Source organism: Saccharopolyspora tripterygii (assembly GCF_054778355.1).
The window spans coordinates 1-56,341 of sequence record NZ_BAAGZP010000023.1 but is presented as its reverse complement, the minus strand read 5'-3'; the positions used below and the strand labels follow the sequence as shown (position 1 = coordinate 56,341).

Sequence of the window (56,341 nt, the reverse complement as noted above, 5' to 3'; positions counted from 1 at the left end):
CCGGTCGCCGACAGCGGGCGTCGGACCGACTCCCGTGCGCGACATCCGTGCGCCGTTCGCCCAGCTCCGCGGCAACACCTCCAGGCTAGAGCCGTCGATCATGGGCGTTCCAGTTGCTCCTCGCACAGTCAGCCCCGCGATCGAGGATCGGGTTGCTGCGCCTGGCGCGGCCTCCCCCCGTAGGATTCGTGGCCGTTCACAACGAGGACTTGGGGGGATTGTGCCGTTGTCGCCCGGCCACGACCACGACGGCTTGGAGCGGCTGCGCGCCCTGCAGCGCGACGCCGCCGAGCCGGACGGCGCGCGGCGACTGCTCGCGCGCTTCGCCGACGAGGCCGGAGGAAGGGCGGTCCTGTTCGATCCCGGGGGCACCGCGATCGCGAGCTCGTCCGACGCACCCGTTCCCGACGAGATCGCCCTGATCGCGCGCCGCGTGCGGCTCGGCCCCTCCCGTTCGGCGGTCGAACGCGACGGTGACGAGCAGCTCGCGGCGTTCGCCATCAACGGCGACCCGGACGCGCCGACGCTGGCGCTGACCGGGCCGGCGCTCGACCACTTCACCGCTGAGCCGTGGCGCACCGACGCCCTGCGCGTGCTGTCGCTGTCCTGGCAGGTCCAGCACGCGCGGGACCGGGCTCAGCGCGTCGGCAACGCGGACGACCAGATCCGCGAAGCAGTCCTGCACCTGCTGATGGAAGGTCGTCTCCCCACCGCGCACCGCGCCGCGGAGGCGCTGCACGACCCGCTGCCGGACCCGATGCGGGTGTGGGTCGTGGAGGTCGGTTCCCTCGGCGAGGGCGAGCGCAACTCGGTGGCCGATGAGCTGGCCCGCATCACCGGCGACCGAGCCTGGATGATCAAGTGCCCGGTCTACAGCGGGCACTTGATCCCGGCGGTCGCCCCGGCGGGGCACGAGCACGAGCAGGCGTGCCTGCGGGAACTGGTGACGAGCGCGAACGCGGTGACCGGACGGATCAGCGTGGGCATCAGCACCGTGCTGCCGCTGCGCGACTTCGGCACCGGGTACCAGCAGGCGTTCCACGCGCTGGCGCACGCCCGGGGCAACGCCGAGGGCTTCGCGACCTTCCGCCGCAGCCACGACCTCGCGGCCGAGCTCGACGGCGTCGGCCGCACCTGGGCGCGCGGGGTGCTGTTACCGCTGGAGGAGTTCGAGCCCACGCGCCCCCAGGACCCCACCGGCGACGACCTGCGGGACACGCTGGTCTCGTGGCTGGCGTTCCACCAGCAGGCCACCCGCCACCTGAAGATCCACCGCAACACCCTCAGCGCCCGGTTGCAGAAGATCGGTTCGCTGCTGGGCCGCGACCTGCACCGGTTGCCCGACCAGGCCCAGCTGGACCTCGCCTTGCGGCTGCGCGCCGGTCGGGGGGATCCGCAGCCGCCGCGCGACCTCGACGATCTGCTGCGCGGCGACGAGGTCCGCCGCTGGGCGGAGGTGCTGCTCGCACCCCTGCGGGAGTCACCGCGGCTGGTCGAGACCGTGCGGGCCTGGCTGCGCGCCGATGCCAGGCCCAGCCTCGCGGCGGAGGCCCTGGGCATCTCCGCCGCGGCGGCCCGCAAGCGACTGGCCAACGCCGAGCAGCTGCTGGAGCGGTCGCTGCTGCACTCCCCCTCGCTGAGCTACGACCTGCACCTCGCGTTCCGGGCGCTCGATCTGCGACCGGAGATCGAGGCTGAAAAGTCGTGACCTGAAAAGTGAACCGTAGTAGGCTCGAATACGTTCTCCCGACTGCTTCCGCCCTGCGGGTGGAAATCGAAAAAGGGGAAATGAAAGCGAATCCGTGAATGCGGCACCACGATTGCCGCCCTACCCACGGAAGACACCTCAGCTGGGAAAACGGGAACCCTCTGGCGCGCTGGCGGTTTCACGACGACCAGCTTCCGGAAATGCTCTTGATCGGTCTAGGGTCCCGATCTGAGAGCGCTCTCATGCAGTGCGTTCGACGCATTGGCCATTTCCGGAGGTGCTTGAAACATGACTCCCGTCTCATCACGGCGTGGGCGACGCCGGTTCCCGTTCTTCGCGGGATTAGCCGCTGTCGCCGCCGTTTCCGCCGTCGCGCCCAGCGCAGCGGCGATGCCCGGCGCCCAGGCGCAGCCCGCGAAGCCCGCGGCTCCGGCACCCGGCCCCCAGGCTTGCGCGGGGACCGACACCCCGGACTTCGGTCCGAACATGCGGATCTTCGACCCCTCGATGTCGCCGGAGAGCATCCAGAAGCAGCTCGACGACGACTTCAACAACCTCAAGGACACCCTGGGCGACCAGATGTCCGAGGACCGGGTCGCGCACCTGTTCAAGCCGGGCGAGTACGCCGTCAACGACAACGTCGGCTACTACACCTCGGTGGCGGGCCTGGGCAAGAACCCGGGTGACGTCACCATCAACGGCAACATCACGGTCGACGCCTTCAACGAGTCCGACGAGGGCAACGCGACCCAGAACTTCTGGCGCTCGGCGGAGAACATGACCGTCAAGCCCAACGGCGCCAACCGCTGGGGTGTGTCGCAGGCCGCGCCGATGCGTCGCATGGACATCCAGGGCGACCTGGACCTCTACCCGGAGAGCTACGGCTGGGCCAGCGGTGGCTACCTCGCCGACACCAAGGTCTCCGGCACCACGGAGTCCTCCTCGCAGCAGCAGTGGTACACCCGCGACTCGCAGCTGGGTGCCTGGGACGGCGGCGTCTGGAACATGACGTTCTCCGGTGTCGCCGGTGCTCCCCCCACCGCGTTCCCGGAGCCTCCGCACACCACGCTGGAGTCGACCCCGGTGTCGGCCGACGTGCCGTACCTGTACGTCGACGACGCGGGCAAGTTCCAGGTGTTCCGCCCGGACGTGCGCACCAACGCCTCCGGTCCGAGCTGGGCCAACGGTGAGACGCCCGGCAAGTCGGTGCCGATGAGCCAGTTCTACGTCGCCAAGCCGACCGACACCGCCGCGGACATCAACGCCGCCGTGGAGTCGGGCTGCAACCTGTTCTTCACACCCGGCGTGTACCACCTGGACGACACGATCCGGATCACCAACCCGGACACGATCGTGCTGGGCGTCGGCTACCCGACCCTGATGCCCGACACCGGCAAGACCGCGATGGAGGTCGCCGACGTCGACGGCGTGCGCATCAAGGGCGTGCTGTTCGACGCGGGCACCCAGAACTCGCCGAGCCTGCTGACCGTGGGCGAGGAGGGCGCTTCGGCGGACCACTCGCAGAACCCCACGATCATGCAGGACGTGTTCTTCCGGCTCGGCGGCACGGTCGCGGGCAAGGCCACCAACAGCCTGATCGTCAACAGCAAGAACGCGGTCATGGACCACATCTGGGCGTGGCGAGCCGACCACGGCAACGAGGGTTCGTTCGGCTGGGACGTCAACCCCGGTGACACGGGCGTGGTGGTCAACGGTGACGACGTGACGGCCACCGGCCTGTTCGTCGAGCACTACAACAAGTACCAGGTCATCTGGAACGGCAACAACGGCAAGACCGTGTTCTTCCAGAACGAGATGCCCTACGACGTTCCGGACCAGGCGTCCTACATGAACGACAACGGCTTGGAGGGCTGGGCAGCCTACAAGGTGGGCGACCAGGTCACCAACCACGAGGCGTGGGGGTTGGGAAGCTACTGCTTCTTCAACACCAACCCCGAGGTGAAGAACCACCACGCCTTCGAGGTTCCGGCCGTGGAGGGCGTGAAGTTCCACAGCATGGCGACGGTTTCGCTCAACGAGAAGGGCTCGATCACCCACGTCATCAACGACACGGGCGACGTGACCCCGCCGGAGACGACCCCGTCGAACCTGGCGAACTTCCCGTGATCTGAACAACGGCGATCGAAGTCCGGGTGAGGCCACCACGGCTCGCCCGGACTTCTTCGTGCGCGGGGGTCAACCCCCGTGGGGTCCAAAACCGCTGGACGCCACGGGCGGGTGGATGGTCGACTGCCGGTGGCCGAGGACGTTGTCGTTGGGGGGATGATGCGACGTTCTGCGCAGGCTCCGGTGCTGCTGGGCATCGGCGCCTTCGTCGTCGGGACTTGCGAGCTCGTCCTAGCGGGCTTGCTGCCCGAGCTCGGGCGGTCGCTGGGAATCGGGGTCGCCACAGCAGGGCAAGTCGTGACGGTCTTCGGAGCAACGGCCGCGATCGCGGGACCGGTGCTAGCGGCTGCGACCGTCCGGCGGGGACCGCGAGGGGTGCTGCTCCTCGCCTTGAGCCTCTACCTCATCGGAACCGCCCTGAGCAGCGTGGCAGCCTCCTTCGGCTTTCTCCTGGCAGCACAGGTGCTGGCGGCCTGCGGAGCGGGTCTTTTCCTGCCCACGGCGACCGTTGTCGCGGCCGAGCTCGCGGAGCGGCAACGCCGGGGGCGAGCGGTGGCAACCGTGACGACGGGCATGACAGCGGCGATCGCGATCGGCGCTCCGCTCGGCACCGCGCTCGCGGCGGTGACCGACTGGCGAGTCACGATGGCGGCGTTGTCAGGACTCGCTCTCCTGGTCGGCGCCGCAGTTCTCGCACGGGTTCCGCAGGTGCGGACGAGTGACCACGAGGCGACGGGGCTTCGGCAGAGGTTGGCACCACTCGTCGATCGCCGCGTGCTCGCACTGCTGGTGACCACTCTGGTCTCGTTCACCGCCATCTACGTCCCCTACACCTACCTCTCCGTCATCCTCGCGGACTCCACGAGAGCCAATGGCTTGTGGCTGGCGGCTGTCATGAGCGTGCTCGGCGTCTCGGGGATCGCCGGAAACCTCCTCGCCGGGAGACTCGCGGACCGGTTCGGAGGTCGCCCGGTCGTCGCCGGGGCACTGCTCGGGCTCATCGCCGTGTTCGGCCTGATCCCTCTCTGGAGCACGACGATCGCGACTTCCCTTCTCGCCGCAGCCGCGTACGGGCTGATCGGGTTCGGGGTGAGCGCCCCGCAGACCTACCGCATCCTGGCGCTCGGGGGACGGCCTTCGCTCACGGTGGCGCTCAACGGCGCCGCTCTCTACGCCGCGATCGCGCTCCCCGGGGTGCTCGGCGGTGTGACCGTCACCGTCCTCGGGCCGAACGCACTCGGATCACTGGCGGCAGCGGGTCTCGTCCTCGCGCTGGGGATCTCCGAGCTCTCGCACCGGCTCACGAGCAGACCTCAGGCGGCTGCCCGCACCTGACCGGCGGGCCGGTTGCTCCGGAACTTGCGGTGTTTCAGACCCGCTCGCCGCAGGCCGTCACCGGGAGCAGCCCAGTTTTAGTCCGAACTGAGCGGACATTTCGGGCACGAAGGGTCCTCGGTTTGGACTAAAACTGGGATTTGGTGAGTTTTTGGGCCATGCGGGGTTCAGCTGCGCTTGCCTCGTGGTGACGCAGGTGCGGTCAGGTGGAGTCGCGGATGACCAGTTCTGTGGTCAGGGTGATGGTCGGCTCGACTGGTTCTGCGGCGATGAGGCGCAGCAGCTGGGCGGCGAGGTGGCGGCCTATGCCGTCTATGGGTTGGCGGACCGTGGTGAGCGGCGGGTCGGTGTGGGCGGCGCGGGTGATGTCGTCGAAGCCGACCAGCGCCACGTCCTCCGGAACGCGGAAACCGCTCTGCCGCAACACGTGCAGCGCTCCTTCGGCCATCAGGTCCGAGGCCGCGAACACCCCGTCGACACCGGGGTCCTCGGCCAGCAACCGCTTCATCGCCGCCTCGCCGGAAGCTCGAATGAAGTCGCCCGCGGCCACCACCGGTTCCTGCGCCCCCTCGATCGCCGCCAGGTACCCGTCGAGTCGGTCCATGCCGGCGACCATGTCCGAGGGCCCGGTGATCGTCGCGATCCGCCGACGCCCGGTCGCGATCAGGTGCTCCACCGCCGATCTCGCGCCACCCCGGTTGTCGACGCCGACGCTCGGCACCTCGACCGGTCCGAGGACGCGCTCGTTGCTGACCACCGGGACCCCGGACTTCGCCAGCGCCCCGGACAGGGGGTCGGTGCCGTGCAGGGAGGCGAGCATGACGCCGTCGACGCGCCCGGCCACGGCGGAGCGCTCGATCCGCTCGCGGCTGGTGGCCGATCCGGCCAGCATCAGCACCAGCTGCTCGTCGGCCGTCTCCAACTCCTGGCTGACGCCCTGGATGAGCCGGGGGAAGAACTGGTCGTCGGAGAACACTCGGGTGGAGGATTCGGGCAGCACCAGCGCGATCAAGCCGGTCCGCTGGGTGACGAGACTGCGCGCGGCCTGGTTGGGCACGTAGCCGACCTCCGCGATCGCCCGCTCCACCGCTCGCCTGCTGGACGGGGCGACGGGCTGGTGGTTGATCACCCGGGACGCGGTCGCCCGGGAAACCCCGGCGAGGGCCGCGACCGTCTCCAAGGTCGGCCGACGATCTCCTCTGGCCATGACCGTTGCCCCCTCGTGGGTCCGCGCGCTGACGGTGAACGGTACCCAGTCCCGCCGACGTCGGTCAGCGAACTCGGGCAATTCACCGCACATCCCGTGCGGACCAAGGCGAAGAGCGGCAGGGCGGGCAGACGGCCGAAGAGGCGTGCTCCGCCCCCATTCGCGTCTCCGTAAGGGCGAAAATCCGCAGAACAGGCGATCTCCGCGAACTTCCGCTGCGGTCTTGGCGAGAAGGGGACAGGGGCCATCCGGATCGTTGACTTCCGCTCGGGATCGAGAAAGCCTGATTCCCGAGAGCGCTCTCGGATCTTCATTCCTCCTAGTTCGGAGAGTGAAACATGACCAGAACCGCAGTGACGCGGCCGTGGCGCCGCGGCGCTCTGGGCCTGCTGACAGCGGGCGCGCTGGCTTCGGCCACCGTCGCAGCCTCGCTCCCGGCGCAGGCCGCGCAGCCCGTCGAGCCGCACCCGGCCGGCGTCGTCCAGGCCGGAACGCCTCCGCCCGAGGAGTTCTGGGGCGATGTGGCGAGCATTCCCCCGGCGCAGAACGAACTCATGGTCAAGGTCATCAACCAGACCAACGGTCAGTACCCGGACGACCAGGTCTACTGGACGTTCAACGGCGAAACGCACTCCATCGCAGAGCAGCCCTTGCTGGACATGCCGGCGAACTCGGCCGGTCGCATGGAGTTCCACGTCGGTGCGCCGGACAGCCCGCTGACCGACTTCATCGAGTTCACCGTGGGCGACAACGTCTTCAACGGCAACACCACGCGGGTCGACGCCTTCGGCTTGAAGCTGGCGATGCGGCTGCACGCCGATGACGGTTTCGACGCGGCGTTCGGCGAGGACTACGAGACGTTCCAGGAGAGCCGCGAAGCGACGTTCCAGAAGTTCCGCGATGAGGTCCCGGAGGAGTTCAAGCACCTCGCCGACGATCCCAACCGGATCATCGCACCGGGCAGCTCGCCGGAGTTCCAGGACGGCGGCGCGCAGGCGAACTACTTCACCGACTACGCGAACTCGGTCGGCGTGAACGAGACGACGCAGAACATCTTCGGCTGCGCCGGAACCCTGGGCGGCGACGCCAACAAGTGCGCCGCGCTCAACCGGCACGTCGCCGACCTGCCGGAGGACCAGCAGCACGACCCGTCGAAGTTCTACCCGACCGGTCCGGCGAACTACTACGCGAAGTTCTGGCACGACCACAACATCGACGGCAAGGCCTACGGCTTCCCCTACGACGACGTGGCCGAGCAGGCCTCCTACGTCTCCCACGAAGGGCCGCAATGGCTCGTGATGGCCGTGGGTTCCTAGCTGGAAATCCCAGCAGGGCAACGAGACTCGGGGCGCGTCCGCACCCTCCCGCGCGGACGCGCCCCGACCCCGTTGGAGCGGCTGTTCGCGGTCGCTCTGCTCGGCGGTGCCACTCCAGATGGGTGTCCTGTGGTGGGGAAGTTTTCATGAAAACTTCCCTCCACCCCCACCACCACACCAGATGGGTGTTTGTTGGGGTGGTGGGGAGGTTTTCATGAAAACTTCCCCACCACCCGACATGAGTTCCCCGGGACCTGCTCTAGTCGTTGGCGCGGGCTCGGTCCAGCGCCGCCGAGAACTCCGAGCAGAGCTCGGCGAGCGCCTGCGGCGCGCTGCGGCAGAGGTTGGGGAACGACATGTACCCGTGCGGCATGCCGACGTAGGTGGTGGTGCGCACCGGGACCCCGGCAGCCCGCAGGGCGTCGCCGTAGCGCAGCCCGTCGTCGCGGATCGGGTCGTGCTCGGCGACCTGGATCAGTGCGGGCGGCAACCCCTCGTGCGTCGCCTTCAGGGGTGAGGCGAGCGGGTTCGCCGGGTCCTGGCCACCGAGGTAGGTGTGCATCATCTTCTTGGCCTCGGCAGTCGTGATCACCGGCGCTTCGGCGTTCTCCTTCAGCGACGGGCTGCCCAGCGTGAAGTCGGTGGCCGGGTAGATCAGTCCCTGGAAGGCGATCTCCGGACCGGATCGGTCCCGAGCCACCAGGCACATCACGGCGGCGAGGTTGCCGCCCGCGCTGTCGCCCATGACCGCGATGCGCTGCGGGTCCGCGCCGAGGTCCGCAGCGCGCTCGGCCACGTCGACCAGCGCCGCGTAGCAGTCCTCCACCGCCGCCGGGAACCGGTGGGTGGGGGCGAGCCGGTAATCCACCGACACCACGACCGCCCCGACCTCCTTGGCGATCCGGCCGCAGGACCAGTCCCCCATGTCGAGGTTGCCGCTGATGAAGCCACCGCCGTGGATGTTGAAGATCAGCGGCAGCGGCTCGGGCGCGTGCATCGGCCGGTACACCCGGATCCCGATCCTGCCCTCGGCGCCGGTCGCGGTGAGGTCGGTGGTGATGATCCCCGGCGGGCGCGCGCCCAGCAGGTAGTCGACGATCTTGTTGCGCGGCAAGGTCTTGCGCTGCCGCGCGAGCAACTGCTCGTCGGTCATGTCCGTCACGCTGGGTGCCAGACCCGTCAGCTTCCCGAGCAGTCTGACCCGCAGGTCCATCTCAGCCATGCGAGCTCCTCGCGATCAGTGGGTCTTGGCGGTGGCGCGCTGCTGCGCTTCGAGGGCTTCGGCCTCGTCGCCGCCGATGGCTTCGCCGCGCGCGACCAGTCCGGCCACCTCCGACAGCGGGATCTGCTTGAGCAGCAACGACAGCAGGAACGCGATGGCCATGAACGGGATCAGGTACCAGAACACCGGTGCCAGCGCGTCGGCGTAGGCGGCGACGATCGCGTCCCGGACGGGTTCGGGCAGCTGCTGCAGCACGTTCGGCGACAGCGACACCGCCGACTGCTGCGCCTGCTGCGCGGAAGCACCGGCACCGGCGAAGATCCCGGTGAGGTTCTCGGTCAGCCGGGTGGAGAAGATCGTGCCGAACACGGCGACGCCGAGGGCGCTGCCGACCTCGCGGAAGTAGTTGTTGGTGCTGGTCGCCGTGCCGAGCATCGCCGGGTCGACGGAGTTCTGCACCACCAGCACCACGACCTGCATGATCAGGCCCAGCCCGGCGCCGAAGACGAACAGGAACACGCACAGCAGCCACACCGGGGTGTCGGCCGACAGCGTGGTCATCGCGAGCATGCCACCGCCGGTGATCAGCGTGCCCAGGATCGGGAACACCTTGTAGCGACCGGTTTTGGTGATCAGCGCACCCGAGGTGATCGAGGTCAGCATGAGCCCGGCCATCATCGGCAGCATCGCCATGCCCGACACGGCCGCGGAGGTCCCCGTGGACATCTGCAGGAACGTGGGCAGGAAGCCCAGCGCCGCGAACATGCCCAGGCCGAGCACGAGCCCGATGCTGGTGGCGTTGACGAAGATGGGGTTGCGGAACAGCGACAGCGGGATGACCGGGTCGCTCGCCCTGGACTCGACCAGCACGAACAGCGCCGTAGCGATGACCATGCCCGCGGCCCACAGCCAGGTCTCCGGAGCGCTCCAGCCGTGCGCGGCGTCGCCGCCGAAGTCGGTGAAGAAGATCAGGCTCGTGGTGGCCAGCGCCAGCAGCACGACGCCGGGGATGTCCAGCGGCTTGGTGGCCTTCTTGCTGGGCAGCGTCAGCGCGAAGTAGGTGATGGCGAACGCGGCGATGCCGATCGGGATGTTGATGTAGAAGGCCCAGTGCCAGGACAGGTGGTCGACGAAGAACCCGCCGAGCAGCGGTCCCCCGACCGCGGCCAGGCCGAAGATGCCGCCGAGCGGTCCGAGGTACTTGCCGCGCTCGCTGGCGGGCACGATGTCGGCGATGATCGCCTGCGAGAGGATCATCAGCCCGCCGCCGCCGAGGCCCTGCGCGGCGCGGAAGATCACGAAGGTCCAGAAGTCGGTGGCCACGGCGCAACCGACCGAGGCGAGCGTGAACAGCGCGATGGCGATGAGGAAGAGCTTGCGCCTGCCGAGCACGTCGCCGAACTTGCCGTAGATCGGCATGACGATGGTGGTGGCCAGCAGGTACGCGGTGGTGATCCACGCCTGGTGCGCGACCCCGCCGAGGTCTCCGACGATCGTGGGCATCGCGGTGGACACGATGGTCTGGTCGAGGCTGGCCAGCAGCATGCCCGCGATCAGCGCGCTGAAGATGATCCAGATCCTGCGCTTGGTGAGCAGTAACTTCGGTTCGGTCTCGGTCATCGGGTCCCTCCGGTGAGGGTGGCGGCGAAGACCTCGCGAGCCGCCACCAAGCGGCGTTGCATGATCGTGTTCAGCGGATCGGGGTTGGCCGGTTCGAGGAACTGCCCCATGCAGGCGCCCGCGAGCGCGCTCACCAGCTGGACGACGACGGCCGCCCGGAGATCACCTTCCGGGAGACCTTCTCTCGTCCGAACCAGGTCGATGTCGGCACGTTCGCGGGTGCGGACGTGCTCGAACAGCCGGGAGAGCAACCGGGGCTCCCGGTCCGTCGCGGTGACCAGGTCGGCGACGTGCTCGGGGGTGAGCCCGACCTCGGTCCAGCGGTCGACCAGGAGCGCGGCGTAGTCGTCGAGCAGGCTCTCCGACACCCCCGGCTCTTCGGGGTCGCCGCCCGAGGTGAACCGTTCCTCGATCTCGTGCTGGTCCCACAACGTTGTGAACCCCAGTACCGCGTCCTCCTTGGACGCGAAGTAGTTGAAGAAGGTGCGTCTTGAGATCCCGGCCTCGTCGCAGATCTCGTCCACGGTGAAGCCGGACAGCCCGTCGTCGGCCGTGCGGCGGCGCGCGGCGGAGGTCAGCGAGTGGGCCGTGTGGACCCGACGCTTCACAGCAGGACTTGCACCATCAACCACGGAGTGCATTATTGCACTATCGGTTCCATCGTGCAGATGCGGTGGTTGATTCCGGTGCGGGGCTCAGCCCGCACCGCGGAGCAACGCGATTCAGGAACGGCTTCTGGGGTAGAACTGTGCGCATGGTGGACGCCATCGGCAGCGGTCTGGGCAGCCTCGGGTACCGGTTCAACATGATCGCCAGGCAGGCGCGCGCGAACTTCGAGCAGCGGCTCGGCGAGGCCGGGGCGAGCTTCACGACCTGGACGATCCTGGAGGCCCTCACCGTGCACGGACCGCTGATCCAACGCGACCTCGCCGGATCGCTGCACGTCAGCGGGCAGACGCTGGCCCGGCAGGTGGACCGGCTGGTCGACAGCGGCTGGCTGGAGCGCGGGGAGGCCGCGGGAGACCGCCGCGCCGTGCGCCTGCACCTCACCGACGAGGGGCGCGCCGCCCACCGCCGCCTGCAGCGGGCCTCCCGCAAGGCGAACGAGCAGCTGGTCGCCGGCCTGTCCGCCGAGGAGATCGACGTCCTCGACGACCTGCTGGCCCGCCTCGCCCGCAACTTCGGCTGAGGCGTTGACCTGAAGCGGGCTCGAAGTGTGAAGCTGGTGCCATGACCAGTTCCTGGGGTGTGGAAGCACTCGACCTCGACGCGTACCTCGCTCGCGTGGACCAGCCCGCGGCACCGCCGACCGCCGAGGCGCTGGCGGCCCTGCACGAGGCGCACGTGCGCACGATCCCGTTCGAGAACGCCGACCCCGCTCGCGGCCTCAGGCCGAGCCTCGACCTGGAGTCGATCGCGGCGAAGCTGGTCGGCAGCCGGCGCGGCGGCTACTGCTTCGAGCACGGCCTGCTGTTCGCCGCCGCGCTGGAACGCCTCGGCTACGACGTCTCCCGGCGGGCCGCGCGCGTCCAGCCGCACCGCAACGGTTCCCGGACGCACATGAACCTCGTCGTCACGGTCGGCGGCACCGAGCACCTCGCCGACGTCGGCTTCGGCGCCGGTGTCATGCGGCCGATGCCGCTGGAGGACGGCGCGGTCGTCGACCAGGCGGGCTGGGAGCACCGCCTGGTCCGCGACGAGCGCACCTGGACGCTGGAGAAGGCGACCGCCGACGGCTGGGAACCGCTGCACGCCTTCGACGATCAGCCGCAGCGCCTCATCGACTACGAGGTCTTCAACCACTACACCGCCACGCATCCCGATTCGCCGTTCACCGGCCGGCTCGTGGTGATGCGCCTCGATCACGGCATCAGCCGCAAGCTCATCGGCACCACGCTCGTCGTCGAACGACCGGACGGCTCGCAGGAGGCGACGCCGGTGGCCGACGTCGCGGAAGCGCTCCGCTCCCTCGACGTCGAGCTCACCGAGGAGGAACTCGCGGACCTGTGAGCCCCCGGCCGGGAGCTCGGCTCAGACGAGCCGTTCCAGGTCTCCGACGATCTCCGACAGGGGCGGCAGGGCCAGGGTGCGGCGCTGGACGCCGCGAGCGGCACTGCGGAACGACGGTTCGTCCAGCACCCTCGCCACCGCGTCGTGGAGAGCCGCTGCGGTGGCGTCCTCGATGTTGAGCGCCAGGCCCGCGCCGAGCTCGACGATGCGCGCGGCGTTGTCGGGCTGCTCGGCGAACATCGGCAGACCCACGATCGGAACCCCGGCGTAGAGCGATTCGCGGGTGCTGTTGAACCCGCAGTGGCTGATGAAGGCGTCGCAGGCGGGCAGCAGCGCCTGCTGCTGGACGAACGAGGTCAGGTGCACGTTCTCCGCTCGCGCTCCGGCCCACTCCCGCGGATCGCGGTGGGCGCCGAGCGCGACCACGCCGGTGACCGGGAGCTTCCCGAGAACCTCGATGATCGTCTCCAGCAGCGCGGGCCGTTCGCCCAGCATCGCCGGGGCGTTGGACCCGAGGCTCGCCAGCACCAGCGGCCGGTCCGGCAGGTCGGCGATCTCCGGGTCCAGCCGCTGCTCGTCCCCGCTCGGAACCCGGTAGTTCCGCGCGGAGTCCAGGCGCGCGCCCTCCGGGTAGTAGACGTCCGGGATCACGCCCGCGCGGAGGGTGCGCATCGACTGCCACGGGTCGTCGATCGGCGCGAGCCCGAAGTGCTCACGACCGGCGTTGACCTCGTCCAGGATCTCGCCGTAGGGCGCCATCGGGCCGATGTCGAGGACGGCGCTGGGCACGCCCCACTTCTCGGCCGCGAAGTAGCCGCCGAACTCGGTCCCTTCGCGCAGCACCAGGTCCGGCCGGTCGGCGGATTCCAGAAGCCGTTCCCCGAAGCGGGTTCCGAGCAGGTTGACGAAGTTGCGGGCGAAGACCTCCGGCGTCACGCCGATCGTCTCCACGCCGCGCTTGGCGGCCTGCTCGGCGGTGAATCCCGTTGCGCCGTACCGATCCGGGTCCACGGCCAGGTCCTGCATGGTGAGCAGATCGGGCAACGGGAGCGGTGTGAGACCGGCGTCGCCGACGGTGTCGGCCATCGCTTCGCTGGTGGCGACGACGACCTCGTGCCCGGCGTCGCGCAGCTGGCGGCCGACCGGCAGGAGCAGCGGCACGAGGTGCGAGTACGCGGGCATGGCTGTCAGGAGGATGCGCAAGATCAATCCCATTCGGGCCGGGTTCGCAGGCAAACTAGACAGCATGCTGTCTAGTTGTGACGGTACACCCGTCCGCTCATCGCTCGTGACGCGGAACCACGGCGTAGACCGCTAGATCCTTCGGTGTCCCCTTCGCCCGGAACCGGCGGCTGCGCGTGACGTAGCGGCCCTGATCGACGGCCTCCAGAACCTGCGCGGTGACCAGCACTTCGCCGCCGCCGGCGGCATCGGCGACCCGGGCGGCGATGTTGACGTCCACGCCGATGTAGTCCTGGTCGACCTTGCGCGGCCGACCGCGGTGCAGCCCCACTCGCAGCGACGGGCGGTACCCCTCGCAGGTGAGCGCGCTGACCGCCGACCCCAGCGCCGCCGCGGCCTCGATCGCCGCATCGGCATCGGAGAACGCGACCATGACACCGTCGCCGAGCGACTTGACCACGGTCCCGCCGTACCCGGTCACCACGTCATCGCTGACGTCGAAGAACTCCCCGAGCAGCCGGAGGACCTGCTCGTCACCGGCCCGCAGCGCCCAGGTCGAGAAGCCGACCAGGTCGGTGAACATGATCGTCACCGGGCCGTCCGCGTCCTTCTTGGTCAGCGCCTGCCACGCCTGGAGCGTCGCGAGTCCCAGCTCGCGCACGGCGCTGGGCCGATCACCGGCGGCCTGCAGCATCAGCCGCGCGACCCGATCCGTCGGCCTCCCCGAGGCCGGGTACGCGGGTTCGCCGGACCCCGGCAGCATCCGCCGGACCCCGCGCAGCGTCCCCACCACGCGCCGGCTCTCGTTGACCTGCCGCGCCCGATCCCCGGCACGACCCCAGAAGCCCGCAGGCCGTGACTCATCGACCATCACGCGAACCCCTCACACCCGATCACTCACCGCCCCACCTTACCCACGACCTACTGTCAGTAGGTTCCCGCGGCCGCACCTCCCCTCCGGGCAGAGCTTCCGGTACCGCTGGAACTCCGCTCCCGGACTTCCGCGGAAGTCCGGGTCCCCGACCGGGATGTGAATTGACAGGCAAGCAGCTGCTTGCCTATCGTGGCCGTCGTGGATGACGCCGTGTTCAAGGCTCTGGCCGATCCGACGCGGCGCACGATCCTCGACGAGCTGACCGAGCAGAACGGGCAGACGCTGTTCGAGATCTGCGCGCGCCTGGCCAACAAGCACGGGCTCGCCTCCTCGCGGCAGGCGATCTCGCAGCACCTCGACGCACTGGAGGCGGCGGGCCTGGTCAGGACACGCCGGGACGGCCGCTACAAGTTCCACCACATCGACACCGCACCGCTCGAACCGATCGTCGAGCGGTGGCTCAGGGAAAGGCCGGGCACATGAGGATCAACCTGCACAGCATGATGGTCGACGACCAGGAGAAGGCGCTGCGCTTCTACGCCGACGTCCTCGGCTTCCAGGTCAAGCACGACATCCCGATGGGCGAGTTCCGCTGGATCACGCTCGTCTCGCCCGAGGAGCCGAACGGCACCGAGCTCGTGCTCGAAGCCGACCAGCACCCGGCGGCCAAGCCCTTCAAGGAAGCGCTGGTCGCCGACGGGATCCCCTTCACCTCGTTCGCGGTGGAGGACGTCCAGGCCGAGTACGACCGCCTCACCGCCCTGGGCGTGCGCTTCACCCAGCCACCCACCGACATGGGTCCGGTCACCACCGCGGTCCTCGACGACACCTGCGGCAACCTCCTGCAGATCGCCCACGAGAAGTGAGGGCCTGACCGGCTCAGGTGGTTCGGTCGAGGGCTCGGTCGAGGTCGTGCCAGAGGTCTTCCGGGGATTCGAGACCGACCGACAGGCGCAGCAGCGCGTCCGGGATGCCGCCTGCCGCGCGGTCCTGCGGGGCGACGATGTGGTGCGACAGCGATGCCGGGTGCTGCAGCAGCGTGTCGGTGCTGCCGAGGCTGACCGCCGGGGTGATCAGGCGGACCGCCGAAACCACCTCGTGCGGCGGGGTTTCCGCTTCGAACGACAGCATCGCACCGCCGGCGGAGAGCTGGCCGAGCTTGCTCGGGTCCGGGTAGTGCACGGCGCTGACCTTCGGGTGAGCGAGCAGGCGTTCCGCGAGAACCGCTGCGGTGGACGACGATCGCTCCATGCGGACCGGCAGCGTGGCCAGGCCGCGCTGCAGGAGGTACGCGGCCGAGGGGTGCAGCACTCCGCCCGTGGCGATGCGGACCTGACGCAGGCGCCGGGCGAAGTCCTCCGCGCAGGTCACCACACCACCCATGGCGTCCCCGTGCCCGCCGAGGAACTTCGTCGCGCTGTGCAGGACCACGGCGGCGCCGAAGTCGGTGGGGCGCTGCAGAGCCGGTGTGGCGAAGGTGTTGTCGACGAGCACCGGAACGCCGCCCGCGGCGTCCACGACGGCGCGGATGTCGATCTCCGCGAGCGTCGGGTTGGCCGGGCTCTCGACGACGACCAGCCCGGTCTCCGGCCGGACGGCGGCACCGACGTCCGCCGGGTCCGCCCAGGTGATCTGGTTGCCCAGCAGCCCGGACGCGATGAGGTGGTCGCTGGTGCCGTAGAGCGGCCTCGCCGCCACGACGTGCGGACGACCGGCGGCGACGGTGGCCAGCAGGCACGCCGACAGCGCCGCCATGCCCGAGGCGAAGGCGACACCGGTCTCGCAGCCTTCGAGCTCGGCGATGGCTCCTTCGAACCGGGCCACCGTCGGGTTGCCGAGCCTGGCGTAGATCGGCGTGCCCGTCACCTGGGCTCCGGTGGTCATCACGTCGAGGCGCTCGGCCTCGTCCCTGCTGTCCCGGCTGGGATAGGTCGTCGAGAGGTCCAGCGGAACGGCGTGCAGGCCCTGATCGGTGAGGTCGTCGCGGCCTGCGTGCACGGCACGGGTCCAAAACGTCTGTTCGGTCACCACCCGAGGATCAGCGATCCTCCGGCACCGCGGTCCGATCTCCGGACGAACGTCGGCAGACGGCGAAGTTGATCCGGGTTGGTCCGGCCGCACCGGTCTGAGAGCGCGTTCCTCCGGCGATCGTCCGGTCAGCCCTCGGCGCCCGGCGGCAGCAGCGGGCCCCCGCTCCACTGGTGGAAGATCAAGTGCGTGTGCACCATGACGACCTCGTCGCGCGCCGTGAGCTCGTCCAGCACCAGCCTCTGCAGGTCGCCGGCGTCGACGACGGTCACGTGGATGAGGAAGTCGTCCGGGCCGGTCAGGTGGTACAGGTGCCGCGTCTCGGGCTGGGCTAGGACGTGCTGCACGAACGGGTCCACGAGCGGACGCCGGTGCGGGTGGACGCGCACCGCCAGCATCGCCTCCAGCGGGCGACCGACCGCGCTCGGTTCGATCTGCACCGCCGACCCGCGCATCACGCCCGCGTCCCGGAGACGCGCCAACCGGTCCGAGCAGGTCGAGGTCGCGATGCCCGCTCTCGCCGCCAGCTCGCGGTTGGTCATCCGGGCGTCCTCCTGCAACGCCCGCAGCAAACGCATGTCCACGACGTCCAGTTCCACCTGTGCAGCCACGGGCCGCAGCGTACGGCGGCGTCAGGATTTTGACGGTTTCTTGACGGCTGATCGCCTGTCGCGGGCCTAGCATCTGGGCATCGGCCCTTCGGCCGTGGTGTGCCGGGAAGTCTGGTCGGCGTTGTAATGGTGTTCGCCGTTCGGACTGGAGTGGTGATGGTGACCGGCAACGAGTTTCAGGTTCTCGAACTCGCGCAGGTCGACGCGAGCATGCTCGGACTGGTGGGCGGCAAGGCCGCCGGGCTCGGTGCGCTGATCGGAGCCGGGTTCCGCGTCCCGGACGGGTTCTGCCTGACGACCCGGGCGCACGGGAAGGGCGAGATCCCGGAGCGAGAAGTCCTCGACGCCTACCGGCGGCTGGGCGGCGGCGCGGTGGCGGTGCGCTCCAGCGCGACCGCGGAGGACCTGGCCGACGCCAGCTTCGCCGGGCAGCAGGACACGTTCCTCAACGTCAGTGGCGAGCAGGAGCTGCTGTCGGCGATCCGCCGCTGCTGGGACTCGCTGCACTCCGACCGGGCCGTCGCTTACCGCGAGGCCAACGAGATCGGCACCGACGTGCTGATGGCCGTCGTCGTGCAGCGGATGGTCGACGCGAAGACCGCGGGAGTGCTGTTCACCGCCAACCCGCTGACCGGCACGCGGTCCGAGATGGTCGTCGACGCCGCGCCCGGCTTGGGTGACGTGGTCGTCGACGGGTCGGTCATCGCCGACCACTACGTCCTGAGCGGAACACCGCAGCGCACCGACGGGTGTTTGGACTCCGCGCAGCTCGACGCGCTGCGGGACGCGGGATCGCGCGTGCAGGAGAGCTTCGGCGCGCCGCAGGACATCGAGTGGGCCATCGACCAGAACGATCAGCTGTGGCTGCTGCAGTCGCGCGCCATCACGACGCTCTTCCCGCTCCCGCCGCAGACCGGCGAGCTGCGGGCCTACTTCGAGATGGGCCACATGCAAGGGATGGTGCGGCCCTTCACCCCGGCCGGGATGTCCGCCCTGACGCACGGCGCGAAGCTGTGGATGGACTCGGCCGGGCTCTCCGGTGGCGCGTTCGGCGACGCGATGGGCATCGTGCCGGTCGGCGACCGGCTGTTCATGGACTTCTCGGACATGCTGCGCAACAAGCGGTTCCGCTCCCGCATGCCGCAGATGATGGAGGTCTACGGCCCGCGCAACGTCGAGATCGTGCAGCGGCTGCTCACCGATCCGCGCTTCGCACCGACCACCAGCGGACTACCGTTCCCGGTCGCGCCGCTGCTGCGCAAGAGCCTCGCGGTCGTGCCCAAGGCCAAGTTCGAACTCCTCCGCACGCTGATCGACCCGGACGGCACCCGAAAGCGCGCCTTCCGCGCGACCGAGCAGCTCAAGCACCAGGCCCAGGCCCCGGCGCTCGCGAACTCGCAGCAGCGGTTGCGCTTCGCCGAGGAGGTGCAGCGCGGGTTCATGACCGCCTCCGAGGTGATCTGGCCGCTGTTCTTCGGCATCATCGTCGGCCAGATCCCGAAGTCGCTGCTCAAGGACGTCGCCACGACCGCCGAGCTGGACACCGTCCTTGGCGGGCTGCCGCACAACGTCACCACCGAGATGGACCTGGCGCTGTGGCGGCTGACGGCCAACCTGGACGCCGACGCCCGGGAGCTGCTGCGCAGCACGCCACCGGAGGAGCTCACCGAGCGCTACCGCGCGGGCGAGCTGCCCGACATCGGCATGGACGACTTCCTCGCGCGCTACGGCCACCGCGCCCCGGCCGAGGTGGACGTCGGCGTACCGCGCTGGTCGGAGGACCCGACGCAGATCTTCGCGACCATCGCCGGATACCTGCGCATCACCGACCCCGAGCAGGCGCCCGACCGCCGGTTCGAGCAGTCCGCGGCACGCGCCGAGGCCATGATCGACGAGCTCTTCGAGCGCGCCCGCCGCGAGCGCCCGGTCCGCGCCCACCTGGCCCGCTTCTTCATGCGCCGCTCGCGCAAGCTCACCGGGCTGCGCGAGCTCGGCAAGTTCGCGTGGCTGTACTCGCTGCAAGCCGTGCGCGAACAGCTGCTGGCCATCGGCGACGATCTCGCCCGGCGGGGTCTGCTGGCGCAGGCCGACGACGTGATGTTCCTGGAGCTCGACGAGATCCGCGCCGCCGTGCGCGGTTCCGACCAGCGGGAGCTCGCTCGCGAGCGGAAGTCCCGCTACGACAGGGAGGTCCGGCGCCGGGTGGTTCCGATCGCGGTGCTCTCCGACGGCACCGACCTGGAGGCCACCGCGCCGGCCACACCCGCTGCCGACGGTGCGATGACCGGGATCGGGGCGTCCCCTGGCAAGGTCACCGGACCGGCCCGGGTCGTGCACGACCCCGCCGACGCGCGGATCGAACCCGGCGAGATCCTGGTCGCCACCACCACCGACCCCGGCTGGACGCCGCTGTTCATGACGGCTGCCGGCCTGGTCACCGAGACCGGTTCGCCGATGGCGCACGGCCCGACCGTGGCACGCGAGTACGGCATCCCGGCGGTGATCTGCGTCCGCAACGCCACCACCGACATCACCACGGGCCAGGTCATCACCGTCGACGCGGCCTCGGGCACGGTCACACCGCGATGAGCTTGCCCGCGCGTGCGGGGCGGCTCACGCTGGTGGCATGTCGCCACTGGTGATCCGGGAGCTCCGGGAGCACGACTGGGATTCGGTGCGCCGGATCTACGCCGAGGGGATCGCGACCGGCAACGCAACGTTCGAGAACGAGGTACCGGCACGGGAAGCGCTGGACGCCAAGTGGATTCGCGGGCACCGCTGGGTCGCCGAGATCGACGGCGAGGTCGCCGGCTGGGGCGCTGCGACGCCGGTGTCGGCGCGCGAGTGCTACTCCGGGGTCGCGGAGACCTCGATCTACACCGGCGCCGGGTTCCGCGGTCGAGGAGTCGGGAAGGCACTGCTGCACCGGCAGGTCACCGCGGCCGACGCCGGGGGGCTCTGGACGTTGCTGACCTCGATCTTCCCGGAGAACGAGGTCAGCATCGCCCTGCACCGCGCCGCCGGGTTTCGCGTGGTCGGAACCCGGGAGCGCATCGCCGAGCACCACGGGGTCTGGCGCGACACCGTCCTGCTGGAACGCCGCCGCCCGGACTGATCAGGCCGCGCCCTCGGCCTCCAGCGGGAGTTCCACCTCGCGCGGGGTGAGCTGCACGTAGACGGTGCCGCCCTCGACCAGGACCCGGTGGGTGCGCAGCGCCCGCTTGGCGGGCGGGCACGTCGGCTTGCCGTCGCGGAGGTCGAAGAACGCCGCGTGCAAGGGACATTCGACGAAGCACCCTTCGACGAACCCCGCCGACAGCGACGCGTCCTGGTGAGTGCAGGTGTCGTCGACCGCGTAGAACACGCCGTCGGCGTTGAAGACGGCGATCGGAACATCGGCGACGAACCGGGTCGACTCGCCCGGGGCGAGCTCGTCGGCACGGCAGACAGCGAACATCGAACCTCCTGTGTTGCGCATTAGAGAACCTATGACGCCATGCGCAACAGAGTGAGGCCGCGCCGAGAGTCGCGTCAATACGTCGGAGGCGTCGAATTCCGGTTCACCCCGGGAAAACCCCGGATCTCACCGGCTACCTCGCGGTAACCGTCCCGGACGTCTTGACAGCGCCCGATGCGCGATCGCATCGTGTTGTCGATCAGGCAACCCGACTCTCATAGCGCAACAACTCTCCCCGTGCGGACCGAGCCGAAAGGCACCCGAGATGACCGCTGCGGAGTTGCCGCAGAGCCTGCGGGCCACTCTCTCCGGCCACCACTACACCGACCCCTCGATCTTCGCGCAGGAGCAGGAGCGGATCTTCGAAGCCGGTTGGTTCTGCGCGGTGCGCAGCGCCGACCTCGCCACCCCCGGCGCTTTCCAGACCGTGCAGGTCGGCAGGGAGAGCGTGCTCATCGCCCGCGACCGCAAGGGCCACCTCAACGCCTTCCTCAACGTGTGCAGGCACCGGGGCGCGCGGTTGTGCACCACCGAGTCCGGCCAGGTGCAGCGCTCGCTGCAATGCCCCTACCACGCCTGGACCTACGGGCTGGACGGATCGCTGATCGCCGCGCCCAACCTCGCCGGGATGCCCGACGTCGACCGCGGCGACTACGGGCTCCACCGCGTGCACCTGCGGGAATGGCTCGGCTACGCCTGGGTGTGCCTGGCGGGTGAGGCCCCGTCCTTCGAGGATGCCGTCATCGCCGACGTCGCCCAGCGTCTAGGCGGCGCGGGCGAGATCGACTCCTACGACGTCGCCGGGCTCGCACTCGGCGAGCGGATCCGCTACGACGTCAAGGCGAACTGGAAGCAGATCATCGAGAACTTCATGGAGTGCTACCACTGCGCCACCATCCACCCCGAGCTCACCGAGGTGCTGCCGGAGTTCGCCGACGGCTTCGCCGCGCAGTACTACGTCGGCCACGGAGCGGAATTCGGTGACGAGGTCAGCGGTTTCACCGTCGACGGCAGCAGCGGGCTCCAGCAGCTGCCCGGAGTCGGCGAGCACCAGGACCGCCGGTACTACGCGATCACCGTGCGCCCCCAGGTGTTCCTCAACCTCGTGCCCGACCACGTGATCATCCACCGGATGTACCCGCTGGCCCCGGACCGGACGCTCGTGGACTGCGACTGGCTGTACCTGCCGGAGGTCATCGATTCGGGCCAGGACCTCTCGCAGTCGGTGGAGCTGTTCCACCGGGTCAACCAGCAGGACTTCGACGCGTGCGAGCGCTGCCAGCTGGCGATGGACTCCCGCTCCTACGCCTCCGGCGGCGTGCTGGTCCCCAGCGAGCACCACATCGCCGAGTTCCACGACTGGGTCCGCGCCCGCACCTCGTGATCACCGCCCGGTGCTGAGCAGGAGGTAGCGCACGGCCAGGGCGCCCACGCCGAGGCTGATGCCGAGGAACACTACTACTGGACTGACCAGCACCAGCCCGGCGAAGAGCACCAGGCAGCCGAGCACCGCGACGGCGATCGCCGCCCACCGCCGCCGTTGGGTGCCGGCGTCCGGCGGCGGTCGCCTGACCGACTCCGCGAACCGAGGCTCGTTCTCCTCGAACCACCGCTCGATCTCGTGGAGCCTCCGCCGCTCATCCCGGTTCAACATCGCAGCCTCCCCGGTCGGAGAAGGATCCGGAGTTCCGGCGCATCACCCCCACCAGCGCGATCGGCGCGGGACGTCCGATCGGCGTGCGGCTCGTCACCGCTGGAGGCGATGCACCCATCAACATAAACCCGCTGCGCAGCGCCGGGAAGGGACCGTCCCCGCCCAGCGGATGTGCCCTCCTGCTCGTCTACCGTGTAGGCAGAGCTGCCGGGCAACGTCGCCCCTCTCCCCCGTTCGTCATGTCCCGCCGTGCGCGGTGGCGACGTCTCGCGCCGCGTTGCGGCGCCCGAGCAGTCTGGTCTTCCACGTGCCGAAACAGTTCCTGACCCGCCCTGCCTGGATGTCCCCGGCAGTCGCCCGCACCGAGATCCTCGGGGGCCTGGTCGTGGCCGTGGCGTTGATCCCGGAGGCGATCTCGTTCTCCATCATCGCCGGGGTCGATCCGAGCGTGGGGCTGTTCGCCTCGTTCACGATGGCCGTGGTCATCGCTATCGCGGGCGGCAGGCCCGCGATGATCTCGGCCGCCACCGGCGCGATCGCGCTGGTCGTGGCGCCGCTTGCCCGCGAGCACGGGATGGGCGTGCTGGTGGCCACCGTGATCCTGGGCGGGGTGTTCCAGGTGGCGTTGGGCGCGCTGGGCGTGGCGAAGCTGATGCGGTTCGTGCCGCGCAGCGTCATGGTCGGGTTCGTCAACTCCCTGGCCGTCCTGGTCTTCATGGCCCAGGTCCCCGAGCTCGTCGGCGTGCCGTGGCCGGTGTACCCGCTGTTCGCGGCAGGTCTGGTGATCATGGTGCTGTTCCCGAGGCTCACCAAGGCGGTCCCGGCCCCGCTGGTGTCGATCGTCGCGCTGACCGCAATGACGGTCGCCGCCGGCATCGCCGTGCCGACGGTCGGCGACAAGGGCGCGCTGCCCTCGTCGCTGCCGCTGCCCGGGATCCCGGACGTGCCCCTCACCCCGGACACGCTCAAGCTCATCGCTCCCTACGCGCTGGCGTTCGCGCTGGTCGGGCTGATGGAGTCGCTGATGACGGCGAAGCTGGTCGACGACATCACCGACACCCGCTCGAACAAGACCCGCGAGTCGATCGGGCAGGGCGTCGCCAACATCGTCACCGGTTTCTTCGGCGGCATGGGCGGCTGCGCGATGATCGGGCAGACCATGATCAACGTGAGGACGGCCGGGTCCCGGACGCGGTTGTCGACGTTCCTGGCCGGTGCCTTCCTGATGGTCCTGTGCATCGCGTTCGGACCGCTCGTCTCGCAGATCCCGATGGCCGCGCTGGTCGCGGTGATGGTGCTGGTCTCCATCGGCACCTTCGACTGGCACAGCATCGCGCCGAAGACCCTGAAGCGGATGCCCGCGGGCGAGATCGTCGTGATGGTGGTGACGGTGGCCTGCGTGATCGCCACCGGAAACCTGGCGATCGGCGTGGTCGTCGGATCGATCACCGCGATGGTCATCTTCGCCCGCCGCGTCGCGCACCTCGTCGAGGTCACCTCGGTCACCGACCCGGACGGCACCCAGATCGTCCACCACGTCACCGGCGAGCTGTTCTTCGCCTCCAGCAACGACCTCGTCCACCGGTTCGACTACGCCGCCGAACCCGGCGACGTGGTCATCGACCTCACCGACGCGCACATCTGGGACGCCTCCACCGTCGCCGCGCTCGACGACATCACCACCAGGTACGAGGCGCGCGGCAAGCGGGTCGAGATCGTGGGCCTCAACGAGGAGAGCGCGGCCATGCACGGCCGCCTGACCGGGGAGTTGTCCGGAAGCCATTGAGATGAGCGGGAAATCGTTGGACGAGTGAGGCACCCCGGACGTCGACACGGGGACCGCGACGCGCGATCATGACCCAATGCACGACGAGCGGCCCGTCACCGACATCGACACGACCTCGCCCAGCGTCGCCCGCGGTTACGACCACTGGCTGGGCGGCAAGGACAACTTCGAGGTCGACCGCACGATCCTCGACGCCATCGAGGAGATCGTGCCCGAGGCCAGGCCGCTGGCCCAGGAGAACCGGTACTGGCTGACCCGCGCCGTCCGGTTCCTGAGCTCGCCGCTGCACGCCGGGATCGACCAGTTCCTGGACCTGGGCTGCGGGCTTCCGACGATGCAGAACGTGCACCAGATCGCCCAGGCCAACAACCCCGACGCCGTCGTGGTCTACGTCGACAACGACCCGACCGTCGCCGCCTACGGACGCGCGATGCTCGCGGAGAACGAGAACACCCACTTCTCCATCAACGACCTGCGCCACCCCGACGACATCCTCGCCGACCCGGTCATCACCCGGAACCTGGACTTCGAGCGCCCGATCGCGCTGATCCACTCCGGCACCATGCACCACGTCGCCGAGCAGTACCGCCCGCGCGAGGTCATGCAGCGCTACGTCCGAGCGCTGCCGCCCGGCTCCTACGTGGCGATGTCGCACTTCAGCTGGCCCGAGGGCTCGGAGGAGCACCGGGAGCTGGCGGGCAAGATCGAGCGCACCCTGAACGAGATGGTCGAGTCCTGCTGGTGGCGCAGCAACGAGGAGGTCCTGACCTTCGTCGACGGCCTGGAGATCATGCCTCCCGGACTGGTCCGCACGGTCGACTGGTGGCCCGAAGGCCCCTCCCTCACCGCGAAGTCCGAGATCACCAACCTCATCTTCGGAGCAGTGGCCCGAAAGCCCTGACTACCCCGGCAGTTTTGGGGATCCTGGCAGTTTTGGTCCGAACCGCCCAGGATCGGTGTCCGTTTTGCCGGGTCAATTCGGACCAAAACCGCCCCGTCCGTCACCAACGGGCCGCTCGGTGTTCGATCTGCTTCGCGAAGTCCTCGAAGGCGGCGTTGACGCGGTCCTCGTCGCCCGTGGTGAGCAGGTCGATGAACAGACCTCGCAGCGTCGCCATCAGCGAGGTCGCCAGCGTGCGGGCCCGCGGCTCCGGGCACCCGTGGAGGACCAGGCCGGCGGCGATGAGGTCGATCCGCTGGTTCATCGAGGCCGCGACGGCCTTGGTCAGCGCGGGGTCCCCGTGCATCGCCCGGCCGGTGATCGCGACGAACAGCCGGACGTAGCGCAGCGAGTTCTCGCCGGTGGCCCGGCGCCAGATGGCGCGCACCGGATCCGGGTGGTCGCGCGGCATGTCGGGCAGCGACAGCGTTTCCGACAGCACCCGGTCGACGATCTCGGCGACCAGTCCGTCCTTGGAGCTGAAGTGGTGCACCAGGGTCGCGTGGCTGACCCCTGCCGATTGGGCGACCTTGCGCAGCGACAGCTCGTCGAGCCCTTCGTCCAGGGCGTGCTCCGTCGCGGCGGCGAGCACTTCGCCGCGACGGTGCTGGAAGCGCAACTTCCGGCCGTCGACCCGTTCCATGCGGTCAGAGTAGCGGGTCGGCCTGATTGATTGACCGATTGGTAGAGCTACTTTACAGTCGGTCGCGTTCCGGACCCTCGCTCCTGCGACGCACGTGTTCCCCGGGCGGCGCGTACCCGGGGAGCTCCGCGAGGGCTCGTCCGGTGCGCCCTGCGTACCGGGCGCTTCTCGAAAGAGGACGAAACCCATGGAGTTGCAGCGTTCCACCGATCATCGCCTCATCTCACGGGGTTTCGCGCTGATCGGGACGATCACGCGCACCTCGGCGGTCCACCTGTCCGCGCTGAGCCACGAGCCCGGGCGGACGGGACATCCGCTGCGGCGCCGGTCTTCGAGGGGGGACCGGCGCCGCGGCGATCACCGCCGGAGGATCGAGAGCAGCGCGCCGTAGGTGCTCTCGATCGCACCTTCTTCGCTGGTCAGCACCGTGACGGCCGGACGGGCGCGGATCACGTCCGCCAGGCGGTCGTGCATCTGGGCGAGGAAGGCGGCGCCGCCCTCCCGCTCCACGATCGTCTTGACCTGCCGGTGCCATTCCGCGTCGCCGCCACCACCGCGCCGCGCGAACCGCTCGACTGATCGCTGCTTGGTGTCCAGCAGCACGATCTCCCGGAACTCGGCGCCGTTCTGGCGCGCCACGGCCTCGAAGCGCTCGATCTCGGTGATGTTGCCGAGGAACTGCGGCAGCACGACGTCCCGCCCGCCGCTCAGGTGCGCACCGGCCATGCTCAGCGCCAAAGGCCGGATGATGTCACCGGTCTGGGCGAAGCGGTCGCGCCAGCCGCCGATCATCCCGCGCAGCCGGTCGATGTCCAATTCGAGCACCCCGGGGTGCTCGTCCGCGTACCGCCGGGCCAGCGTCGACTTGCCGATCCCGGGCGGACCGTTGAGATGCACCAGGCGAACCACGGAGCCAAGCCTACGAGCCCAGCGCGAACCACCTCCGGCATCGCCGTCGGCGTGTTCGGCCAATTCGTTTCCACTCCCCCGCGACCATCCGGTGAAGGCACGTTGAACGGCCTCCGGTGGAGCACCGGGCGGGCGCGGGGGCGAACTGCTCAGACGGATTCGGCGGCCTGCAGCCGGATCTTGCGGGTGGCAGGCCCGAACAGCGCGAGGGCGAGGGCGCCCACGATCCAGGTGCCGCCGATGAAGTAGAAGACCGTCATGTACCCGAATCCGCTGTAGAGCCCGGCGATGATCAGCGGACCCACCGCGTTGGACAGTCTGCCCACGCCGTAGGAGATCGACGTGCCCAGCGAGCGGCCGTCGGTGTCGTAGAGCTCCGGGGAGTAGGCGTAGGCCAGGGCGGTGTAGCCGCGCTCGAACAGGTTGACCATGAACCCGAAGACCACGACCAGCACCGGCACGAAGGTCAGCCCGTACAACAGGCCCGACGCGGCGATGATCAGCCCGAACACCACGAGGCACCACTTGCGCTCGAACCGGTCGGTGACCTGCGCGGCGAGGAACGATCCCAGCGGCGCACCGACGGTCGTCAGCGCGACGAAGAAGATGGAGTCCTCCACGCTGACGCCTTCGGCGGCCAGCAGGGTCGGGGCCCACGAGGAGAACCCGAAGAAGCCGATGGTCTGGGTGATCCACAGCACCGACAGCAGGAGCGTCGGGAGCAGGAACTTCTTCTGCTTGAGCAGTCTCAGACCGGGCGCGGCGGCGGGTTCGGCCGCCACCGGCTCCGCGGCGGCGGGCAGTTCGCCGTGCTCGGCGGCGGCCTGGGATTCCAGCGAGCGCAGCACCTCGTCGGCCTCGCCGTGACGACCACGCGATTCCAGCCACTGCGGGGATTCCACGAGCCCGCGCAGGAACACCAGGAACAGCACGCCCAGCGCGCCCCACAGGTAGACCAGGCGCCAGGTCTGCTCCCCCATCGGCACCACGAGCGAGGCGATGAGGTTGGTGGCCGGGGTGCCGCAGATGCCGATCATGATCACGTAGGCCTGGAACTTCCCGCGCTTCGCCCGCGGGAACACCTCGTTGAGGTAGACGACCGCGACCACGGTCATGGCCGACAGACCCGCGCTGGTCAGGACGCGGAACACGCCCATCGACAACATGTCCCACGCGAACACGGTCGCCAGCGACCAGACCGAGAACCACATCGTGGTCAGCGTCAGGGTGCGCTTGCGGCCCAGCCGGTCTGCCAGCCAGCCCGCCACGACCGAACCGAGGAACATGCCCACGAACGACGACGAGGTCACGTAGGCGATGTGGCTGACATCCGAACCCCACAGCACGCGCACCTTGGGGGCGGTGATGGCGAACGTGTTGATGTCGGCGAACTCGAAGAAGTAGGCGAACGCCAGGGCGACGATGGTGGTCTTGTGGAACCTGGAGATCGGCAACCGGTCGAGCCGGTTGGCGGAGTTGGTGGCGGAGTGCGGCACTGCGGTCTCCTGAGAACTGTTGCGGCGGAATTGCCTTGCCGGGCGGTGCGGGTAGCGGAACCTGAGCGCCGGTGCCGGCTGCTCAGGTGGTGCAAGAGGATGCGGCTCCGCCGCATTCGCCAACAGCCACTGGTGGAAGTGGGCGTCGTTGCCCGGACGTCGCTCAGCCCTGCTCTTCGGGCCAGTACAGGCGCATCGGGTTGTCCACCAGCAGCGCCTGCTGCTGCTCGGCGGTGACGGCGATCTGCGGGACGTGGTCCAGCAGCAGGCCGTCGTCGGGCATGTGATCGGTGAGGTTGGGGTGCGGCCAGTCCGTTCCCCACAGCACGCGGTCCGGGAACTCCGCGACGACCGCGCGGGCGAACGGGACGACGTCGCGGTAGGCGTGCCGCTGTCCGTCCAGCGCGGCAGGCCCGGTCCTGGTCAGGCGCTCCGGGCAGGACACCTTGACCCAGGCGCCGCTGCGACCCACGAAGTCGAGGAACGCGGTGAACTCCGGTCCTCCGGGATCCGCGGTGACGTCGGGACGTCCCATGTGGTCGATCACCAGCGGAACTGGAAGCGACAGGAAGAACTCCTCCAGGTCCGGCAGGTCCGGGGCTTCGAAGTAGAGGACGACGTGCCAGCCCAGCGGGGCGATCTTCGCGGCGATGGTCGTCAGCGCCTCGGTCGGCACGTCGTCGACCAGGCGCTTGACGAAGTTGAACCGGACGCCCCGAACCCCTGCTTCGTGCAGGCGTTCCAGCTCGTCCTCGGTGACATCGGCGCTCACCGAGGCGACGCCGCGCGCCCGCCCTCCAGAGGCGTGCAGCGCGTCGAGAAGGGCGGAGTTGTCGGTGCCGTGGCAGGTGGCCTGCACGATGACGTTGCGGGACAGGCCGAGGTGGTCGCGCAGCGCGAACAGCTGCTCCTGGGCCGCGTCCACCGGCGTGTACTTGCGCTCCGGCGCGAACGGGAACTGCTCGGCGGGTCCGAAGACGTGGCAGTGCGCGTCGACGGCGCCGTCGGGTGCGGTGAAGGCCGGTGCGCTCGGGTTCGGGTGCCAGGGCAGCCACCCTGGGGTCACCTCAGTCGACATAGGTCAGTCCCAGGTCCGCGAGCTTCGCGCGCATGTCGTAGAGGTCCAGGCCGAGCACGCCGTCCTGGAACCGCTCGCGCTTGCCCTCCTCGTTCGCCTCGCGCCGCGCCGCCGCGTCGGCGACCTCGGTGGCCCTGGCAGCGGGCACCACGACCACGCCGTCGGTGTCGGCGACGACGACGTCACCCGGGTTGACCAGCGCGTTGGCCACCACGACCGGGACGTTGACCGAGCCGAGGGTGGCTTTGACGGTGCCCTTGGCGTTGACGGCCCGGGAGAAGACCGGGAAGTCCATCTCGCGCAGGTCCTCCACGTCGCGGCAGCCGCCGTCGATGATCAGGCCCCTGGCGCCCCGGGCGCGCATCGACGTCGCGAGCAGTTCGCCGAAGAAGCCGTCCTCGCACTCGGTCGTGCAGCCGGCCACGACCACGTCACCGTCCTGCACCTGCTCGGTCGCCACGTGCAGCATCCAGTTGTCGCCGGGCTGCAGCAGAGCGGTGACGGCCGTGCCGCAGAGCTTCGCTCCCCGGTAGACGGGCCGGATGTAGGGGCGCATCAGGCCGACCCTGCCCATCGCCTCGTGCACCGTGGCCACTCCGAACCGCGACAGGGCCTCGACGGCCTCGCGATCGGCTCGCTGGACGGTGCGGTGGACTACTCCGAGTTCGTGCACGAGGACTCCTTCGTCGGTGGCGGGGTCATGAGTGGTGTGTGGATGGGGTGGGCTGTGGGTGGGGTGGGGAAGTTTTCATGAAAACTTCCCCACCCCACCCACAGCACCGCCTAGCGGCCTTGGGCGGTCAGACGGGCGTCGAGACGCGGGTAGGCGCGACGGGCGTTGCCCTCTTCGATCGCTGCGAGGGATTCGGCGGACAGACCGGCCTTCTCGACGTAGCGGCGGGTGTCGTCGAAGTGGTGACCGGTGCGCGGGTCGACCCCTCGGACGGCGCCGACCATCTCGGAGGCGAACAGCACGCTGGAGTGCGGGATCACGTCCAGGAGCAGGTCGATCCCGGGCTGGTGGTAGACGCACGTGTCGAAGAAGACGTTGCGCAGCAAGGCTTCCTCGGGATCGGGGCGGTCCATCGCCTGCGCGAGACCGCGAAAGCGACCCCAGTGGTAGGGAACCGCGCCGCCGCCGTGCGGGATGACCAGCCGCAGCTCGGGGAACTCGGTGAACAGATCGCCCTGCAGCAGTTGCATGAACGCCGTGGTGTCGGCGTTGAGGTAGTGCGCACCGGTGGTGTGGAACGCCGGGTTGCAGCTGGTCGACACGTGCACCATGGCGGGCAGTTCGAGCTCGGAGAGCTTCTCCCACAACGGGTACCAGGAGCGGTCGGTCAGCGGCGGCGCGTTCCAGCGCCCACCGGAGGGATCGGGGTTGATGTTCACCGCGACCGCGCCCAGGTCGACGACGCGCTCCAACTCGTCGAGGACGGTCGCCGGATCGACCCCGGGCGACTGGGGAAGCATGGCACCGAAGGCGAAGCGCTGCGGGTAGAGCTCGGCGACCCGGTGGCACAGGTCGTTGCAGATGCGCGCCCACGTCGAGGAGGTCTCGAAGTCGCCGATGTGGTGGGCCATGAACGACGCGCGCGGCGAGAACACGGTGACGTCGATGCCGCGCTCGTCCATCTGCCGCAGCTGCTGGGTCTCCAGCGATTCGCGGATCTCGTCGTCGCTGATGATCGGGCCGGCCGGATCGGGGCGCTTCGCCGGGTCGTCCAGCCCGGCGACCTGGGCGTCGCGCCAGCTGCCGAGCGGACCCGGAGCGGTGGTGTAGTGGCCGTGGACGTCGATGATCACGCGGATCGCTCCTTCGCGACGGTGTTCCAGTGGGAGGACGGGACGAGGACGTCGCCGGACATCAGCAGCCGCGCGGTGCGCAGCAGCGCCGAGCGCACGACCTTCTGCGGGTCATCGGGATCGAGCCCGAGGGTCACGCTGAACTCGCCGGAGGGGTGCTCCACCGACACCGTCGGTTCGTCGCCGGCGACGCGTGCGGCGACCCGGTGGGCGACGCTGCCCTCCAGGACGCAGGCGGTGGCGGCGGTGACCGCGGCGAGCACGCCGATCGACCGGTGGGCGACCCGGGGGATGAGGCTGCGGGTGGACACGCTGCCGCCGTGCCGCGGCGGCGCCACGAGCGTCATCTTCGGGTAGTTCTCGTCGGTGACGTCGCCGAGTCCCATGCGGTGACCGCAGATCAGGCGCAGCGCCTCCACCTTCGCCTTGAGCGCCTCGTCCCCGTCGATCTCGGCGGGCGACTCGTACCCGGTGGCCCCGAGCCGCGCTGCCTCGACGATGACCAGCGGCTGACCGTTGTCGATCAGCGTCACCTCGACCGGCCCGAGCTCGGCGATCTCGACGGTGTCCCGCACGTGGCCGGTGGGCAGCAGCGAGCCCGCCACCGATCCCGCGGTGTCGAGGAAGCCGATCTCGATGGGCGCTGCACCGCCGGGAACACCGTCGATGTGCGCCTCACCTGCGTAGTCGACGTGCCGCTGCCCGGATGGGCCGGCGGGCGTGCGCACGGTGATCTCGGCGACCATGCCGGTGTTGCGGGTGAGCACCCGGGCGGTGGTGCGGTCGCCCTCGGGCACGACCATCCCGGTCTCGACGGCGAACGGCAGCACCGCGGCCAGCATGTTCCCGCAGTTGGAGGTCACGTCGACGGCGGCGCCGCCGGGCTGCACCTGGCCGAAGGTCCACTCGACGTCGGTGCCCGGCCGCGCGCCCGGTGCGACGATGCCGACCTTGCTGGTCAGCGGGTGGGCTCCCCCGATCCCGTCGATCTGGCGCTCGTCGGGCGAGCCCAGCGCGGCCAGCAGCACGGCGTCGCGAGCGGCGGCGTCGGCGGGCAGCGCGCGCTCGTCGAAGAACGGTCCCCGCGAGGTGCCCCCTCGCATGAGCAGGCACGGGATCGCTGTCTGCGAACCCCGGTGGTGCGCGGTGTCGGCGGGCATGGCACTCCTCCATCGGGCCGCCGCGAGTGCGGCGCGTTCCGCTCGGCTGCCAGGAACCTAAACTATCGCCACGATTGTTCACAATCTTTTAGACAAAATCAGTCTCCATATTGCGCACCACTTCTGAGCAGCGGGACCGCAGCGAGAGCGCTCCCACGCGCACCGCTACGGTTCGAGGGATGCGTGCTCAGGAGAAGCGGGCCGTCGAGGCGGTGGCCGACCACCTCGCCGGGCTCTGCCACGCGCCCGACGCGTTCTCCCTCGCCCAGGTCATCGGCACCGCGCTCGGGGCGACCGGCTGCGCGTTCACCATCGCAGGCGAACGCCACCAGTGGGGACGCGGCGAAGACCGGTGGCTCAGCAAACCCGTCGAGTACGACGGCCGAGTGCAGGCCGTGCTCGCCGTGGCACCCGAATCCGCCGGGCCGCTGGACTCGCTGGCCGCCGTCCTCGGCCCCCCGCTCGTGGCGCTGCGGCTGGCCGCCGAGACCGACCGGCTCCGCCGCGACGGCGACGCCGCCGCACGCGAACTCGTCGACGACCGGTGGCGCACCACGGTCGAGATGGAGCAGGAACGACGCGGCCTCGAACGCGACCTGCACGACGGCGCGCAGCACCACCTCGTCGCGCTCAAGATGTCGATGGCCCTCGTCGAGCACACCGGCGCCACCCCGGAACGGCTCGCCGAACTGGAGTCCAAACTGGACGCCGCCGAAAAGGCGCTCACCGACACCGCCGCCGGGATCCTGCCGATCCCGCTGTCCACCGAAGGGCTCGCGGGCGCGCTGCGCGCCGAACTCGACGCGCACTCCGACGTCGTCCTCGACACCACCGGATTCCTGCGCCGCTACCCGCCGCTCGTCGAATCCACCGTGTACTTCGCGTGCTTGGAAGCCGTGAACAACGCGCACAAGCACGCACCCGGAGCGACCATCCGCGTCACCGTCCGCGACAACGCCGCAGGACTCGAATTCGTCGTCTCCGACGACGGGCCCGGGTTCACCATCACCGGGCGCAACAAGGGACTGCCGAACCTCTCCGCCAGGATGGCCACCGTCGGCGGGAGGATCGACGTGAGATCAGCACCAGGACGAGGAACGACGATCACGGCCTTCGTACCGCGCTGATCTGTTCCGGTCTCGTTCTGCGCGGTCGTGCGGGTGGGGTGGGGAAGTTTTCATGAAAACTTCCCCACCCCACCCACAGCACCCCACCCACAACTGTCAGGTTTGCAGGAGGCCTTCTGCTGTGCGGACGAGGACGTCGCAGGCTGCGGCGTCCCGGCCTCCGGTGATCGGGCGGACCGCGTGCGCTCGCCAGCGGTCGGCCGCCCGGTGAGCCGCGACGCGGACCTGCTCGTCGTTGGCCTCCGGTTCCAGACCCAGGCGGGAACGCGGGTCCGCGCCTTCGGCACCGAGCAGTCGGGCAGCGGCCTCGCTCGCCCCGCGCAGCAGGCGGGTGTCGCCGCGCACGAGCTCGTCGAGCAGGTCCAGCTCGGTGATCTCGTGGGCTTCCGTCGCGATCCGGTCCACCGACCAGCGCAGCGGGTGATCCGCGGGCAGTCCCGGCAGCAGCGCCCGGGCCGAGACGATCGCGCGCCGCGCCGCGATCACCGGTGTCCAGGTGACCAGCCTGCGCGCCACCTCGTCCGCGGTCGCGGTCTCGCTGAGCTCCACCCGGTGCCGGCCTCGGCGCAACGTCGCGCAGAACTCGGGCGTGGGCGGGACCCGGCACAGCACCGCGTCGACCGAACCGCGCGGGCCGTCGTCGGCCAGGATCTCCTCCGCCAGCTGCCGATCCGCCGGTCCCCCGGCGAACACCACGGTCACCCCCAGCAGGGACGCGCTGTCGACCTCCGCGGAGTCCGGTCCGGCGGCGTCGGAGACGATCGCCAGGCGCGGCGGCTGCACCAGCCGTGCCGCGATGCTGTCCCAGCCCGCCCTGCCGGGTCCCGCGCCCGCCGCTTCCTGCCCCTGCTTGACCAGGTCCGAGACGAGCTGGAACAGCGCGCTCGCCTCGCCCTGCGACGTCGTGGTGCTCGTCGTCCGGTCCGCCAGCCGCACCGTCACCACCGCCGCGCCCCCGGTCACGGCGCACTCCATCGCCCCACCCAGGACGCCGAGGCGTTCGGCGTCCTGGTGCAGCGCGGCGCGCAGGTCCCCCGCCGACAGGTCACCGACCGAGGCCCGCAGCCGCGCGCCCAGCGCCTCGTCGCGCACGAACTCCACCTCGACGGTGGGATCGTCGCGGTTGATCCCGTCGCCCGCCAGCAGGTTCAGCACCGCCGCGACCGCGTGGTAGAAACCGGACTCGATCTGCCAGCCCACGCGCCTGCCCAGATCCCCGGCGAACCTGACGCGGTGCGGCAACGTCGCCGCCAGCTCCTCCAACGCCGCCCGGGGCCCGCGGTCGGGCAGCATCGCCGGGTACACGCCGCGCACCACGGTCCGGAACGTGTCGAGCATGTCGTCCACCGCGGTGCCGATCTCGGCGATCCGGGCCACCTCGCTGCCCTCCGCGAGCTGCTCGCCGAAACCGCGCAAGCGCCGGCGCAGGTCGTCGAGGTCGCGCAGGGTCGAGGTCGTGATCGCGCGAACGAGCCTGCGCCGCTCCAGATCGCGCACGTGCGCCAAGCGCTCGCGCGCGGTGGTGACCTCGCCGCGCAACTCCCGGAACCGCTCCGCCGCGCGCTCGTGGCCCTCCCGCAACCCCTCGGAGTCCGCGGTCACCGCCAGCCAGCCCGCCGTCTCCCGCAACGCCGCCTGCTCCTTGGCACCCCACCGCCGGGCACTCCCGACCAGCAGCATCCCGCCACCGCGCACCGGTTCGCGGGCCGACTCCTCGCCGAGTCCGCTGTGGCCGGCGTCCGGAGAGGCGGCCACCACGTCGAAGTCCTCGGGACGTCCCGCAGCGGGCACGCAGTACGCGGCGCGACCGCCGACGGCGTCCGCCAGCTGATCGACCAGAGCGCCGATCAACCTCTCCTGGGGCACGGACGCCACGACCTCGTGGGCGCGCCGGTTCTTGCGCATGCGGGCCTTTCAGTACGCGGCCGCGGCCGCGGTTCCAGGTGTGGCGTCGTGCCGCGCGGGCACGTCCGGTTCCGCTGGGCGGGTCGAGCGCGGGAACACCGGGCTCACCCTTCGATCCGGCTCGACCTCAGGTAGGCGAGCACCGCGAGCACCCGGCGGTGGTGGACCGCCTGATCGCGCGGGAGCCCGAGCTTGGTGAAGATCGACGCGGTGTGCTTCTCGACGACCTTGGCGGAGACGTAGAGCTCCTTGGCGATCGCGTTGTTGGCGTGCCCCTCGGCCATCAGCCGCAGCACGTCCTGCTCCCGGTCGGTGAGCGTCGAGATCGGACTGTCCGCCCGACCGGCGGGGGCCTCGACCAGCCGCTTCGCGAGTGTCGGTTCGATCACGATCTCACCGGCGGTGATGCGGTCCAGCGTGTCGGCGAGCACCTGCACGCCGGCGACCCGCTCCTTGAGCCGGTAGCCGATGCGCTCGGCACCGATCTCCAGCACGCGCATCAGGTAGTGCGTCTCGGCGTAGTGCGACAGCAGCAGCAGACCGGTCTCCGGGCTGCGCGCGCGGATCTTCTCCGCGGTGGTCAGACCGCCGTCGGGTTCCGGTGGCATGCGGATGTCGAGGACCGCCACGTCCACCTGCTCGGTGGCCACGATGCCCAGCAGCGAATCGCCGTCGCCGACGCAGCCGACCACCTCGTGGCCGGCGGCCTGCAGCAGCAGGACGAGTCCTTCCCGGAACAGCGCGCCGTCCTCGGCGATGGCTACCCGCACAGCAGCACCGCCCTCAGGTTCCGCCGCACCCGGGATCCCGGTCGTTGTTCGGTGATGCGCACCCGCACGAACCTCCTGCCTCGCACCCGCACCCGCACGGTCGTGCCGGGCTCCAGCGTAGCCAGGCGATCCGCGACCAGGAGCCCGGTCCGGAGCCTGCCCTGCGAGCTGAGCTCGTGATCGGGCAGGTCCAGACCCAGCCGCAGGTCGAAGCGCTCGGCGACCGACACGCACGTCGGTTCCAGTCCCTCGGCGAGAACCGGCGGGTGGATCAGGCCGCCGAGCTGGCGGACGTTCTCGATGAGCGAGAAGACCGTCTCCCGGAGGACCTCCACGTGGGAGGCCAGGCGCAGGTCGGCGACCCCGGCGGAGAACAGGTCCAGCTCGACCGCGAGCGCCGACAGACCGGCGGCGGGTCCGTCGTTGAGCTCCCGCTCCAGCTCGAAGCGGTACCGCGCGGTGCTGCGTCCGGGTACGCGCAGCCAACCGGGCAGCCACGTACCGCCGCCCCGCACGTTGTACCTGCGCGCAGTCCCGACCATCGTCCCAGCCTCGCGCGAGTGGCTGCCCGGCAAAAGGGTGCCAGCCCGTTGCGAAGGTAGGGCTATCCCCACCGTTTTGCTCCAGGCATAGGGTTGACGCGGCTGCAGTTGTGATTATCTTTTGCTGACGCGAAGGGAGCACACAAGGTGCGTTACGGCGTTGGCATCGACCTCGGGACTTCGTTCACCTCCGCCGCGGTCAGCGGCCCGGCTGGTACCCGCATGGTGTCGTTGTCGTCCGGAGTGGTCGTCCCCTCGGTAGCGCACCCCGCACCCGACGGTGCGCTGCTCACCGGAGAGTCCGCTCTGGGCGCGGTGTCCGACTCGGCCCAGGTGGCCCGGAACTTCAAGCGCAGGCTGGGCGATCCCACACCGCTGGTGCTCGGCGGTTCGGCTTACTCGCCCGCCGCGCTGATGGCCGCGCAGCTGCGCGACGTGCTCGACACCGTGACCCGCGAGATGGGCGCCGCGCCGGAATCCGTCGCGCTGACCTACCCCGCGATCTGGGGTCCGTACCGGCAGGAGCACTTCACCGAGGTCCCGCGGCTGGCGGGCGTGGAGGACTTCCGCCTGATCACCGAACCGGAAGCGGCGGCGACCCACTACTCCACCGAGCGCAGGCTCGACGACGGCGAGGTCGTGGCCGTCTACGACCTCGGCGGCGGCACGTTCGACACGACCATCCTGCGGATGCGCGCCGGTCGCATGGAGATCCTGGGAACGCCGGAGGGCATCGAGCACCTCGGCGGCATCGACTTCGACGAGGCGCTGCTGGCGCACATCGACCAGCGGCTCGACGGCGCGATCAGCAGGCTCGACGTCACCGACCCCCGGGCCGCGTCCGCTCTCGCGACGATCCAGGCGATGTCGGTGCGCGCCAAGGAAGAGCTCTCCACCGAGCCGGACGTGAACCTGACCATCCCGCTGCCCTCCGGGCCGCGCGGCGTCACGATCACGCGGCTGGAGTTCAACGAGATGATCCGGCCGTCGGTCCAGCTCACCACCGAGGCGCTGCACCGGACCACGGTCTCGGCCGGGATCCGCGCCGAGGACCTCTCCGCGGTCCTGCTGGCCGGGGGTTCCTCCAGGGTCCCGCTGGTGGCGCAGATGCTCTCCCAGGAGTTCAACAAGCCCGTCCGGGTCACCCTGCACCCGAAGTTCACCGTCGCCCTGGGCGCGGCGCGCACCGCAACGCAGCCCCGGCCCGCCCCCGCTGCCGACGGGACACCGGAAACCGGTGCCGCGCAGCCGGTTCCCGAACCGCCGACGCGGAAGAGGAAGGGCTGGCTGGTGCCGGTCGTCGCGGCGGCGGCCGCGCTGGTGATCGGCGTGGGCATCACCATCTTCGCCACCACCGACGGCGAGTCCGACGCCCCTGGAGGCGCGGTCGCCGAGAAGCCGGCTCCACCGGACGGTCCGCTGAACGTGTTCGCGGGCAAGCCGATCAGCCCGTTCGCCGGGTACCTGGGTTCCGACGTCAACTGGGGCGGTTCCTACATCTTCGACGAGGTCACCGAGCAGGGAACGGTCATCAAGGCGACCACCGACCGGGCCAACAACGGCCTGCGGGTGTCCTGGATGGAGAACAAGCCGGCCCAGGTGTACCTGCAGACCGACGAGCCCCGCACCCCGCTCGATCTCAGGGCCTACTCCGAGAACGGTGGCGCGCTGGTCTTCGACGCGATCGTGCACACCGCTCCGACCGGCAACAGCACGAAGATCGGCATGCACTGCGAATTCCCCTGCCGCTCGGAGGTTTCCGCGACCAAGCTGTTCAGCGGCATGACGCCGGAACGCCGCTCGACGGTGAAGATCCCGCTGTCGTGCTTCGTGAGCGGAGGTCTCGATCCGCGGCGGGTCAACACGCCGTTCCTGGTGTGGTCCCAGCGGCAGATGGACGTCACGTTCGCCGACGTGCGCGTCGAGGCCGAGGTGCCCGACGCGACCCCGTGCCACGCGCTGAGCTGATCAGGCCGCTTCCAGCATCGGGGCGGGGAACCGGTCGCGCAGCGAGCGGATCGCGTGGTGCAGGCGGCTTTTCACCGTTCCGACCGGGACGCCGAGCGCCGTGGCCGCGGACGCGGTGGTGCGGTCGGTGACGTAGACCTCGACGACCGCGCTGCGGTGGGCGGGCGAGAGGTGGTCGAGCAGCTCGTCGACGACCATCCGGCTCTCGACCTCGTCGCTGGGCGCCGACTGCACGGCCTTGTTCGCCAGGTCCTCGCTCTCGAAGGCCACCTCGGTCGGCCGGGCCTTGCGGCTGCGGTGCTGGTCGATCGCCACGTTGTGGGCGACGCGCAGCAGCCAGCCGCGCACCGATCCGTTGCCGTTGCTGAGCCGGTCGGCGTGCCGCCACGCGCGCAGCCACGTCTCCTGCACGATGTCCTCGGCGAGGTACCGGTCACCGGCCAAGCGCGTGGCGTAGGAGAGCAGCGCAGCGCCGTGCTCGCGAATGACACCGTCCATGTCGGTAGCTACGGGCCGAATGGTGCTCTGGGTGTCCATTTCGCTCTTCCTCTCTCGACGGGTGATCCGGGAAGCCCTACCCGGCCGTGTCTAAGAGGAATGCTTCCGCGTTTCGCGGCAGGAGTCGTCGGGTCTGTCCCTCCGTTCCCCGGTGCTGTCCCGCACTTTCGAGGGTGGCTGACCCGCCCGTCGGAGGTAGGGCTATCCCCCACCTCCCGACGTCCGGTAGAGGGACGAGAGCTCCCGCGCCGTGCCGGTGACCGCCTCCACCAGCTCGTTCATCCGGTCGTCGCCGAAGCGGACGGTGGGGCCCTGCACGACGACCGCGGCGATGACGTGCCCGGTGTGATCGTGCACCGGGGCGGCGACCGAGCGCACGCCCACGAGACGCTCCTCATCGTTCAACGCGTGACCGCGCGAGCGGATACGGCGGAGTTCGGCGTCGAGTTCGGAGTGGGTGGTGATCGTGGACGGCGTGTGGCGCTCGAACGGCTCGGGCATCCTCGCCGGTTCGGTGCCGAAGGCCAGCAACGTCTTGCCCATCGCGCACACGTGGATCGGGTTGCGAGCACCGGGTTCCTGGTCGTAGCGCAACGGGTGCGTCGAGGGGATCTGCACCAGCACCGCCACCTCGTCACCGATGCGCGTGCCGAGGCTGACGGCCTCCCCGGTCCGGTCGCGCAGCGCGGTGAGGACGGGCTGCATGACGGTCGTCCCCATGCGCTCCAGCGCGAGCCTGCCGAGGATCGCGGTGGTGGGGCCGAGGAAGTAGCGCTCGCCACCGGGGTCCTGCGCGAGCATGTCGGCGGCGTGCAGCGCGCTCATGATGCGGTGGGCGGTGCTCACGGTCAGGCCGAGCCGGGTCGCCACGGCGGTGGGCGTGAGCTGCTCCTCCTTCTCGAAGCAGCGCAGGACCGCCATCGCCCGGTCCACCGACTGGGTGCCGGAACGCGCGCCGGTCATCGCCGCCCCTCGCGGGCGCCGGGACAGCCGTTCACCCGCACTCCCCGGAGTTCTCGGCGTTCGGGTCGACCTCGGCCCACAGACTCGGCAGGTTCACCACGATGCCCTCCTGGGTGCTGCGGGCGATCACCACCACCGCTTCCTCGTCGGAGGCCGGGTTCTCCTCGCGGTGCGGGACGTAGGGCGGGACGAAGATGTAGTCGCCCGGCTCGGTCTCGATCCGGACCTCGTCCGCACCTTCGGCGAAGACGAACACCGGGTGCCCGGACACCACGTAGATCGCGGTCTCGGCCTCACCGTGGTGGTGGTCGCCGGAGTTGGTCTCCGGCCCGACGTGGGTGCGTCCCATCCACAGCTTCTCCGAGCCGACGGACTTGCCCGAGATGGCCTCGAACCGCCGCATCCCCGAGGTCTGATTGGTGTCCGACGTGAGCCCGCCGCCCCGGATGTGCTCCAGCCGCTGGTGCCAGTCCGCGGTGCCGTCGGGGCGATTGTCGTTGCCTGACAAGGACTTCTCCTCGCTGTTCTTACATAGTGGTCGGCCTTGATGACCACACTGTCACGTTCATACCGTGTGGGACGTTCATATTGCAATGTGGGACGGCAGATCGGAGCGGCAGATGGCCGTCGAGTTCGTGGGAATGATCCGCACCGCAGACACCTCGGAGATCCACCCGCCGAGCGGCCCGAGCGTCGACCGCGACTACCTGCGCCGATTCGCCCGGGCGCACGAGGAAGCCGGGTTCGACCGGGTCCTGATCGGCTACCACTCGTGGGACGCCGACGGCTTCTCCGTCGCGAGCTACGCCGCCGCCCACACCGAGCGACTGGGCTTCCTGCTCGCGCACCGGCCCGGCTTCGTCGCCCCGACGCTGGCCGCGCGCAAGCTGGCCACGCTGGACCAGCTGATCGGCGGGCGGCTCGCGATGCACGTCATCAGCGGTGCCAGCGAGACGGAGCAGCGCCGCGACGGGGACTACTCGGACAAGCCCGCCCGCTACCGCCGCACCGACGAGTACCTCGACGTCGTGCGGCGGGTCTGGGCCTCCGAGGAGCCGATCGACCACGAAGGCGAGTTCTACCGGTTCGCCGGTGCCCGCTCCGAGGTCAAGCCGGTCGACGGGACGCTGCCGATCTACTTCGGCGGGTCCTCGCCGGACGCCTACCGCGTCGGCGGCAAGCACGCCGACGTGTTCGCGCTCTGGGGCGAGCCGCTGGCCGAGACCGCCGAGCAGATCGCCGCGGTGCGCCAGGCCGCGGCCGCGCAGGGCCGGGACCCCGGCGAGCTGGGGTTCTCGGTGTCGTTCCGGCCGATCATCGGCCGCACCGACGAGGAGGCGTGGGAACGCGCCCACGGCATCCTCAACACCATCACCTCCCGCAGCTCCGGATCGCCGGGCGCGATGCTGGCGTTCCCGTCGGCGGAGCGCGGCGTCGGTTCCCAGCGGCTGCTCGACGCCGCCGACAAGGGCGATCGCCACGACCGCGCGCTGTGGACGGCACCGGCTAGGGCCACCGGCGCGGCCGGGAACTCCACGGCGCTGGTGGGAAGCCCGGAGACGGTCGCCCGGGCGTTGCTGGACTACGTCGACATCGGTGTCACCACGCTGCTGATCCGCGGGTACGACCCGCTGGAGGACGTCGTGGACTGGGGACAGCACCTGCTCCCGCTGGTCCGCCAGGAACTGGCGCACCGATCCCGTCCCGCGCACGCGGGCTGACCCGGAAGGACCGTGGTGTTCTCTCTCCCGCCGGCACGCCGGCTCATCGCCGTTCTCGCCTCGCTGCTGGTCGCGGTCGCGACGATGACGGCGTGCGGTTCCTCGGACGACCGGGTGGTGCTGCGCGTCGGCGACCAGACCGGTGAGACGCAATCCCGGCTGCGCGAGGCAGGTCTCCTCGACGACCTGCCCTACGAGATCGAGTGGTCCCGGTTCCCCGCTGCGGTCAACCTGCACGAGGCGTTGCGCGCCGACGCGATCGACATCGGATCGGCGGCCGACTCGCCCACGGTGTCGGCGATCGCCGGGGGATCGCGGATCAAGGCCGTCGCCGCGTGGAACAACGGCGGCAAGGGCACGTTCATCCTCGTCCCGGCCAACAGCCCGATCCGGGACCTGGCCGATCTCAAGGGAAAGCGGATCTCGCCGAGCACGCGCGGCAGCGTCGCGCACTACCTCGTCCTGGGCGCGCTGGACGAGGCTGGTCTCCAGGAGTCCGACGCCACGCTCAACTACCTGGCCCCCACCGACGCGAGCTCGGCGTTCTCCACCGGGAGCATCGACGCGTGGGCCACGTGGGGCGTCTACGCGGCCCGCACTCGCGGCCAGTTGGGAGCGCGCGTGCTCACCGACGGCGCGGGCATCAACAGCGGTCTCAGCGTGCTCAGCGCGACGGACACCGCCGCGAAGGACCCGGCGAAGCGCAGGGCCATCGCGGACTTCAGCTCTCGCGTGGACCGCAGCTACGAGTGGGCGAGGCAGAACCCGCAGGACTTCGACCGCTGGTACGCGAAGTTCGCCCGCCAGCCCATCGAAGTCGCCACCCAGGTCCGCTCGGAGCAGATCGCCTACCGACGCATCCCGATCGACGACGCCTTCGCGGCCCAGCTGCAGAACACCTTCGACACCTGGACCCGGGCGGGAGTCCTCCAAGGGCAGCACAACCTCCGCGACTACATCGACCCGTCCTTGAGCACCCCGTGACCGAGCGCGGCCGGGAAAACCCCCGGCGCTGGGGGTTTTCCTGCCGCTAGGCTCGACGCATGGGTGATCAGTGCATTTTCTGCGGGATCGTGGCCGGCGAGGTTCCGAGCGCGAAGGTGACCGAGGACGACACGACGTGCGCGTTCATGGACATCAACCCGGCGTCGGACGGCCACCTGCTGGTCGTCCCCAAGCGGCACAGCCAGGACCTCTTCGACATCCCGGCCGATGACCTCAGCGCCGTCACGCTGACCGCGCAGCGGGTCGCCAAAGCCGTGTCCCTGGAGTTCGGCGCGGACGGGGTGAACCTGCTCAACTGCTGCGGCGCCGATGCGTGGCAGTCGGTGTTCCACTTCCACCTGCACGTGATCCCGCGCTACACCGACAAGACCAAGGACGGTCTGACGCTGCCCTGGACGCCCGGCGTGCCGGGCGACGCGAACGTGATCGCCGAACTGGGCGGCCGCCTCGCCGACGCCCTGAGCTGACCAGCTCCCCGGACCGCCGGATTCCGGAGTCCGAACGCCCGCTTTACGACCGCCCGGACCTGCTCTAGTCTCACTGTTACTAGAGTCGGCCCGGGAGGTGAGGCTGTGACGGCTGCGCAGCACGCACCGTTCGGAACCGTTGCCCGAGTGGGTGACCTGGTGCAGTGCCACCTGTGCGGGCGCTGGTTCCGGTCGGTCCTCGCGCACCTGCGCTCGCACGGCTGGGACCACCTGTCCTACCGGCAGACGTTCGGCCTGGAACGCGGAGAATCGCTGGAAGGCTCCAGCACCGGCCTCCGTCGGGCGCGGGCGATGCGGACGCGCCGGGCCCTCGACCCGACCGTGCGCACCGGCGACCGGCTCGGCCGGCAGTGGGCGCGTTCGGGCGCCCTGGCCGAGGCCGCCGCGCGGGCCGCGCGCGGCCGCAAGCAGCCCCAGCAGCGACGGCTCAAGACCCTGCGGGCGCTCGCGGGGATCTCACGGCAGGCACGGGCCGAGGGCACCCGGCGCCGCTACCTCCGGCAGCTGCGGGAGACCGGGACCGAGGCCGCCGCGCGGCTGGGTTTCCCCGACATCGGCGCCCTCGTCCGGGATCGCACGGCCGCCGAGGCCAGCCTGGCCGGCATCAGCCGGGAAGCCGGGCTGCACAAGGACTGGCTCTCGCGCCACCTGGCCACGGTCGATCCGGACACGGCTCGGGCGGTCGCCGACGACGCGGCGCGATGCCGCCACGACGCGCGCTGGCTCCCGGTGATCCACCCGCTGGGATTCACCTCCGTGCGCGACTACCTCGCTGACAGGCACGTCGCGAAACATCGCTCGGTGCGCGCGATCTCGGTCGAAGCGGGCTTCAGCCGCAGCGCTGTCGAGACCGCCCTCGCCCGGCACGGCCTGGACAAGGCCGCGCACGCGACCACGCGACGGTCCTACGCCGAGCGGGCCGCGGCGGTCGCGGAGCGGTTCGGGTTCCCCGACCTCGACGCCTACCTCCGCGATCGGCGCGCGGCGGGGCTGAGCTGGCGGGCGATCGCCGCCGAATGCGATCAGTCGCCGTCCTGGGTACGGCGGCGAGCCCGACCGGCCTGAGAACCGGCCTCCGCGATCAGGTCCTCGACGAACCGCAGCGCGGACCCGGCGTTGGCGTGCCGCCACGCGAGCAGGACCGAGTCGAAACCCTCCTCCTGCTCGCGTTCGGCACCGATGGCGGCCACGATCGGTTCCAGCACGTCGCGCTGGGCGCGCAGCAGGCCCGTCGCGTCGAGGCCGCGCCGGTCGAGCAGGGCCAGCTTCATCAGCAGGTCCGAGCGCAGCTGCCGGACGTGCTCGCTGGGTCGCTGCAACCAGGCCTCCACCGCATCACGGCCGTCGTCGGTCAGCGCGTACACCGTCCGCTGTGGACCGGATCCGGATTCCACCGCCAGCGGCTCGATCTGGCCCGCGGACTCCACCCGCCCCAGCGCCCGGTAGATCACCGGCCGGGGAATCCGCCAGACCCGCCCCAGCGAACCGTCCGCACCGGTCAGAGCCGCGAGCGCGAAACCGTGCCGCGACCGCTCCCGCAGCAGCGCCAGCACCGTCCACTCCGGCAAACCCCATTCCACAGCCCCAGGGTAAACACCCCGCTCGCAGGTGAGAAGCCGACCATCCGATCCCCCGACCTGCGCACCTCGACAGCACTCCGCGGCCGTCCGCCGGCGAGCCGGAGAAGGCTCACGAACGTTCGCCCCACCGCCGCAGCCTGCCCCGCGCGTCTACCTGACCGTCGAGTGGAGCGGCTTCGAGCTGCACTTCCAGCGCACCCCTCGCGGCATGGAACCGTCCGATGAGGACGGTGGTGCGAGCATCGTGTTCGTGGACGCCGCCCGAGCCCTGCTACGCGGCCTGCGTCGAGGCGATGCGAGCCGCGCACGGCAAGATCCTCGCGAAGGGCCTGCAGGATCACCATGCCTTGGCCGGCCCGGTCAGCGTCGCAGCCTGGAGGAACAGGGCTGAGGACCCGGAGAACCCGCAGAGCGCCGGAGCGTTGATCGGCAGCTGGGGCGGGGGCATGCGCTCCGCGCGCGAAATCGGTGCGGTCGGCACTTTCGGCGGCCCGCCACCGTTGAGCAGGTGAAGGCCATGTTCGATCGACGACGGAAGGTTTCGCCATGAGCCTCATCGGCGCTCTGCTCGGCTACGCGTTGACCGCGTACCTGCTGCTGCTGATCGCTCGGCTGGTGCTGGATTGGGCACATGTGGCCACCACGGGACCCCCGTGGGTGAGACGCGCCCGCGAGCTGTCCCACAAGACGACGGAACCCATGATCGCCCCGGTACGGCGGGTGCTGCGACCGGTGCGCCTCGGTGGGATCTCCCTCGACCTGGCGTTCACCGCGGTGTTCGTCGTCGTGCTGGTACTGCGCTCATTCGCCTTCGCCCTCTGACCCCGGCGCTCGCTCGTTCGACCGAGCAGCACGTCCGCGCGGCAGGCGAGCTCAACCCCGGCTGAGCCCGAGCCAGCCGAGCTTCTCCCGCTCTCGGCGGGGCAATCCGGCCACGACGAGGTCGTAGGAGTCCTCGATCATGTCCCGCACCAGCAGGTCCGCGACGACGTCGTTGACCACGACGGTGTTCCAGTGGCGCTTGTTCAGGTGGTAGCCGGGCAGGACGGCCGACGGGTAGGTGGTCCGCAGGTACACCGCCAGATCGGGCTCGCACTTGAGGCTCACCCGCAAGGGCTCGGCGTCCAACCTGCTGATCGCGAAGAGCTTGCCCGCCACCTTGAAGACGCTGTTGGCCTCGTCGAACGGGAATTCCTCCCGCGAGCCGGGCAGTGCCAGGCACGCGGACTTGAGCTCCTCGGGCGTCATGCCACCAGCGTAAGCGGCGCACCGACAAGAACACCGGTTCTCAGGCGCTCGCGTTCAGCGCCTCCTCGGCCGCCTTCGTCGCTCCCTCGCGGTCGGCCGCGACCAGACCGAGCCGGGTGCGCCGGTCCAGCAGGTCGGAGACGTCGAGGGCGCCCTCGTGCCGCACCGCGAAGCGCAGTTCGGCCGGGGTGACGTCGGTGCCGTCGATCGGTTCCAGGATCCGGCGGTCGTCGGCCGCCTCGGCGAGCACGGCCGCGGCCTCCGTCCCGTAGCGGGAGACCAGCCTGCTCGGCGCGTCCACGAGGGACAGCTGCGCCGGCGACGCCGCCCCGACGAGCGGCAGATCGCGCGTGCGGCACGGGCGACCGGTCAGCGCGGCCGCGTCCACGGCGTCCTGCGCCATCTTCCGGTAGGTCGTGAGCTTCCCGCCCACGACGCTGATCACGCCGTTGTCTCCCGTGAGCACCGCGTGCTCGCGGGAGAGGTCCGAGCTCCGGCCGTCGCCGCCGTCCAGCAGGGGGCGCAGGCCGGAGTAGGTGCCGAGCACGTCCTGCTCGCGAATCGGCCGCGCCAGCACGGAGTTGACCGTGCTCAGCAGGAAGCCGACCTCGTCCGCCGAAGCGGTCGGCACGTCCGGGATCGGGCCGTCCTGCTCCTCGTCGGTGAGTCCGATGTAGACCCTGCCGTGCCCGGCGGGCAGCGCGAACACGAACCGGTTCGTGGTGCCGGGCACCGGAACCGTCAGTCCCGCGTCCAGCCCGCCGAAGACCTCGTCGGACACGACCAGGTGCGTGCCCCGGCTCGGGCGCAGGCGCAGTCCGGGCGCCACCTCACCCGCCCAGACCCCGGCGGCGTTGATCACCTTCCGGGCGCGGACCTGCACGGCCTCGCCGGTCAGCTGGTCGCGCAGCACGGCACCGTCGCCGGTGACCTCCTCCGCCGCGCACCGCGTCAGGACCCGAGCGCCGTGCGCCGCCGCGGTCCGCGCGATGCCGACGACCAGCCTCGCGTCGTCGACGAGCTGACCGTCCCAGGACAGCAGCCCACCGCGCAGCTGGTCCTGCCGCACCGTGGGAGCCATCCGCCGGGTCTCGACGCGGGAGACCCAGCGCGGTGGGGCCAGGACCGATCCGGGTGTCCGGGAACCGCGGCGCAGCAGATCGCCCGCGACGAACCCGGCGGCCACCAGCGCGGCCTGCTTCGCCCCGACCCCGGGAACCAGCGGCACCAGCTGCGGGAGCGGGCGGACCAGGTGCGGAGCCGTGCGCTGCATGAGAACCCGGCGCTCGACGGCGCTCTCGTAGGCGATGCCGACCTTGCCGGAGGCCAGGTAGCGCAGGCCGCCGTGCACCAGCTTCGAGCTCCACCTGCTCGTGCCGAAGGCCAGGTCGTGCTTCTCGGCCAGCACCACGCTCAAGCCGCGCGACGCGGCGTCCAGAGCGACGCCAGCCCCGGTCACGCCGCCTCCGACGACGAGGACGTCGACCTGTCCCCCGTCGGCGAGGTCGGTCAGGTCTCGGGTGCGCTGTGCGGCGTTCAACGAGGTCATCGGGTTCACTCCTGGGGCCGGAGGTAGTTGTCGAGCACGGTGCGCAGCTGCGCGTCGAGGCGTTCCGGCGGCAGCGAGTCGGACACGACGCGCGCGGACAGGACCGCGGACTGCACGAGCAGCAGGACCATCGCGGCGAGCTCGTCGGGGTCACCGGACCTCATCGTGCGGTGCGCCTGCCCGCTGCGGATCGCGGTGGCGAGCACCTCCAGGATTCGCTGCTGGCTGGTGCCGAGCCGGTCGAACACGTAGGTGATCAGCAGTTCCGGGTCGGTTTCGAGGATCTTGATGAACAGCGGGTGCTGCCGGATGGTCGAGGCGGTCCGCACGATCCCGTCGAGACCGCGGTCGAGGGAACCGTCCTCGACGTCCTCCGGGAGCAGGCCGACGAGTTCCCGGGTGAGCAGGTCCGCGGACAGCGTCCGCACGTCGGCCCATCGCCGGTAGACCGTGGGGCGGCTGACCCCTGCCCGGCGCGCGACCTCGGCCAGCGTGGTGCGCCGCATCCCGACCGCGAGCACGCACTGCTCGGCCGCATCCAGGATCGCATCGTCGTTACGACTTGACGTCATGTGTAAAACTGTAACGCATGACTGAGCTCGAACACCGCACCCCGGAGCAGGAGTGGAACGCCTGGGGCACCGCCGAGGGCGCGAGCCCCGTGCCCGAAGACGTCCGCACCCTGCTGGAGCAGTTCCTCGGTGTGGTGCGCCGGGACACGCCTTCGGTGGACCGGTCGCAGGTGCGCGTGCGGGCCTCGCAGCTGCCCGAGGAGGCGCGCGCCGCGCTGACGGCGATCGTCGGCGAGGACGGCGTGCGCACCGACGACGACACCCGGCTGCTGCACACCGGCGGCAAGAGCACTCCCGACCTGCTGCGCCGCCGCTCCGGTGACGCGGAATCCGCGCCGGACGCCGTGGTGCTCCCGGCCTCCCACGAGCAGGTGCGCGCGCTGCTGGCGCTGTGCGCCGAACGCCGAATCGCGGTGGTCCCCTTCGGGGGTGGGACCAGCGTCGTCGGCGGCCTTGAACCCGAGCGCGGCGGTTTCGGCTCGGTGATCGCCTTGGACCTGCGCCTTCTGGACGAGCTGGTGGCGCTCGACGCGGAGTCCCAGACGGCGACCTTGCAGGCCGGGCTGCGCGGCCCGGAAGCCGAAGAGCTGCTGGGCCGGCACGGCTTCACCCTGGGCCACTTCCCGCAGAGCTTCGAGCACGCCAGCATCGGCGGCTTCGCGGCCACCCGCTCCTCCGGCCAGGCCTCGTCCGGGTACGGCCGGTTCGACGCGATGGTGCAGCGCTTGCGCGTCGCGACCCCGAACGGCGAGCTCGACCTCGGCCGCGCCCCCGGTTCGGCGGCCGGGCCGGACCTGCGCCAGCTCTTCCTCGGTTCGGAGGGCGCGTTGGGGATCATCACCGAGGTGACGGTTCGCGTGCACCCGAAGCCTCAGGAGGTGACAGCCGAGGCGTGGTCGTTCCCGGACTTCGCCACGGGCACCCGGGCGTTGCGCGTGCTGGCGCAGAACGAGGCGCTGCCCACCGTCGCCAGGCTCTCCGACGAGGCCGAGACGATGGTCAACCTCGCCTCCGCGCACGACGTCGGCGGCGGGGAGCAGTCGGGCGGGTGCTTGATGATCACGCGCTACGAGGGCGCTCGCGTCGCCGTCCACGAGCGCGTCAGCCGGCTGCTGGCGGAGTCCGGAGGCACCTCGCTCGGCGCGGGCACGGCGGAGAAGTGGAACGACGGCCGCTTCCACGGCCCGTACCTGCGGGACGCGCTGCTCGACGTCAACGCCGTCGTGGAGACGCTGGAGACCGCCAACACCTGGTCCGAACTGACCCGCACCTGCGAGGCCGTCCGGGAATCGCTCACCGAATCGCTGCAGGCGCAGGGCACTCCGCCGCTGGTGCTGTGCCACATCTCGCACGTCTACCCGACCGGGGCGTCGCTGTACTTCACCGTGGCCTTCGCGCGCGGCGAGGACCCGACGGCGCAGTGGTGGCAGGCCAAGCGCGCGGTCGGCGACGCCATCATGCGGTCGGGGGCCACCATCACCCATCACCACGCCGTGGGCACGGACCACCGCGCGTGGATGACCGACGAGATCGGCGAGCTCGGCGTGTCGGTGCTGCGCGCCGTCAAGTCCACCGTGGACCCCGTCGGGGTGCTGAACCCCGGCAAGCTGATCCCGTGATCACCGACATCTCGCTGCTGGTCAACCCGAAGTCGGGGCAGGGGCGCACCGCGGCCATCGCGGTGCGCGCCCTGCGGTACCTGCGGGAGCGCGGGGTGTCGACGACCGTCCTGGTGGGCCGGGACGAGGCAGATTCGCTCGCGCTCGCGCGGCGAGCCGTCGACGCGGGCACGAGCGCGCTGGTGGCCTGCGGCGGCGACGGGATCGTCAACCTCGCGCTGCAAGCGGTCGCCGGAACCACGACGCCGTTCGGGGTGATCCCCGGCGGAACGGGCAACGACCACACCCGGATGCTGGGCATCCCGCGTCACGACCCGGTCACCGCCGCCCGAGCGCTGCTCGACGGAGCGACGCGCCCGATCGACCTCGGGCGCGTCGGCGACCGCTGGTTCGGCACGGTGTTCTCCGGCGGTTTCGACGCCCTGGTCAGCGAGCGCACCAACCAGCTGACGTGGCCGCACGGCAAGCTCCGCTACAACCTCGCGATGGTCCTCGAACTGGCCGCGCTGCGCCCGCTCGACTACGTCCTGGAGCTCGACGACCGGCGACTGTCGATGCGGGCGATCCTGGTCGCGGTCGGCAACGGCCAGACCTACGGCGGCGGCCTGAAGATCTGCCCGGACGCGGAACCCGACGACGGCCTGCTCGACGTCACCGTCATCGCGGCGGCCAGGCGCGACCAGCTCGTCCGCCTCCTGCCCACGCTCTACACCGGCACGCACGTCGACCACCCGCTGGTGACGACCTACCGCGCCCGCCGGGTCCACCTCTCCACCCCCGGCGTCGTCGGCTACGCCGACGGCGAGCGCTTCGGGTCACTACCGGCGACATGCGAATGCGTCCCGCGCGCCGCCAACGCCCTCGTCCCCGCCTGAGAACTGTTGCGGAGTTCTCCCGCGCGAATCGGCATGAGCGAATTTCCCAGCAGGGACATCGACTTCGGAATCAGTGGTGTGAGAGAGGGCATACCGCTTCGCCGCGTTTCCACGCCGTCTCTAGTGTGGTGCCCGTGAGGAAGTCGATGACACGGCAACACGACCTGGGGAAGCTGCTCGTGCTTCCCCTGCTCGTGCTGGGCTTTCTCCTCGTGCCGTTCGTCCTCCTCCCGGCGCACGCGCTTCCCGGGCACGCCGAGCTGATGTCCGCGTCGCATTCCACGACCGGGCACCACGGCGAAGAAGGCGAGCACGAGCACACCGATGGCGCAGCGCCCGCTGCACCCGTCGGCGCAGCCTCACCGGGCCATGAGCACGGTCTCGAACACGGGGCGCCGCACTGCGACGCCGGGCCGAACTTCAGCGCCGTCGTCCTCACGAGGCCGCTGAGCAGTTCAGCTGACCTGGACCTCGTCCTGCTCGCGCTGACCTTCGCCGCAACGGCGGCACTGCTGCTCACGCAGGCCGCCTGGGCGCCGCGACTCCGGCACTGGCTGTCGCGACCACCGTGGAGACCATCCGGAACCGCTTTCCTCCACTTGGCGTGCATCGCGCGAATCTGATCTCCGCGAAGGGCACTCGTCCGCTCGGACGCGGCTGAACTCCTCCTGAACGCTCACTCGTGCGTTCCTGAATTCGCCTCGCCGCACTTCGACGCCGGACGGTGCCCGTTCGCGCGACGATGACGCCATTCCCCGTTCCCGCCGACCTCCGGCGTTCGCGTCGTCGTACGCGCATCGGTTCACGCTTTCCGCTCTTTCATCGCGGTGGCGCACCGAAGTGCGCCCCGAAGACTCGGAGGTTCGCAGTGATCCACGATTCGGTGATCGGTTGTGTCGGTTCGACCCCGATGGTGCGACTCAGCCGGTGTTTCCCCGAACCAGAAGTGGAAGTGCTCGCCAAGCTGGAGATGCTCAACCCGGGCGGCAGCATGAAGGACCGCCCAGCGCGGTTCATCGTCGAGCAGGGCTTGGCCGACGGGACGTTGCGTCCCGGCATGCGGCTGGTGGAGAGCACCTCCGGCAACCTCGGCATCGCCCTGGCCATGGCGGCCGGCTTGCACGGGTTGTCGTTCACCGCCGTGATCGACCCCAAGACCTCTCCGATCAACCTGCGCCTGCTGGAGCTCTTCGGCGCTGACGTCGAGATGGTCACCGAGCCGGACGAAGCAGGTGGCTACCTGCACTCGCGCGTCAGCCGGGCACAGGAGCTCGTCCGGTCGATTCCGCATGCGACGCAGATCAACCAGTACGCCAACGAGCTGAACTGGCGCAGCTACCACGAGACGGCCGGTGAGGAGATCCTCGACGCGGTCGAAGGCCCGATCGACTACCTGGTGGCAGCGGTGTCCACGACCGGGTCCATCCAGGGCATCGCTCGGCGCCTGCGCCAGGAGCACCCGGATCTCAAGGTCATCGCCGTCGACGCGGTCGGTTCGGTCATCTTCGGCGCCCCACCCGGGCCGAGGCAGATCCCCGGTTTCGGGGCCAGCCGAGTCCCGGAGATCTACGCCCCGGGAGAGATCAACGACGTCCTGCACGTCGCTGACGCGGAGTCGGCAGCGGGATGCCGGCGGCTGCTGGCCACCGAGAAGGTCTTCGCCGGAGGCTCGTCGGGCGCGGTCATCGCCGGAGTGGAGCACCTCGTCTCCAGGCTCACCGGCCCGGCGCGCATCGTGACGGTGCTGCCCGACCGCGGCGAGCGCTACCTGGACCTCGTGTACGACGACGAGTGGGTCGCCGACCTGCCCGACCCGTGGCAGGAGCCCGAGGCGGTGACACCGTGACCCGAGCACTGCGCACGCAGCCCACCTCGTCACCGCGGTCGCCCGAACCCGAGGACGGTCGCGGCCGCAACCTCCTCCTGCTGTGGGCAGGGCAGTTCGTCAACACCGCCGGGCTGATGATGTTGGTGCCGATCATGCCGTTCTACCTGCGGCAGATCGGCACCAGCGGCGTCGCCGAAACCCAGACCTGGGCCGGGGTGGCCATCGCTGCCCCGGCGCTGGCGCTCACCGTCGCCACCCCGCTGTGGGGCCGGCTGGGAGACCGCATCGGCCGCAAGTGGATGGTGGTGCGGGCACTGCTGGGACTGGCGGTGGCCATGGTCGTCATGGCCACCGCCGGCAACCCGCTGCTGCTCGTGGCCGGTCGCCTGCTGCAGGGCACGCTAGGCGGAGTCGTCGAGGCCGCCGCCGCGTTCGCCGGATCCACCGGATCGGACGAGAAGCGCGGCTCGTCCCTGGGCAAGTCGTTCAGCGCCACCGCAGCGGGAGCCTTGGCCGGTCCCATCGCGGGCGGCCTGTTCGTCAGCTCCGGCGGCCTGCCGCAACTCATGCTCGTGATCGCCGGAGCCGCGACCGGGCTGGCTGCGATCAGCGCCGCGGGTCTGCGCGAGCCCGCGCGCGGACCAGCCGCCACGAGCAGTGGCGAGCCCGCAGCGCGGCAACGGCGTCGTCCCTCGGTGCGGGAAGTTCCCGGGGCCGCAGCGCTGGCCCTGGCCGCGATCGCGGCCTACTTCGGCGCCTACGGCCTGATCCCGGTCTACGCCGAGCACGTCGAAGGCGTCGTCGCCGATCGAGGCGGCGCGAGCCTGTGGGTCGGCGTCCTGCACTCGGTGATGTGGGGGGCGACCCTGCTCGGCTCGTTCTGGTGGGGCAGGCGCAACGACCTCACCGGTCGGCCGCTGCGCACCTTCGCGCTCAGCGCCGGTGGGTGCGCGGCCTCCATCGCAGTCGTCGCCTTGCCCCTGGATCCCTACGCGATGATCCCGATGCGCCTGGTGCAGGGCTTCTGCTTCGCCGCGCTGGCCCAATCTTTGTTCCTGCACTTCAGCAAGCACGCTCCGGCCGACCACAGGAGCGCGTTCGTCAGCACCGCCAACAGCTACCTGCTCATCGGCCAATCCGCGGGCCCGCTGCTGGCCGGGCCGCTGGTCGGGCTCATGCCCGTCCCCGGTGCCGTGCTCATCATGGCCGGAGCGTGCGCGCTGGGATGCCTGCTGGCCCTCGCACCGTCCGCGGGGGAACGGCGTTCCCGCGAGGAGCACCCCCGCGACGTGAGCGCGGCCGAGGAAGTCGACGAGCTGACCCGGCCGATCCCCGCCGTCGCGTCGTCGCGCAACGGAGTCGCCATCGCCCCGTTCCGCGGCTGGCGCGTCACCCAGCAGCACCTCGACGCGCTCGCAGGCCGACACGCGACTCCGTGGAACGAGACCCGCTCGGCTGGAGGAACTCTGGCGGAGTGGCAGCGCAGCGGCAGGATCGTCCAGGACCGACGTCCCGCGCTCTACGCCTACGAGCAGTTCGGGCCGCACGGCACCCTCCGCGGCGTACTGGCCTCGGTGCACCTGGACAGCGGGCTGCTGCCCCACCAGGACGTCCTCCCCGAACACGTCCAGCGGCTCACCGACGTCATGGCACGCCACCGGGCCAACCTCGACCCCGCCCTGCTCGGCTTCTCCGGCGATGGCCGCACCACGGCCTGCGTTGACGATGCTGCTCACCGCTCGCCGGTCACCGAAGCACTGGGCCACGACGGCCAAACGCACCGCCTGTGGCCCATCACCGATCACCTGCAGCAGGAACAGATCATCGGCGAGCTGGACGATCGGGCCGCCTTCATCGCCGACGGCCACCACCGCCACGCCGCGGCACGGCAGCACCGGCGCACAGCCCACGCCGCCGGGCTGGGCCCGGGCCCGTGGGACCACTTCCCCGCCTTGCTGGTCGACGTCACCACGACCCCGATGAGCCTCGCCCCCGTCCACCGCGTGCTGCCCCACCTCGACCCGCGCCGGGCACTGCAGACGGCCTCCCACCGGTTCCGCGTCACCCGGATGCACGGCGGGATCGCTGACTGGACCTCGATGCTCAAGCACCACGCGAAGCGCGGGCCGTCCTACGTCCTGGCCACAACACGCGGTGGATTCCTGCTCACCGCACCCCGACCGCGCTTCCTGGACGCAGCGCTGGAAGGCACGCCCGCAGCACTGCGCACGATGGACGTCGCGATCCTGGACACGGCGCTGCTCGACAACGTGTGGCAGATCCCGGACCGCCCCGGACACGTCCACTACGAGCCGAACCCCCACGCCGCCCTCCGGGTGGTCCGCGACAGCGGAGGCGTCGCCGTGCTCACCGCTCCCCCCACCCAGAAGGACCTCACAACCGCTGCCACTTCAGGAATCCGCCTACCTCCCCGGTCGACGTCGTTCGGACCGAAACCACACCCGGGCCTGGTGTTCCGGACGTTCGGCGACCGCTGAGAGACCAGTCCCGCAGGAACCTGATTGCCGTGCGGTTTGGCCGGAAACCCGAGCTCACCGCGAGGTCATTTCGCGGCGTGTGGATCACCGCGATGTCGGGGAGCATGAGGACGTCGCCGACGATGCGTTCCCGGTCCAGGCACGCGTCGTCGGCTGCGACGTCTTCGCGGAGAACGAACACCGAACAGGAGAACGCGATGCCCACCCGACCTCGCACGGTGGCGTTCGACGTCGTCGAAACGCTCCTGTCCCTGGAACCGCTGCGGCCCCGGTTCGCCGACGCGGGTCTCCCACCCGAACTGCTGGAGCGCTGGTTCGACCGGCTCCTGCGCGACGGCATGGCCTTGACCCTCGCCGGTGACTACGCGAACTTCCCCGCCGTCGCCGCGGCTTCGCTGAAGACGCTCGCCCGCGGCGACCTCGACGACGACACCATCGCCCACGTCCTGGCGGGATTCCACGACCTCCCGGCACATCCCGACGTCGAACCCGCCATGCGTGCGCTCTCCGACGCGGGCATCTCCATGGTCTGCCTGAGCAACGGCACCGCCGAGACCACGACCGGGTTCCTGGAGCACAACGAGCTCGATCACCACGTCGACCAGGTCATCAGCGTCGCCGACGTCCACAGCTGGAAGCCGCCCGTCCGCGTCTACGAGCACGCGCTCCACGAGATCGGCCGAGCCTCGCACGAGGTCGCCCTGGTCGCGGTGCACGCGTTCGACTGCCACGGCGCGAAACGGGCCGGGCTGACCACCGGCTGGGCCGACCGCCTCGAAGGCCACTACAGCGAGGTCTTCACCCCGGCGGACGTCGTCGGAGGCGATCTCGTCGACGTCGTCCAGCAGCTCGCAGCGCTGCCACCCGCGGCGGGCTGAGCACCGCCCGCACCAGCGGGTCCACCGGAGTTCGCCCGCTACGACGCTCTCCCGCGCCGCACCGCCCGAATCGCGGCCAGCGCTCGTGCATGTGGGGCGAGACCACCGTGACCGACGGCAGCCGACGCAGGGAGCGCACCGATCTCAACCGGGAGACGTCTCGGTGCCGACCGGGCCGCACATTGTTACCAATCGGTAGACAGGACAGGCGATCAGCGGGGAGGATCACCTCCCGGACGACTTCTCGCCTCCTGGGCGGCCCAGATCTCCATTTCTGGCTTTCCTTTCGTAGCGGAACCGAATGAGGATTGGTCGTTTCGCAATTTTTCTCCACGTTGTTATCGAGCTCGATTCGAGCCGACCACTCAGCCCGTGTCGTGGCTCACCGGAATCACCATCCCGAAACAAGAATTCATCTCATCTATGCCTTTCACCAGCGTCTATCACGACGATCAGGCCCATTCCCCAACGTTTCCCCTAAGAGCCTGTTCCTGAACTTGATCTTGGGTGGTGGGTGGGTGCGGGCATGAGAAGGGAC

General features: G+C 70.3%; 53 protein-coding genes and 1 pseudogene. 27 read left to right on the top strand and 27 right to left on the bottom strand.

Features of this window, described 5'->3' with window-relative positions:
* Positions 1-226 precede the first annotated feature (226 nt).
* From ACYVF3_RS18610 to ACYVF3_RS18600, 3 genes are all read left to right on the top strand, one after another.
* Entirely contained in the window at positions 227-1,708 is a 1,482-nt protein-coding gene (locus tag ACYVF3_RS18610) for a helix-turn-helix domain-containing protein (RefSeq protein ID WP_461155498.1), read from the top strand.
* A gap of 288 nt (positions 1,709-1,996) precedes the next feature.
* Complete coding sequence (locus ACYVF3_RS18605; protein WP_461155497.1) at positions 1,997-3,835, top strand: hypothetical protein; 1,839 nt, start codon at positions 1,997-1,999, stop codon at positions 3,833-3,835.
* Positions 3,836-3,991: 156 nt separating this feature from the next.
* On the top strand, positions 3,992-5,170 hold the full coding sequence (locus tag ACYVF3_RS18600; RefSeq protein WP_461155496.1) for an MFS transporter: 1,179 nt from the start codon (positions 3,992-3,994) through the stop codon (positions 5,168-5,170).
* A 202-nt stretch (positions 5,171-5,372) separates the two neighbouring features.
* On the opposite strand, the gene ACYVF3_RS18595 is transcribed toward ACYVF3_RS18600, so the two are convergent.
* The gene (locus tag ACYVF3_RS18595; protein ID WP_461155495.1) at positions 5,373-6,377 is read right to left on the bottom strand and encodes a LacI family DNA-binding transcriptional regulator; all 1,005 of its coding nucleotides are present in this window, start codon (positions 6,375-6,377) and stop codon (positions 5,373-5,375) included.
* Positions 6,378-6,715: 338 nt separating this feature from the next.
* Between ACYVF3_RS18595 and ACYVF3_RS18590 the strand changes: the two genes are divergently transcribed.
* Positions 6,716-7,693: a glycoside hydrolase family 64 protein gene (locus ACYVF3_RS18590; protein ID WP_461155494.1), complete on the top strand. Its 978-nt coding sequence runs from the start codon at positions 6,716-6,718 to the stop codon at positions 7,691-7,693.
* A gap of 259 nt (positions 7,694-7,952) precedes the next feature.
* Here ACYVF3_RS18590 and ACYVF3_RS18585 read toward each other — a convergent pair whose 3' ends face one another.
* Genes ACYVF3_RS18585 through ACYVF3_RS18575 form a run of 3 tightly spaced genes read right to left on the bottom strand, consistent with a single transcriptional unit; the run spans position 7,953 to position 11,143 of the window.
* Positions 7,953-8,915 (bottom strand): alpha/beta hydrolase, encoded by a 963-nt coding sequence (locus ACYVF3_RS18585; protein WP_461155493.1) that lies wholly within the window; start codon positions 8,913-8,915, stop codon positions 7,953-7,955.
* Positions 8,916-8,930: 15 nt separating this feature from the next.
* Positions 8,931-10,535 carry an MDR family MFS transporter gene (locus tag ACYVF3_RS18580; protein ID WP_461155492.1) on the bottom strand — a complete coding sequence of 535 codons (1,605 nt, stop codon included), beginning with the start codon at positions 10,533-10,535 and terminating at the stop codon, positions 8,931-8,933.
* Positions 10,532-11,143: a TetR/AcrR family transcriptional regulator gene (locus tag ACYVF3_RS18575; RefSeq protein WP_461155491.1), complete on the bottom strand. Its 612-nt coding sequence runs from the start codon at positions 11,141-11,143 to the stop codon at positions 10,532-10,534. Before ACYVF3_RS18575 ends, ACYVF3_RS18580 begins: the two co-directional genes overlap by 4 nt.
* A gap of 146 nt (positions 11,144-11,289) precedes the next feature.
* Between ACYVF3_RS18575 and ACYVF3_RS18570 the strand changes: the two genes are divergently transcribed.
* The gene (locus ACYVF3_RS18570; protein WP_461155490.1) at positions 11,290-11,724 is read left to right on the top strand and encodes a MarR family winged helix-turn-helix transcriptional regulator; all 435 of its coding nucleotides are present in this window, start codon (positions 11,290-11,292) and stop codon (positions 11,722-11,724) included.
* 41 nt (positions 11,725-11,765) lie between these two features.
* Positions 11,766-12,545: an arylamine N-acetyltransferase family protein gene (locus ACYVF3_RS18565; RefSeq protein WP_461155489.1), complete on the top strand. Its 780-nt coding sequence runs from the start codon at positions 11,766-11,768 to the stop codon at positions 12,543-12,545.
* 21 nt (positions 12,546-12,566) lie between these two features.
* Here the strand turns inward: ACYVF3_RS18565 and ACYVF3_RS18560 are convergent, their stop codons facing one another.
* Positions 12,567-13,748 carry a glycosyltransferase gene (locus ACYVF3_RS18560; protein ID WP_461155488.1) on the bottom strand — a complete coding sequence of 394 codons (1,182 nt, stop codon included), beginning with the start codon at positions 13,746-13,748 and terminating at the stop codon, positions 12,567-12,569.
* 76 nt (positions 13,749-13,824) lie between these two features.
* A complete protein-coding gene (locus ACYVF3_RS18555; RefSeq protein ID WP_461155487.1) occupies positions 13,825-14,598 on the bottom strand; it encodes an adenylate/guanylate cyclase domain-containing protein in 774 nt (257 codons plus the stop codon).
* Between the two features lie 201 nt (positions 14,599-14,799).
* Here ACYVF3_RS18555 and ACYVF3_RS18550 point away from each other — a divergent pair, with 201 nt between their 5' ends.
* Entirely contained in the window at positions 14,800-15,084 is a 285-nt protein-coding gene (locus tag ACYVF3_RS18550; protein WP_461155486.1) for an ArsR/SmtB family transcription factor, read from the top strand.
* On the top strand, positions 15,081-15,467 hold the full coding sequence (locus ACYVF3_RS18545) for a VOC family protein (RefSeq protein ID WP_461155485.1): 387 nt from the start codon (positions 15,081-15,083) through the stop codon (positions 15,465-15,467). Before ACYVF3_RS18550 ends, ACYVF3_RS18545 begins: the two co-directional genes overlap by 4 nt.
* A 13-nt stretch (positions 15,468-15,480) precedes the next feature.
* Here the strand turns inward: ACYVF3_RS18545 and ACYVF3_RS18540 are convergent, their stop codons facing one another.
* Positions 15,481-16,629 (bottom strand): trans-sulfuration enzyme family protein, encoded by a 1,149-nt coding sequence (locus ACYVF3_RS18540; protein WP_461155484.1) that lies wholly within the window; start codon positions 16,627-16,629, stop codon positions 15,481-15,483.
* A gap of 128 nt (positions 16,630-16,757) precedes the next feature.
* Complete coding sequence (locus ACYVF3_RS18535; protein WP_461155483.1) at positions 16,758-17,240, bottom strand: Lrp/AsnC family transcriptional regulator; 483 nt, start codon at positions 17,238-17,240, stop codon at positions 16,758-16,760.
* 156 nt (positions 17,241-17,396) lie between these two features.
* On the opposite strand from ACYVF3_RS18535, the gene ACYVF3_RS18530 reads away from it, so the two are divergent.
* Both ACYVF3_RS18530 and ACYVF3_RS18525 read left to right on the top strand, forming a co-directional pair.
* A complete protein-coding gene (locus tag ACYVF3_RS18530; protein ID WP_461155482.1) occupies positions 17,397-19,829 on the top strand; it encodes a PEP/pyruvate-binding domain-containing protein in 2,433 nt (810 codons plus the stop codon).
* Positions 19,830-19,890: 61 nt separating this feature from the next.
* Positions 19,891-20,355 (top strand): annotated as a pseudogene (locus ACYVF3_RS18525) (GNAT family N-acetyltransferase); the annotation flags it as partial.
* Here ACYVF3_RS18525 and ACYVF3_RS18520 read toward each other — a convergent pair.
* Entirely contained in the window at positions 20,356-20,697 is a 342-nt protein-coding gene (locus ACYVF3_RS18520; RefSeq protein WP_461155481.1) for a bifunctional 3-phenylpropionate/cinnamic acid dioxygenase ferredoxin subunit, read from the bottom strand.
* 265 nt (positions 20,698-20,962) lie between these two features.
* Here ACYVF3_RS18520 and ACYVF3_RS18515 point away from each other — a divergent pair, with 265 nt between their 5' ends.
* Entirely contained in the window at positions 20,963-22,081 is a 1,119-nt protein-coding gene (locus ACYVF3_RS18515) for an aromatic ring-hydroxylating oxygenase subunit alpha (protein ID WP_461155480.1), read from the top strand.
* Here ACYVF3_RS18515 and ACYVF3_RS18510 read toward each other — a convergent pair whose 3' ends face one another.
* On the bottom strand, positions 22,082-22,351 hold the full coding sequence (locus tag ACYVF3_RS18510; protein WP_461155479.1) for a DUF3040 domain-containing protein: 270 nt from the start codon (positions 22,349-22,351) through the stop codon (positions 22,082-22,084).
* 340 nt (positions 22,352-22,691) lie between these two features.
* Between ACYVF3_RS18510 and ACYVF3_RS18505 the strand changes: the two genes are divergently transcribed.
* Positions 22,692-24,137, top strand: a complete 1,446-nt coding sequence (locus tag ACYVF3_RS18505; protein ID WP_461155478.1) for a SulP family inorganic anion transporter — start codon at positions 22,692-22,694, stop codon at positions 24,135-24,137.
* Positions 24,138-24,213: 76 nt separating this feature from the next.
* Positions 24,214-25,038, top strand: coding sequence for an SAM-dependent methyltransferase (locus ACYVF3_RS18500; protein ID WP_461155477.1), 825 nt, complete (start codon positions 24,214-24,216; stop codon positions 25,036-25,038).
* A 100-nt stretch (positions 25,039-25,138) separates the two neighbouring features.
* On the opposite strand, the gene ACYVF3_RS18495 is transcribed toward ACYVF3_RS18500, so the two are convergent.
* From ACYVF3_RS18495 to ACYVF3_RS18465, 7 genes are all read right to left on the bottom strand, one after another.
* On the bottom strand, positions 25,139-25,720 hold the full coding sequence (locus tag ACYVF3_RS18495; protein WP_461155476.1) for a TetR/AcrR family transcriptional regulator: 582 nt from the start codon (positions 25,718-25,720) through the stop codon (positions 25,139-25,141).
* A gap of 357 nt (positions 25,721-26,077) precedes the next feature.
* On the bottom strand, positions 26,078-26,629 hold the full coding sequence (locus ACYVF3_RS18490) for an AAA family ATPase (RefSeq protein WP_461155475.1): 552 nt from the start codon (positions 26,627-26,629) through the stop codon (positions 26,078-26,080).
* Between the two features lie 149 nt (positions 26,630-26,778).
* On the bottom strand, positions 26,779-28,125 hold the full coding sequence (locus tag ACYVF3_RS18485) for an MFS transporter (protein ID WP_461155474.1): 1,347 nt from the start codon (positions 28,123-28,125) through the stop codon (positions 26,779-26,781).
* A gap of 163 nt (positions 28,126-28,288) precedes the next feature.
* Positions 28,289-29,203 (bottom strand): amidohydrolase family protein, encoded by a 915-nt coding sequence (locus tag ACYVF3_RS18480; protein WP_461155473.1) that lies wholly within the window; start codon positions 29,201-29,203, stop codon positions 28,289-28,291.
* Positions 29,193-29,876, bottom strand: a complete 684-nt coding sequence (gene ligK / locus ACYVF3_RS18475) for a 4-carboxy-4-hydroxy-2-oxoadipate aldolase/oxaloacetate decarboxylase (RefSeq protein WP_461155472.1) — start codon at positions 29,874-29,876, stop codon at positions 29,193-29,195. The genes ACYVF3_RS18480 and ligK overlap by 11 nt, the downstream gene beginning before the upstream one ends.
* Before the next feature lie 110 nt (positions 29,877-29,986).
* The gene (locus ACYVF3_RS18470; protein WP_461155471.1) at positions 29,987-31,009 is read right to left on the bottom strand and encodes an amidohydrolase family protein; all 1,023 of its coding nucleotides are present in this window, start codon (positions 31,007-31,009) and stop codon (positions 29,987-29,989) included.
* Positions 31,006-32,169: a 4-oxalomesaconate tautomerase gene (locus tag ACYVF3_RS18465; protein WP_461155470.1), complete on the bottom strand. Its 1,164-nt coding sequence runs from the start codon at positions 32,167-32,169 to the stop codon at positions 31,006-31,008. The genes ACYVF3_RS18470 and ACYVF3_RS18465 overlap by 4 nt, the downstream gene beginning before the upstream one ends.
* 179 nt (positions 32,170-32,348) lie before the next feature.
* Here ACYVF3_RS18465 and ACYVF3_RS18460 point away from each other — a divergent pair, with 179 nt between their 5' ends.
* Positions 32,349-33,296 (top strand): sensor histidine kinase, encoded by a 948-nt coding sequence (locus tag ACYVF3_RS18460; protein ID WP_461155469.1) that lies wholly within the window; start codon positions 32,349-32,351, stop codon positions 33,294-33,296.
* 96 nt (positions 33,297-33,392) lie between these two features.
* Here the strand turns inward: ACYVF3_RS18460 and ACYVF3_RS18455 are convergent, their stop codons facing one another.
* The 3 genes from ACYVF3_RS18455 to ACYVF3_RS18445 all read right to left on the bottom strand — a co-directional run bounded on the left by ACYVF3_RS18455 (position 33,393) and on the right by ACYVF3_RS18445 (position 36,513).
* On the bottom strand, positions 33,393-35,201 hold the full coding sequence (locus ACYVF3_RS18455; RefSeq protein ID WP_461155468.1) for a hypothetical protein: 1,809 nt from the start codon (positions 35,199-35,201) through the stop codon (positions 33,393-33,395).
* Positions 35,202-35,305: 104 nt separating this feature from the next.
* Positions 35,306-35,971, bottom strand: coding sequence for a response regulator transcription factor (locus ACYVF3_RS18450; RefSeq protein ID WP_461155467.1), 666 nt, complete (start codon positions 35,969-35,971; stop codon positions 35,306-35,308).
* A complete protein-coding gene (locus ACYVF3_RS18445; protein ID WP_461155466.1) occupies positions 35,962-36,513 on the bottom strand; it encodes a hypothetical protein in 552 nt (183 codons plus the stop codon). The genes ACYVF3_RS18450 and ACYVF3_RS18445 overlap by 10 nt, the downstream gene beginning before the upstream one ends.
* A gap of 147 nt (positions 36,514-36,660) precedes the next feature.
* On the opposite strand from ACYVF3_RS18445, the gene ACYVF3_RS18440 reads away from it, so the two are divergent.
* The gene (locus ACYVF3_RS18440) at positions 36,661-38,481 is read left to right on the top strand and encodes an Hsp70 family protein (protein WP_461155465.1); all 1,821 of its coding nucleotides are present in this window, start codon (positions 36,661-36,663) and stop codon (positions 38,479-38,481) included.
* On the opposite strand, the gene ACYVF3_RS18435 is transcribed toward ACYVF3_RS18440, so the two are convergent.
* From ACYVF3_RS18435 to ACYVF3_RS18425, 3 genes are all read right to left on the bottom strand, one after another.
* A complete protein-coding gene (locus ACYVF3_RS18435; RefSeq protein WP_461155464.1) occupies positions 38,482-39,018 on the bottom strand; it encodes a sigma-70 family RNA polymerase sigma factor in 537 nt (178 codons plus the stop codon).
* 162 nt (positions 39,019-39,180) lie between these two features.
* On the bottom strand, positions 39,181-39,942 hold the full coding sequence (locus ACYVF3_RS18430; protein WP_461155463.1) for an IclR family transcriptional regulator: 762 nt from the start codon (positions 39,940-39,942) through the stop codon (positions 39,181-39,183).
* A gap of 31 nt (positions 39,943-39,973) precedes the next feature.
* Positions 39,974-40,450, bottom strand: coding sequence for a cupin domain-containing protein (locus ACYVF3_RS18425; RefSeq protein WP_461155462.1), 477 nt, complete (start codon positions 40,448-40,450; stop codon positions 39,974-39,976).
* Positions 40,451-40,562: 112 nt separating this feature from the next.
* On the opposite strand from ACYVF3_RS18425, the gene ACYVF3_RS18420 reads away from it, so the two are divergent.
* From ACYVF3_RS18420 to ACYVF3_RS18405, 4 genes are all read left to right on the top strand, one after another.
* Entirely contained in the window at positions 40,563-41,663 is a 1,101-nt protein-coding gene (locus tag ACYVF3_RS18420) for an LLM class flavin-dependent oxidoreductase (RefSeq protein WP_461155461.1), read from the top strand.
* A gap of 15 nt (positions 41,664-41,678) precedes the next feature.
* The gene (locus ACYVF3_RS18415; RefSeq protein ID WP_461155460.1) at positions 41,679-42,647 is read left to right on the top strand and encodes an ABC transporter substrate-binding protein; all 969 of its coding nucleotides are present in this window, start codon (positions 41,679-41,681) and stop codon (positions 42,645-42,647) included.
* Between the two features lie 59 nt (positions 42,648-42,706).
* Entirely contained in the window at positions 42,707-43,135 is a 429-nt protein-coding gene (locus tag ACYVF3_RS18410; RefSeq protein ID WP_461155459.1) for an HIT family protein, read from the top strand.
* Between the two features lie 105 nt (positions 43,136-43,240).
* A complete protein-coding gene (locus tag ACYVF3_RS18405) occupies positions 43,241-44,221 on the top strand; it encodes a hypothetical protein (protein ID WP_461155458.1) in 981 nt (326 codons plus the stop codon).
* On the opposite strand, the gene ACYVF3_RS18400 is transcribed toward ACYVF3_RS18405, so the two are convergent.
* Positions 44,179-44,736, bottom strand: coding sequence for a PadR family transcriptional regulator (locus ACYVF3_RS18400; protein WP_461155457.1), 558 nt, complete (start codon positions 44,734-44,736; stop codon positions 44,179-44,181). The two genes, ACYVF3_RS18405 and ACYVF3_RS18400, sit on opposite strands and share 43 nt — an antisense overlap.
* A gap of 233 nt (positions 44,737-44,969) precedes the next feature.
* Here ACYVF3_RS18400 and ACYVF3_RS18395 point away from each other — a divergent pair, with 233 nt between their 5' ends.
* Together ACYVF3_RS18395 and ACYVF3_RS18390 are read left to right on the top strand one after the other, a co-directional pair.
* A complete protein-coding gene (locus ACYVF3_RS18395) occupies positions 44,970-45,248 on the top strand; it encodes a hypothetical protein (protein WP_461155456.1) in 279 nt (92 codons plus the stop codon).
* Positions 45,249-45,282: 34 nt separating this feature from the next.
* Positions 45,283-45,558, top strand: a complete 276-nt coding sequence (locus ACYVF3_RS18390; RefSeq protein WP_461155455.1) for a YggT family protein — start codon at positions 45,283-45,285, stop codon at positions 45,556-45,558.
* Between the two features lie 51 nt (positions 45,559-45,609).
* On the opposite strand, the gene ACYVF3_RS18385 is transcribed toward ACYVF3_RS18390, so the two are convergent.
* From ACYVF3_RS18385 to ACYVF3_RS18375, 3 genes are read right to left on the bottom strand one after another with little or no spacing between them, the layout of a single operon-like run.
* Positions 45,610-45,984 (bottom strand): MmcQ/YjbR family DNA-binding protein, encoded by a 375-nt coding sequence (locus ACYVF3_RS18385; RefSeq protein WP_461155454.1) that lies wholly within the window; start codon positions 45,982-45,984, stop codon positions 45,610-45,612.
* A 40-nt stretch (positions 45,985-46,024) separates the two neighbouring features.
* A complete protein-coding gene (locus tag ACYVF3_RS18380) occupies positions 46,025-47,533 on the bottom strand; it encodes a glycerol-3-phosphate dehydrogenase/oxidase (protein ID WP_461155453.1) in 1,509 nt (502 codons plus the stop codon).
* Between the two features lie 5 nt (positions 47,534-47,538).
* Positions 47,539-48,105: a TetR/AcrR family transcriptional regulator gene (locus ACYVF3_RS18375; protein WP_461155452.1), complete on the bottom strand. Its 567-nt coding sequence runs from the start codon at positions 48,103-48,105 to the stop codon at positions 47,539-47,541.
* Positions 48,106-48,122: 17 nt separating this feature from the next.
* On the opposite strand from ACYVF3_RS18375, the gene ACYVF3_RS18370 reads away from it, so the two are divergent.
* The 6 genes from ACYVF3_RS18370 (at position 48,123) to ACYVF3_RS18345 (ending at position 55,803) form a co-directional block, all read left to right on the top strand.
* The gene (locus ACYVF3_RS18370; protein WP_461155451.1) at positions 48,123-49,724 is read left to right on the top strand and encodes an FAD-binding oxidoreductase; all 1,602 of its coding nucleotides are present in this window, start codon (positions 48,123-48,125) and stop codon (positions 49,722-49,724) included.
* A complete protein-coding gene (locus ACYVF3_RS18365) occupies positions 49,721-50,599 on the top strand; it encodes a diacylglycerol kinase (RefSeq protein ID WP_461155450.1) in 879 nt (292 codons plus the stop codon). Before ACYVF3_RS18370 ends, ACYVF3_RS18365 begins: the two co-directional genes overlap by 4 nt.
* A 146-nt stretch (positions 50,600-50,745) precedes the next feature.
* A complete protein-coding gene (locus ACYVF3_RS18360) occupies positions 50,746-51,222 on the top strand; it encodes a hypothetical protein (protein WP_461155449.1) in 477 nt (158 codons plus the stop codon).
* A 245-nt stretch (positions 51,223-51,467) separates the two neighbouring features.
* A complete protein-coding gene (gene sbnA, locus ACYVF3_RS18355) occupies positions 51,468-52,445 on the top strand; it encodes a 2,3-diaminopropionate biosynthesis protein SbnA (RefSeq protein WP_461155448.1) in 978 nt (325 codons plus the stop codon).
* Positions 52,442-54,925 carry an MFS transporter gene (locus ACYVF3_RS18350; protein WP_461155447.1) on the top strand — a complete coding sequence of 828 codons (2,484 nt, stop codon included), beginning with the start codon at positions 52,442-52,444 and terminating at the stop codon, positions 54,923-54,925. The genes sbnA and ACYVF3_RS18350 overlap by 4 nt, the downstream gene beginning before the upstream one ends.
* Before the next feature lie 197 nt (positions 54,926-55,122).
* A complete protein-coding gene (locus ACYVF3_RS18345; protein ID WP_461155446.1) occupies positions 55,123-55,803 on the top strand; it encodes a haloacid dehalogenase type II in 681 nt (226 codons plus the stop codon).
* Positions 55,804-56,341 lie beyond the last annotated feature (538 nt).

Coding starts and splice junctions, on each gene's coding strand:
- ACYVF3_RS18460 (WP_461155469.1), top strand. CDS start 32,349: ATGCGTGCTCAGGAGAAGCGGGCCGTCGAGGCGGTGGCCGACCACCTC.
- ACYVF3_RS18360 (WP_461155449.1), top strand. CDS start 50,746: ATGACACGGCAACACGACCTGGGGAAGCTGCTCGTGCTTCCCCTGCTC.
- ACYVF3_RS18370 (WP_461155451.1), top strand. CDS start 48,123: ATGACTGAGCTCGAACACCGCACCCCGGAGCAGGAGTGGAACGCCTGG.
- ACYVF3_RS18455 (WP_461155468.1), bottom strand. CDS start 35,201: ATGCGCAAGAACCGGCGCGCCCACGAGGTCGTGGCGTCCGTGCCCCAG.
- ACYVF3_RS18595 (WP_461155495.1), bottom strand. CDS start 6,377: ATGGCCAGAGGAGATCGTCGGCCGACCTTGGAGACGGTCGCGGCCCTC.
- ACYVF3_RS18500 (WP_461155477.1), top strand. CDS start 24,214: ATGCACGACGAGCGGCCCGTCACCGACATCGACACGACCTCGCCCAGC.
- ACYVF3_RS18390 (WP_461155455.1), top strand. CDS start 45,283: ATGAGCCTCATCGGCGCTCTGCTCGGCTACGCGTTGACCGCGTACCTG.
- ACYVF3_RS18385 (WP_461155454.1), bottom strand. CDS start 45,984: ATGACGCCCGAGGAGCTCAAGTCCGCGTGCCTGGCACTGCCCGGCTCG.
- ACYVF3_RS18585 (WP_461155493.1), bottom strand. CDS start 8,915: ATGGCTGAGATGGACCTGCGGGTCAGACTGCTCGGGAAGCTGACGGGT.
- ACYVF3_RS18410 (WP_461155459.1), top strand. CDS start 42,707: ATGGGTGATCAGTGCATTTTCTGCGGGATCGTGGCCGGCGAGGTTCCG.
- ACYVF3_RS18520 (WP_461155481.1), bottom strand. CDS start 20,697: ATGTTCGCTGTCTGCCGTGCCGACGAGCTCGCCCCGGGCGAGTCGACC.
- ACYVF3_RS18465 (WP_461155470.1), bottom strand. CDS start 32,169: ATGCCCGCCGACACCGCGCACCACCGGGGTTCGCAGACAGCGATCCCG.
- ACYVF3_RS18570 (WP_461155490.1), top strand. CDS start 11,290: ATGGTGGACGCCATCGGCAGCGGTCTGGGCAGCCTCGGGTACCGGTTC.
- ACYVF3_RS18480 (WP_461155473.1), bottom strand. CDS start 29,203: ATGTCGACTGAGGTGACCCCAGGGTGGCTGCCCTGGCACCCGAACCCG.
- ACYVF3_RS18380 (WP_461155453.1), bottom strand. CDS start 47,533: ATGACCTCGTTGAACGCCGCACAGCGCACCCGAGACCTGACCGACCTC.
- ACYVF3_RS18445 (WP_461155466.1), bottom strand. CDS start 36,513: ATGGTCGGGACTGCGCGCAGGTACAACGTGCGGGGCGGCGGTACGTGG.
- ACYVF3_RS18605 (WP_461155497.1), top strand. CDS start 1,997: ATGACTCCCGTCTCATCACGGCGTGGGCGACGCCGGTTCCCGTTCTTC.
- ACYVF3_RS18430 (WP_461155463.1), bottom strand. CDS start 39,942: ATGACCGGCGCGCGTTCCGGCACCCAGTCGGTGGACCGGGCGATGGCG.
- ACYVF3_RS18530 (WP_461155482.1), top strand. CDS start 17,397: ATGGTGACCGGCAACGAGTTTCAGGTTCTCGAACTCGCGCAGGTCGAC.
- ACYVF3_RS18510 (WP_461155479.1), bottom strand. CDS start 22,351: ATGTTGAACCGGGATGAGCGGCGGAGGCTCCACGAGATCGAGCGGTGG.
- ACYVF3_RS18435 (WP_461155464.1), bottom strand. CDS start 39,018: ATGGACACCCAGAGCACCATTCGGCCCGTAGCTACCGACATGGACGGT.
- ACYVF3_RS18515 (WP_461155480.1), top strand. CDS start 20,963: ATGACCGCTGCGGAGTTGCCGCAGAGCCTGCGGGCCACTCTCTCCGGC.
- ACYVF3_RS18545 (WP_461155485.1), top strand. CDS start 15,081: ATGAGGATCAACCTGCACAGCATGATGGTCGACGACCAGGAGAAGGCG.
- ACYVF3_RS18590 (WP_461155494.1), top strand. CDS start 6,716: ATGACCAGAACCGCAGTGACGCGGCCGTGGCGCCGCGGCGCTCTGGGC.
- ACYVF3_RS18420 (WP_461155461.1), top strand. CDS start 40,563: ATGGCCGTCGAGTTCGTGGGAATGATCCGCACCGCAGACACCTCGGAG.
- ACYVF3_RS18375 (WP_461155452.1), bottom strand. CDS start 48,105: ATGACGTCAAGTCGTAACGACGATGCGATCCTGGATGCGGCCGAGCAG.
- ACYVF3_RS18600 (WP_461155496.1), top strand. CDS start 3,992: ATGATGCGACGTTCTGCGCAGGCTCCGGTGCTGCTGGGCATCGGCGCC.
- ACYVF3_RS18580 (WP_461155492.1), bottom strand. CDS start 10,535: ATGACCGAGACCGAACCGAAGTTACTGCTCACCAAGCGCAGGATCTGG.
- ACYVF3_RS18505 (WP_461155478.1), top strand. CDS start 22,692: ATGTCCCCGGCAGTCGCCCGCACCGAGATCCTCGGGGGCCTGGTCGTG.
- ACYVF3_RS18345 (WP_461155446.1), top strand. CDS start 55,123: ATGCCCACCCGACCTCGCACGGTGGCGTTCGACGTCGTCGAAACGCTC.
- ACYVF3_RS18555 (WP_461155487.1), bottom strand. CDS start 14,598: ATGGTCGATGAGTCACGGCCTGCGGGCTTCTGGGGTCGTGCCGGGGAT.
- ACYVF3_RS18565 (WP_461155489.1), top strand. CDS start 11,766: ATGACCAGTTCCTGGGGTGTGGAAGCACTCGACCTCGACGCGTACCTC.
- ACYVF3_RS18495 (WP_461155476.1), bottom strand. CDS start 25,720: ATGGAACGGGTCGACGGCCGGAAGTTGCGCTTCCAGCACCGTCGCGGC.